At 33.5% G+C, this 57671-nt stretch carries 51 protein-coding genes and 1 rRNA gene (1 of these 52 running past the window's edge); 37 read left to right on the top strand and 15 right to left on the bottom strand.

Annotated features, from left to right (window positions below; translation table 11 throughout):
• A protein-coding gene (locus EG814_RS00260) for a GNAT family N-acetyltransferase (RefSeq protein ID WP_125717756.1) crosses the window boundary here: on the bottom strand, nucleotides 1-353 show its 5' portion. Its footprint begins 136 nt before the window's first position; 353 of the gene's 489 nt are visible here — the first part of the coding sequence; its start codon is at nucleotides 351-353; its stop codon lies beyond the left edge, outside the window.
• Between the two features lie 171 nt (nucleotides 354-524).
• On the opposite strand from EG814_RS00260, the gene fbp reads away from it, so the two are divergent.
• Nucleotides 525-1529, top strand: coding sequence for a class 1 fructose-bisphosphatase (gene fbp, locus EG814_RS00255; protein WP_125717754.1), 1005 nt, complete (start codon nucleotides 525-527; stop codon nucleotides 1527-1529).
• A 288-nt stretch (nucleotides 1530-1817) separates the two neighbouring features.
• On the opposite strand, the gene EG814_RS00250 is transcribed toward fbp, so the two are convergent.
• Nucleotides 1818-2249, bottom strand: coding sequence for a TerB family tellurite resistance protein (locus EG814_RS00250; protein ID WP_125717753.1), 432 nt, complete (start codon nucleotides 2247-2249; stop codon nucleotides 1818-1820).
• 168 nt (nucleotides 2250-2417) lie between these two features.
• Here EG814_RS00250 and EG814_RS00245 point away from each other — a divergent pair, with 168 nt between their 5' ends.
• From EG814_RS00245 to EG814_RS00225, 5 genes are all read left to right on the top strand, one after another.
• On the top strand, nucleotides 2418-3011 hold the full coding sequence (locus EG814_RS00245) for a HupE/UreJ family protein (RefSeq protein ID WP_125717751.1): 594 nt from the start codon (nucleotides 2418-2420) through the stop codon (nucleotides 3009-3011).
• 5 nt (nucleotides 3012-3016) lie between these two features.
• Nucleotides 3017-3448 (top strand): deoxycytidylate deaminase, encoded by a 432-nt coding sequence (locus EG814_RS00240; RefSeq protein WP_125717748.1) that lies wholly within the window; start codon nucleotides 3017-3019, stop codon nucleotides 3446-3448.
• Nucleotides 3448-5025, top strand: a complete 1578-nt coding sequence (locus EG814_RS00235) for a S41 family peptidase (protein WP_125717746.1) — start codon at nucleotides 3448-3450, stop codon at nucleotides 5023-5025. Before EG814_RS00240 ends, EG814_RS00235 begins: the two co-directional genes overlap by 1 nt.
• A 147-nt stretch (nucleotides 5026-5172) precedes the next feature.
• Nucleotides 5173-5538, top strand: a complete 366-nt coding sequence (locus EG814_RS00230; protein WP_125717745.1) for a nuclear transport factor 2 family protein — start codon at nucleotides 5173-5175, stop codon at nucleotides 5536-5538.
• A gap of 92 nt (nucleotides 5539-5630) precedes the next feature.
• Entirely contained in the window at nucleotides 5631-5948 is a 318-nt protein-coding gene (locus EG814_RS00225) for a hypothetical protein (RefSeq protein ID WP_125717743.1), read from the top strand.
• A 99-nt stretch (nucleotides 5949-6047) separates the two neighbouring features.
• Here the strand turns inward: EG814_RS00225 and EG814_RS00220 are convergent, their stop codons facing one another.
• The 3 genes from EG814_RS00220 to EG814_RS00210 form a co-directional block, all read right to left on the bottom strand.
• Entirely contained in the window at nucleotides 6048-6653 is a 606-nt protein-coding gene (locus EG814_RS00220) for an FAD-dependent oxidoreductase (protein ID WP_125717741.1), read from the bottom strand.
• A gap of 1 nt (nucleotide 6654) precedes the next feature.
• On the bottom strand, nucleotides 6655-6858 hold the full coding sequence (locus tag EG814_RS00215; protein WP_125717739.1) for a hypothetical protein: 204 nt from the start codon (nucleotides 6856-6858) through the stop codon (nucleotides 6655-6657).
• A 105-nt stretch (nucleotides 6859-6963) separates the two neighbouring features.
• Nucleotides 6964-7542 carry a MarC family protein gene (locus EG814_RS00210; protein ID WP_008465051.1) on the bottom strand — a complete coding sequence of 193 codons (579 nt, stop codon included), beginning with the start codon at nucleotides 7540-7542 and terminating at the stop codon, nucleotides 6964-6966.
• 386 nt (nucleotides 7543-7928) lie between these two features.
• Here EG814_RS00210 and EG814_RS00205 point away from each other — a divergent pair, with 386 nt between their 5' ends.
• The 18 genes from EG814_RS00205 (at nucleotide 7929) to EG814_RS00120 (ending at nucleotide 31434) form a co-directional block, all read left to right on the top strand.
• The gene (locus EG814_RS00205; RefSeq protein WP_125717737.1) at nucleotides 7929-8498 is read left to right on the top strand and encodes a DUF3109 family protein; all 570 of its coding nucleotides are present in this window, start codon (nucleotides 7929-7931) and stop codon (nucleotides 8496-8498) included.
• A 337-nt stretch (nucleotides 8499-8835) separates the two neighbouring features.
• Entirely contained in the window at nucleotides 8836-9813 is a 978-nt protein-coding gene (locus tag EG814_RS00200; protein WP_125717735.1) for a ribonucleotide-diphosphate reductase subunit beta, read from the top strand.
• Nucleotides 9814-10080: 267 nt separating this feature from the next.
• Entirely contained in the window at nucleotides 10081-12474 is a 2394-nt protein-coding gene (locus EG814_RS00195) for a ribonucleoside-diphosphate reductase subunit alpha (protein ID WP_125717733.1), read from the top strand.
• Nucleotides 12475-12822: 348 nt separating this feature from the next.
• On the top strand, nucleotides 12823-13092 hold the full coding sequence (locus EG814_RS00190; RefSeq protein WP_125717731.1) for a hypothetical protein: 270 nt from the start codon (nucleotides 12823-12825) through the stop codon (nucleotides 13090-13092).
• 480 nt (nucleotides 13093-13572) lie between these two features.
• Nucleotides 13573-14403 carry a prephenate dehydratase gene (locus EG814_RS00185; protein ID WP_125717729.1) on the top strand — a complete coding sequence of 277 codons (831 nt, stop codon included), beginning with the start codon at nucleotides 13573-13575 and terminating at the stop codon, nucleotides 14401-14403.
• A 60-nt stretch (nucleotides 14404-14463) separates the two neighbouring features.
• Complete coding sequence (locus EG814_RS00180) at nucleotides 14464-15609, top strand: pyridoxal phosphate-dependent aminotransferase (RefSeq protein ID WP_125717727.1); 1146 nt, start codon at nucleotides 14464-14466, stop codon at nucleotides 15607-15609.
• A 130-nt stretch (nucleotides 15610-15739) separates the two neighbouring features.
• Nucleotides 15740-16600, top strand: coding sequence for a prephenate dehydrogenase (locus tag EG814_RS00175; RefSeq protein ID WP_125717725.1), 861 nt, complete (start codon nucleotides 15740-15742; stop codon nucleotides 16598-16600).
• Nucleotides 16601-16612: 12 nt separating this feature from the next.
• Nucleotides 16613-17695, top strand: coding sequence for a bifunctional 3-deoxy-7-phosphoheptulonate synthase/chorismate mutase type II (locus EG814_RS00170; RefSeq protein WP_125717723.1), 1083 nt, complete (start codon nucleotides 16613-16615; stop codon nucleotides 17693-17695).
• Between the two features lie 472 nt (nucleotides 17696-18167).
• Nucleotides 18168-19145 carry a ribosome small subunit-dependent GTPase A gene (gene rsgA / locus EG814_RS00165; RefSeq protein WP_125717721.1) on the top strand — a complete coding sequence of 326 codons (978 nt, stop codon included), beginning with the start codon at nucleotides 18168-18170 and terminating at the stop codon, nucleotides 19143-19145.
• Between the two features lie 93 nt (nucleotides 19146-19238).
• A complete protein-coding gene (gene dtd / locus EG814_RS00160) occupies nucleotides 19239-19691 on the top strand; it encodes a D-aminoacyl-tRNA deacylase (RefSeq protein ID WP_125717719.1) in 453 nt (150 codons plus the stop codon).
• A 64-nt stretch (nucleotides 19692-19755) separates the two neighbouring features.
• Entirely contained in the window at nucleotides 19756-21663 is a 1908-nt protein-coding gene (locus tag EG814_RS00155) for a DUF3857 domain-containing protein (protein ID WP_125717717.1), read from the top strand.
• 33 nt (nucleotides 21664-21696) lie between these two features.
• A complete protein-coding gene (locus EG814_RS00150) occupies nucleotides 21697-23706 on the top strand; it encodes a DUF3857 domain-containing protein (protein ID WP_125717715.1) in 2010 nt (669 codons plus the stop codon).
• A 1-nt stretch (nucleotide 23707) separates the two neighbouring features.
• Entirely contained in the window at nucleotides 23708-25699 is a 1992-nt protein-coding gene (locus tag EG814_RS00145) for a DUF3857 domain-containing protein (RefSeq protein ID WP_125717713.1), read from the top strand.
• A 4-nt stretch (nucleotides 25700-25703) separates the two neighbouring features.
• Nucleotides 25704-26030: a nucleotide pyrophosphohydrolase gene (locus tag EG814_RS00140; RefSeq protein WP_007811153.1), complete on the top strand. Its 327-nt coding sequence runs from the start codon at nucleotides 25704-25706 to the stop codon at nucleotides 26028-26030.
• A 134-nt stretch (nucleotides 26031-26164) separates the two neighbouring features.
• Nucleotides 26165-27394 (top strand): 3-phosphoshikimate 1-carboxyvinyltransferase, encoded by a 1230-nt coding sequence (gene aroA, locus EG814_RS00135; RefSeq protein WP_125717712.1) that lies wholly within the window; start codon nucleotides 26165-26167, stop codon nucleotides 27392-27394.
• 341 nt (nucleotides 27395-27735) lie between these two features.
• Nucleotides 27736-28785, top strand: a complete 1050-nt coding sequence (gene queA / locus EG814_RS00130) for a tRNA preQ1(34) S-adenosylmethionine ribosyltransferase-isomerase QueA (RefSeq protein ID WP_125717710.1) — start codon at nucleotides 27736-27738, stop codon at nucleotides 28783-28785.
• A gap of 471 nt (nucleotides 28786-29256) precedes the next feature.
• Nucleotides 29257-30531, top strand: a complete 1275-nt coding sequence (gene kynU / locus EG814_RS00125) for a kynureninase (RefSeq protein ID WP_125717708.1) — start codon at nucleotides 29257-29259, stop codon at nucleotides 30529-30531.
• Between the two features lie 465 nt (nucleotides 30532-30996).
• Nucleotides 30997-31434: a YMGG-like glycine zipper-containing protein gene (locus EG814_RS00120; RefSeq protein WP_125717706.1), complete on the top strand. Its 438-nt coding sequence runs from the start codon at nucleotides 30997-30999 to the stop codon at nucleotides 31432-31434.
• Nucleotides 31435-31492: 58 nt separating this feature from the next.
• Here the strand turns inward: EG814_RS00120 and EG814_RS00115 are convergent, their stop codons facing one another.
• Nucleotides 31493-33289 carry a hypothetical protein gene (locus EG814_RS00115; protein ID WP_125717704.1) on the bottom strand — a complete coding sequence of 599 codons (1797 nt, stop codon included), beginning with the start codon at nucleotides 33287-33289 and terminating at the stop codon, nucleotides 31493-31495.
• A gap of 190 nt (nucleotides 33290-33479) precedes the next feature.
• Nucleotides 33480-35036, bottom strand: a complete 1557-nt coding sequence (locus EG814_RS00110; protein WP_125717703.1) for a hypothetical protein — start codon at nucleotides 35034-35036, stop codon at nucleotides 33480-33482.
• 114 nt (nucleotides 35037-35150) lie between these two features.
• Between EG814_RS00110 and EG814_RS00105 the strand changes: the two genes are divergently transcribed.
• Nucleotides 35151-37541 carry a penicillin acylase family protein gene (locus tag EG814_RS00105; RefSeq protein ID WP_125717701.1) on the top strand — a complete coding sequence of 797 codons (2391 nt, stop codon included), beginning with the start codon at nucleotides 35151-35153 and terminating at the stop codon, nucleotides 37539-37541.
• Nucleotides 37542-37665: 124 nt separating this feature from the next.
• Here EG814_RS00105 and EG814_RS00100 read toward each other — a convergent pair whose 3' ends face one another.
• From EG814_RS00100 to EG814_RS00080, 5 genes are all read right to left on the bottom strand, one after another.
• Nucleotides 37666-38106: a hypothetical protein gene (locus EG814_RS00100; RefSeq protein WP_125717698.1), complete on the bottom strand. Its 441-nt coding sequence runs from the start codon at nucleotides 38104-38106 to the stop codon at nucleotides 37666-37668.
• Between the two features lie 148 nt (nucleotides 38107-38254).
• Nucleotides 38255-39691: a serine hydrolase domain-containing protein gene (locus tag EG814_RS00095; protein WP_125717696.1), complete on the bottom strand. Its 1437-nt coding sequence runs from the start codon at nucleotides 39689-39691 to the stop codon at nucleotides 38255-38257.
• 361 nt (nucleotides 39692-40052) lie between these two features.
• The gene (locus EG814_RS00090; RefSeq protein ID WP_125717695.1) at nucleotides 40053-41564 is read right to left on the bottom strand and encodes a serine hydrolase; all 1512 of its coding nucleotides are present in this window, start codon (nucleotides 41562-41564) and stop codon (nucleotides 40053-40055) included.
• A 78-nt stretch (nucleotides 41565-41642) separates the two neighbouring features.
• Nucleotides 41643-42389, bottom strand: coding sequence for a helix-turn-helix domain-containing protein (locus EG814_RS00085; protein WP_235830877.1), 747 nt, complete (start codon nucleotides 42387-42389; stop codon nucleotides 41643-41645).
• Between the two features lie 167 nt (nucleotides 42390-42556).
• The gene (locus EG814_RS00080; protein WP_125717691.1) at nucleotides 42557-43150 is read right to left on the bottom strand and encodes a GNAT family N-acetyltransferase; all 594 of its coding nucleotides are present in this window, start codon (nucleotides 43148-43150) and stop codon (nucleotides 42557-42559) included.
• 208 nt (nucleotides 43151-43358) lie between these two features.
• Between EG814_RS00080 and EG814_RS00075 the strand changes: the two genes are divergently transcribed.
• Complete coding sequence (locus EG814_RS00075) at nucleotides 43359-44702, top strand: FAD-dependent oxidoreductase (RefSeq protein ID WP_125717689.1); 1344 nt, start codon at nucleotides 43359-43361, stop codon at nucleotides 44700-44702.
• A gap of 86 nt (nucleotides 44703-44788) precedes the next feature.
• Here the strand turns inward: EG814_RS00075 and EG814_RS00070 are convergent, their stop codons facing one another.
• Nucleotides 44789-46306 (bottom strand): helicase HerA-like domain-containing protein, encoded by a 1518-nt coding sequence (locus tag EG814_RS00070; RefSeq protein ID WP_125717687.1) that lies wholly within the window; start codon nucleotides 46304-46306, stop codon nucleotides 44789-44791.
• 381 nt (nucleotides 46307-46687) lie between these two features.
• Here EG814_RS00070 and EG814_RS00065 point away from each other — a divergent pair, with 381 nt between their 5' ends.
• From EG814_RS00065 to EG814_RS00030, 8 genes are all read left to right on the top strand, one after another.
• Nucleotides 46688-47512: a MotA/TolQ/ExbB proton channel family protein gene (locus EG814_RS00065; RefSeq protein WP_125717685.1), complete on the top strand. Its 825-nt coding sequence runs from the start codon at nucleotides 46688-46690 to the stop codon at nucleotides 47510-47512.
• Between the two features lie 49 nt (nucleotides 47513-47561).
• Nucleotides 47562-48173, top strand: a complete 612-nt coding sequence (locus EG814_RS00060) for an ExbD/TolR family protein (RefSeq protein ID WP_125717683.1) — start codon at nucleotides 47562-47564, stop codon at nucleotides 48171-48173.
• Nucleotides 48174-48192: 19 nt separating this feature from the next.
• Nucleotides 48193-48750, top strand: coding sequence for an ExbD/TolR family protein (locus tag EG814_RS00055; RefSeq protein WP_125717681.1), 558 nt, complete (start codon nucleotides 48193-48195; stop codon nucleotides 48748-48750).
• Nucleotides 48751-48789: 39 nt separating this feature from the next.
• Nucleotides 48790-49590 (top strand): energy transducer TonB, encoded by an 801-nt coding sequence (locus tag EG814_RS00050; RefSeq protein ID WP_125717679.1) that lies wholly within the window; start codon nucleotides 48790-48792, stop codon nucleotides 49588-49590.
• Nucleotides 49590-49820: a hypothetical protein gene (locus tag EG814_RS21115; protein WP_125717677.1), complete on the top strand. Its 231-nt coding sequence runs from the start codon at nucleotides 49590-49592 to the stop codon at nucleotides 49818-49820. The genes EG814_RS00050 and EG814_RS21115 overlap by 1 nt, the downstream gene beginning before the upstream one ends.
• Nucleotides 49821-49822: 2 nt before the next feature.
• Nucleotides 49823-50746, top strand: coding sequence for a PstS family phosphate ABC transporter substrate-binding protein (locus tag EG814_RS00040; RefSeq protein WP_125717675.1), 924 nt, complete (start codon nucleotides 49823-49825; stop codon nucleotides 50744-50746).
• Between the two features lie 16 nt (nucleotides 50747-50762).
• A complete protein-coding gene (locus tag EG814_RS00035; RefSeq protein ID WP_125717673.1) occupies nucleotides 50763-52430 on the top strand; it encodes a tetratricopeptide repeat protein in 1668 nt (555 codons plus the stop codon).
• 101 nt (nucleotides 52431-52531) lie between these two features.
• A complete protein-coding gene (locus EG814_RS00030) occupies nucleotides 52532-53164 on the top strand; it encodes a 7-carboxy-7-deazaguanine synthase QueE (RefSeq protein ID WP_125717671.1) in 633 nt (210 codons plus the stop codon).
• Nucleotides 53165-53243: 79 nt separating this feature from the next.
• Here the strand turns inward: EG814_RS00030 and EG814_RS00025 are convergent, their stop codons facing one another.
• Together EG814_RS00025 and EG814_RS00020 are read right to left on the bottom strand one after the other, a co-directional pair.
• Nucleotides 53244-53789 carry a YfiT family bacillithiol transferase gene (locus EG814_RS00025; RefSeq protein ID WP_125717669.1) on the bottom strand — a complete coding sequence of 182 codons (546 nt, stop codon included), beginning with the start codon at nucleotides 53787-53789 and terminating at the stop codon, nucleotides 53244-53246.
• A gap of 18 nt (nucleotides 53790-53807) precedes the next feature.
• Nucleotides 53808-54515: a class I SAM-dependent methyltransferase gene (locus tag EG814_RS00020; protein WP_125717668.1), complete on the bottom strand. Its 708-nt coding sequence runs from the start codon at nucleotides 54513-54515 to the stop codon at nucleotides 53808-53810.
• A 72-nt stretch (nucleotides 54516-54587) separates the two neighbouring features.
• Between EG814_RS00020 and EG814_RS00015 the strand changes: the two genes are divergently transcribed.
• From EG814_RS00015 to EG814_RS00005, 3 genes are all read left to right on the top strand, one after another.
• The gene (locus EG814_RS00015) at nucleotides 54588-55082 is read left to right on the top strand and encodes a YkgJ family cysteine cluster protein (protein ID WP_125717666.1); all 495 of its coding nucleotides are present in this window, start codon (nucleotides 54588-54590) and stop codon (nucleotides 55080-55082) included.
• A 99-nt stretch (nucleotides 55083-55181) separates the two neighbouring features.
• The gene (locus EG814_RS00010; protein ID WP_125717664.1) at nucleotides 55182-56417 is read left to right on the top strand and encodes an ABC transporter permease; all 1236 of its coding nucleotides are present in this window, start codon (nucleotides 55182-55184) and stop codon (nucleotides 56415-56417) included.
• Between the two features lie 949 nt (nucleotides 56418-57366).
• A 16S ribosomal RNA gene (locus tag EG814_RS00005) occupies nucleotides 57367-57671 on the top strand; the annotation flags it as partial.

Genomic DNA, 57671 nt, shown 5'->3' with positions numbered 1-57671 from the left:
CTTCGTACGTTATCTCTTTTTCCTTGTTTCATGATTTCAGCATAAAGGGCAGAACCCAAACCAGTGCCGCGCATTTTTTCTTTTACAATCAAATCTTCAAGATGAATGGTCTTTCCTTTCCAAGTAGAATAGCGATAATAGTACAAGGCTATTCCAACAATTTCCTTCTGTTTTTCTTCGTTTTCAATCTCTGCGACAAAAACCTGGAATAATGGTTTTTCTCCAAAACCGTCGCGTACTAAATCTTCCTCTGTAATAACGACAGCTTCAGGTTCTTTTTCGAATATTGCCAGCTCCTGAATAAGCTCCAACACCGATTTCATGTCTTCAGGATTTCCTTTTCTAATATTCATGTATTCGTATTTTTAATTATTTATTATCTAAAAAAGCATCGAATTATCTGTTGCTTTTTGCAGATAATTAGCAAATATACAATAGTAGCAAACTAACAAAATAATTTTTAAATCATTCTCACAAAATAGACGATATTTGTGACTTAAAAATAAAACTATAACGATTTAGAAATGGAAGAACGCAATAAAACACTGGGAGAGTTTATTATTGAGAACCAAAAAGCATTTCAGTATTCGTCGGGAGAACTCTCGCGAATTATTAACTCTATTCGATTGGCCGCTAAGGTTGTCAATCATAAAGTTAATCAAGCAGGTTTAGTAGATATTATTGGCGCCGCTGGTGAGCAGAATATCCAAGGAGAAGACCAGCAAAAATTAGATGTCTATGCAAACGAAGTATTTATCCAGACGTTAATAAACCGTGAGATTGTCTGTGGTATTGCTTCAGAAGAAAACGACGATTTTATAACAGTTCAGGGGAGCGACAACTGTCATAATAATAAGTACGTTATCTTAATGGATCCGCTAGACGGATCTTCAAACATTGATGTAAATGTTTCTGTAGGAACTATCTTTTCTGTTTTCAGAAGAGTGACTCCAATAGGAACCCCGGTAACTAGCGAGGATTTTTTACAACCGGGAATCAATCAAGTTGCAGCAGGCTACGTAATTTATGGAACTTCGACTATGCTTGTGTATACTACTGGACATGGGGTGAATGGTTTTACACTAAATCCGGCGATAGGTACATTTTATCTTTCGCATCCGAACATGAAATTTCCAGAAAATGGAAATATTTACTCGGTAAACGAAGGGAATTATGTTCATTTTCCGCAAGGGGTAAAAAATTACATTAAATACTGCCAGCGTGAAGAAGGAGACAGACCGTATACTTCGAGATATATTGGGAGCCTGGTAGCTGATTTTCATCGAAATATGATTAAAGGCGGTGTCTATATTTATCCGACAAGTTCTAAAGCGCCAAAAGGAAAGTTACGTTTGCTTTACGAATGTAATCCGATGGCATTTCTAGCAGAACAGGCAGGAGGAAAAGCAACAGACGGTTTTGGAAGAATTATGGAAATTCAACCAACAGAACTGCATCAAAGAGTACCTTTTTTCTGTGGAAGCTATAATATGGTAGAAAAAGCAGAGGAGTTTATGGCGGCTGAATAAAAGTGTTCAGTATTCAGGTTTTTAGTGTTCAGTAACAGTTTATAGTTTACAGTCACAATAAAACCCGACAGGTTTTAAAACCTGTCGGGTTTAAAATGGTTAAAAAACAATTCACTATATCACAGCAACTTGTTCCGCGTGGTACAATTGGTTGGTAGCATTTCAGTAAAAAAACATAAACCCGATAGATTTTCGAATCTATCGGGTTTATAATTTAATTTTTTAGATTTCAATTCAGGAATCAGTATATAACTGAACACTAAAAAACTGAACACTGAATACTAAAAATTATTTATTCATATTCTCCATTTCGAAAAGGAAAGTATCCAAATCTACTTTTCTGTCTACAAGAGAAAGCGCTTTAGAGACAATATAATTTACGTTTCCTGGCGTAAAACCTAATGCAAGTCCCATACGTGTTAACATTATTTCCTGCAAATCTCCCAAATGATGGTCAACGTGAACCATTCTTGCTAAATCATACAAACGTTCTAAACGTTGCGTATATAAATAAGGAGGATTTATTGGATGTTTCCAAGGATCTGCAAGGATTTCTTTGTATTCTTCTTCAGAGATTTGTAAAGTCGAAGCAATTTTGTCCAAAAACTCTTGTTCTTCTTTACTTATTTTTCCGTCAGCAAAGGCAACGCGCACAATTGCAGAGAAATGACCTCTGTTTCTTTGTTTGAATTCGTTATCAAATAATTCTGAAAATGGCATAGTTAAATAGTTTTTATCAAACAAATATAGCCCAATTTTTAAATTATTGAATTTAAAATTCTCATAAAATTTAACTTATTTTTATTGAAGGATTTGATGGTCTAAATCTTTAATTTTGAAAATTAATCGTAAGTTTACAACCCCTAATTATTTAATTACAATATACCTATGTCACAATTTTGGATTTATTTTCAAATAGGATTAAAACACGTTTTAGATATCAACGCTTACGATCACGTTCTTTTTTTAATCGCCTTAACGGTTCCGTATTTATTTAAAGACTGGAAAAGAATATTCTTATTAGTTTCTCTTTTTACAATTGGACATACTTTGGCATTAATTCTTTCAGTTTACGGAATTGTTACAATAAAAGTAAATTTGGTCGAGTTCCTGATTCCGATAACAATTTTGGTAACAGCTCTGTATCATTTGTTTACGGCAGGAAAGACCTCGAAAAATGATGGCGTAAATCTAGTATTTTTCATAACTTTATTCTTTGGAATTATTCATGGACTAGGTTTTTCAAATTATTTCAAAACAATTTTAGGCGGTTCAGCAACCTCAAAATTGTTACCTTTGGGAGAGTTTGCCTTAGGAATCGAAGCTGCGCAATTAGTAGTAGTTTTTGTGGTTCTGGTAATTTCATATATAGTGCAGACCGTTTTTCGTTTTTCAAAACGTGACTGGGCACTTGTAATGTCAGCTTTTATTATTGGAGTTGTTATTCCAATGATTATTGAAAGCCCAATTTGGAACAGATAAATTAAATGGAAGTAAAAAAACGGAATAAATACGATAAAGCCTATTTACGAATTGCAAGAGAGTGGAGTTTGCTTTCTTATTGTAAACGTAAACAAGTTGGCGCAATTATCGTAAAAGACAGAATGATCATTTCTGATGGTTACAACGGAACACCGTCTGGATTTGATAACTGTTGCGAAGACGAAGAAGGATTAACACGCTGGGATGTTTTGCATGCCGAAGCCAATGCAATCCTAAAAGTAGCAAGATCGACACAGTCGTGTGAAGGAGCAACGTTGTATATCACGCTTTCGCCTTGTAAAGAATGCAGTAAATTAATTCACCAATCGGGAATAAAAAGAGTGGTGTATAAAGACGGATATCGAGACGATTCTGGAATTCAATTTTTAATAAAAGCAGGTGTAGAAGTAGAACATATTCCTGTTTTAGAAGAATAATGAAATTTAATTCGAAATATTTGCCAATAGTCATCGGAGCAACTTTTGCTCTTGGAATAATAGCGGGAAGCGTAATGAATGCTCCAGCTAGCGACCAGCTTTTGGCTAAAAATTACTCGAAAACGAAGCTAAATAAACTCATTGATTTTATCAATACAGAATATGTAGATAGTGTCAATACCGATTCGATCGTAAACTTAACGGTCGATAATATACTTTCAAAACTAGATCCGCATTCTGTTTATATTCCGCCAAGCGAACAGGCAGAAGTTGCTGAAAGTATGAAAGGTGATTTCGTCGGAATCGGAATCAATTTCTACATGTATAAAGATTCTGTAGCGATTATAAAACCGATAGAAAACGGCCCTTCGGCAAAAGCAGGATTAAAATCTGGCGACCGCATTTTATTTGCTGGAAAAAGCAAATTATACGGACGAAAATTACCTTCTGATAGTTTATTCTCAAAATTAAAAGGACTTCAAGGTTCTGAAATTGAATTGACTGTTTTTAGAAAATCAGAACAAAAAAAACTTAAGTTTAAAGTAAAAAGAGATATTATTCCGATCAAAAGTGTCGATGCGTCGATTATGATTGGAAATAAAACGGGTTATATCAAAATTAACCGTTTTGCTGAAACTACTTTTAACGAATTCAAAACCGGTTTAGCGCGATTAAAACAAAAAGGAATTGAGTCGCTTGTGATTGACCTTCGCGATAATGGCGGCGGTTATATGGAAGAAGCGATTGCCATTGCAGACGAATTTTTAAAAGACAAACAATTAATCGTTTTCACGAAAAGCAAAAATGGTTCTACTGAAAAAACATACGCCACTAAAGCGGGTAGTTTTGAAGGCGGAAAAATATATGTTTTGATTAATGAAAACAGTGCTTCTGCCAGCGAAATTTTAGCGGGAGCAATTCAAGATAATGATCGAGGAACTATTGTAGGAAGACGTTCCTTCGGAAAAGGTTTGGTGCAGAGAGAAATGGATTTTAATGACGGCTCGGCTGTAAGATTGACCGTGGCACGTTATTATACTCCGACGGGAAGATCGATCCAAAAGCCATATAAAAAAGGAAACGAAGCCTATTTTAAAGAATCAGAAGCTAGAATTGCGACGGGTGAATTGTATGCAAGAGACAGTATAAAAGTAGCAGATTCTTTAAAATTCAAAACGCCGAAAGGAAAAATTGTCTATGGCGGCGGCGGAATTGTTCCTGATGTTTTTGTGCCAATGGAAGCAGAACACGGAAATGAAAATGTGGCTTACTTACTGCAAACTGGAATTGTAGGTCATTTTGTTTTTGAAGAATTAGATAAAAATAGAAATGCTTTTGCAGGAGATAGTTTTGCTGAATTTTTAGCTAAAATGAAAAACTCAGATGCCTATTTCAAAAAGTTTAAAAATTATATCCTGATGACGGGGCTGGATTTGAAATTGGATAAAACTAAAGGACTTGTAAATCGTTATATCACGGCCGAATTTGCACGCCAGCTGTATGGAGAATTGTATTATTATGATGTTATTCTAAAAGATGATGCCATGATTAAAACAATCACAAATCCGAAGAAATAAAAAAGATTTTAAAATCAAGGGATTAAATTTGTCTAATCTGCTAAATCTGCGGGCGTAAAAATGTTTCCCACAGATTTAGCAGATTTTAAATGATTTTAGTAAAACCTTTCAGATCTTGATCTATTCAATAACTTCAATCTTTATATCATGAAAATAGAAACCGTTGTTAATGCAGAAATCGAACTTCTAACTGCAATTAAAAAATCGGATGTTTTGGCTTTGGATACCATTCTTCATGACGATTTATTGTTCAACATGCCCGACGGACAAACGATAACCAAAGAATTTGATTTGCAAGCGTACCGTTCTGGAAAAATGAAAATAGATTCGCTGGAGGCTTCAGACCAAATTGTGAATATAATTGAGAATACGGCTGTAGTTGCTGTTACCGTTTCATTAAAAGGAACTTATGATGCAACGGCAATTAATGGCGTTTTCAAATATATAAGAGTTTGGAAAAAATCGGGTAAAAATTTAAAAGTTATTGCCGGAAGCTGCGTTCAGCTGGCATAAAGTTTGAAGCTGGAAAAATAATATTAACTTAAAATATGATTCAGCAATCTAAACATAAATGGGTGTTTAATTTGCGGTTTAAACGAAATGATATGAAAAATTTAAAAAGAATAAGTTTATTGGCAATTCTAATGGCCTTTGTAATCTCTTGTACGTCTATGAAAAATGATGCAAATAATCCAGTTACAGGAAGAGTAGAATCAATTGAAGGAGGAAAAGACGGTTACACGGCAAAAATTACAACAGAAAATAAAGAAGTTTATTTTGCAACCATCAGTATTGTAAACGTTGGCGGACCTCAAAACTACAAACAAGTAAAAATTGGAGATGTAGTGTCTGTAAAAGGAGAAAAGTGGAAATCTGAAGATGAAAACCACATCAAAGTAACCCAAATTGTTTCGGTTAAATAAAAAAGATAAACCATATAAGTCATATAAGTTCATATTATACTTTGCGTATAAATTAAATGAACTTATATGACTTATATGGTTTAATAATTTTATGAGATTTTATCGAATGCTATCGTGAGCGTGAGTTTGCGTGCCGTTATTCCATAATGTAAGAATATCCGTTGCAACAGCAGCGCCACTTCCGGCAGCAATTGCCAATTGGCTTCTCCATCCTGCCAAAGTTCCAATTACATAAATGCCGTCAGCAACTTTATGATCTTCGTTTTTAAGCTGAATGCGCTGTTTTTCTGGAAGCGCTTTTTTATGCGGTTCAACAAATTGCATCAAACCTTGAATATCGAAAGTATTGGCAGAACCAATTCCGACTACGATATTTTTTGTTATGTATGAATTTTTATTAGTTACCACAGTAAATTCAGGATAACTGCCCTCAATTTTCATTACTTTTTCATTGGGAATCTGTGTAATGTGCGGATAAGTTGCTGCTAGATTTTCTGTGCTTTCACTTAAAAGTTCAGAGCCCAGTTTTCCTGGAGTAATTCCGTAAGCGTTATAAAATATTGCCTCCTGTAAAGAAGAATTTTTCTGATGTGTAAAAATTCCGATTTTTTTGTCAGTAACAAAAGTTTTGTTTTTTGCGGATCCTAAGACTAGAGCACAAGACATTCCTGAAACTCCTCCGCCAATAATTAAAACATCAAACATATTATCTGTTGTCGTTCATTTTTTCTTCAATTCTTTTTGAAATTCTAAAAATCAAAAGAATTAAAACAGCGCAAAATGAAGCTGCGATTCCAATAAAAGCTACAGCACTATCTCCCTGAAAAGGATTTTTAAAGTCTAATAGCGTAATATTAAAAACAATTAAAGCTAATGCTAAAAGCACTAAGATTGAAGTGAAAATTTTCATAAGATTGGTTTGTTTGTCTAAAATAATAAAGTAAAACTAAAGGTTAAAAAATGCCTTATAGTTGTATTTTAGAAATTTTATGGGGTAAAAGTATAAAAATAAATTTTACACAAACAAACCTTTAACATTAGCAGCGAATAATTTAACAGCAATTGCTAAAAGTATCACTCCAAATGTCTTGCGAACCACTCCAAGTCCGTTTTCTCCTAACAAATTTTCGATTTTTTTCGAAGACTTTAAAACAATATAAACCAATATAATATTAAGGACTATGGCAATTATAATATTAATGGTATGAAATTGAGATCGAAGCGATAATAAAGTTGTCATTGTTCCTGCCCCCGCAATCAGAGGAAAGGCCAATGGTACAATAGAGGCAGATCCTGGCTCTTCGTCACGGTAAATTCTTATTCCTAAAATCATTTCTAAAGCTAAAAAGAAAAGGACGAAAGATCCTGCCACAGCAAACGAATGTACATCGATACCAATTAAGTTTAGCAATCCTTCTCCAACAAAAAGGAAAACGATCATAATAGCTCCAGCAACAATAGAGGCTTTCTCAGATTCTATGTGGCCGACTTTTGCTCTTAAATTTACAATAATCGGAATTGAACCAACTATATCAATCACGGCAAAAAGTACCATACTAACAGTAATGATTTCTTTAAAATCGATTTCTAACATATCGCTTTGATTTTAGGTTTTAAAAAACTGCTGCAAAAGTAGTTAATAAAGTTAGGTGTTTTTTCGACAGCTTGTATTTTTGTTATAAAAACATGTTTTATTGGTTAAAAAAGTGATATTTGTAACAATTATGTTTTTTACCGCAAAGTTTCGCAAAGATTTTTAGCAAAGCCTATGAGTTTTACCGCAGAGCCCCGCAAAGTTTTTAATTTTTTAAAGTTAGCAAAGATTTGAAATTTGAATTTCCGCAAAACATAATAAATTTAGTGTAGCTCTGTGAAAACTTAGTGCAACTCTGTGGTAGAATTTATGCGATAAATTTAATCTCATTTCATCTGCTTTCTTTGACTATCTTTGCACTTTATTAAACAACAGTATTTAAGATCATGTTTCAGTTAGGAAAAACGATTATTTCAGAAGACATTCTGGAAAAAGAATTTGTGTGTAACTTGTCTGCTTGTAAAGGAGCTTGTTGCGTGGATGGAGATGCGGGCGCGCCTTTGAATGAGGCTGAAACGAAAATCTTAGAAGAAATTTATCCTAAAGTAAAGCCTTTTTTAAGAAAGGAAGGAATTGAGGCAATAGAAGCCCAGGGTACATGGATAACAGGAACCGATGGTGATTTAGAAACACCACTTATTGACAACAAAGATTGCGCTTACGTAATTTTTGATGGTAAAACGGCGCTTTGCGGAATAGAGCAAGCTTACAACCAAGGAATTGTTGATTGGAAAAAGCCTGTTTCTTGTCATTTGTATCCAATTCGCGTAAAAGATTTTACAGAATTTGCTGCGGTCAATTATGATAAATGGGATATTTGCGATGATGCCTGTTCTTTGGGTAAAGAATTGGAGGTGCCGGTTTATAAATTTGTCAAAGAAGCATTAATAAGACGCTTTGGCGAAGATTGGTATATGGAACTCGAAAAAGTTGCAGAAGAGCTTAAAAACTCATAAAAAACAACTATCCGTTATATAGTCTTTTTGACTACATATTTTGACTCAAAAAAATTAAATTTTGACTCTAAAAAACTTTTTTAAAAACTATTTAAAATTACTTGCATTTTATATTTAAAAGGCTATATTTTACGGCTCTTTCCGAAGATTTATAGGTTTTAAATGTCTCATTTACAAATAATTAATTATTGTCTGAAAAATATCGCAATTTTTAGTCGTTGTTAAAAACTACGCTCAATTGTGAATAAGTTTGCCTTTCATTTTTGGCGTTAATTAACAATCTTTGTACTGCTTGTTTGAGAGCAAAAATTCAATACAAAAATTAACAGAATCTGTCATGTCACAAATCGAACCAATATTACAAGAAAATAAAAATCGCTTCGTTATTTTTCCGATTAAACATCATGATATTTGGGAGTGGTATAAAAAGATGGAAGCAAGTTTTTGGACTGCCGAAGAAATCGACTTACACCAAGATTTGACAGACTGGAATAATAAGTTGAATGACGACGAAAGATATTTCATTAAACATATTTTAGCATTCTTTGCGGCTTCTGATGGAATCGTAAACGAAAACCTTGCTGAGAACTTTGTAAACGAAGTTCAATATGCTGAAGCTAAATTTTTCTATGGTTTCCAAATTATGATGGAAAACATTCATAGTGAAACCTATTCTTTATTAATTGATACGTACGTTAAAGACGAAGCAGAAAAAACAGAATTGTTTAATGCTTTAGAAGTTTTCCCTGCAATTGCTAAAAAAGGAGAGTGGGCTTTAAAATGGATTGAGTCTGATTCATTTGCAGAAAGACTTATCGCATTTGCTGCTGTTGAAGGAATTTTCTTTTCTGGTGCTTTCTGTTCAATTTATTGGTTGAAAAAACGTGGTTTAATGCCAGGTTTAACTTTTTCTAATGAGCTAATTTCTCGTGACGAAGGCGTACATTGTGATTTTGCGGTTCACCTGCATAATCACCATTTAGTAAACAAAGTGCCAAAAGATAGAATTAGAGAAATCATTGTTGATGCTTTAGATATCGAAAGACAGTTTGTTACAGAATCACTTCCGGTAAGTTTGATTGGTATGAACGCGACTTTAATGACGCAATATTTAGAGTTTGTTGCCGATAGATTATTGGTAGAATTAGGTTGTGAACGTGTGTATGGATCAGCGAATCCGTTTGACTTCATGGACATGATTTCTCTTCAAGGAAAAACTAATTTCTTTGAAAAACGTGTTGCAGAGTATCAAAAATCTGGTGTGATGAATACCGATAGCGATGCTCAAAAAATTTCATTCGATGCAGATTTTTAGGTAACAAAATACTTTTAGCGCCTGCTCTTCCAGTGGCGCTAGAAAAAGATTAACAGAATATTTTTTTTTAAGGTTGAATCTCGTTCCCCAAATCGCAGGTTCAATAGCAATTTTAGGCGCATTTAAATTCGATTTTCGAATTTGAAATGAGTAACTATTGAGAATTTGGTAATTCTCTAAAAATAATTTTAAAACACGCAATGTTTAAGTGCTGGAGTTCGTTCTCTAGATACTTTCATTTTTTCAATAACTATAAAAGGTAAGCTTATGTATGTAGTAAAAAGAGATGGCCACAGAGAGCCCGTAATGTTTGATAAGATTACAGAAAGAATCAAAAAATTGTGTTACGGGTTAAATGAGCTCGTAGATCCGGTTAAGGTAGCCATGAGAGTTATCGAAGGATTGTATGATGGAGTTTCGACTTCTGAATTGGATAATCTTGCAGCAGAAACGGCAGCTTCTATGACTATTGCGCATCCTGATTATGCACAATTGGCAGCACGTGTGGCAATTTCGAATTTACATTCAAATACTAAAAAATCTTTCTCAGAAACGATGAAAGATATGTACAATTACGTAAATCCAAGAAACGGGCAAGATGCACCTTTAATTGCTGATGACGTATTTAAGGTAATTCAAGAAAATGCAGAATTTTTAGATTCTCATATTATTTATACTAGAGATTTTAATTACGATTACTTTGGCTTTAAAACTTTAGAGCGTTCTTATCTTCTTAAAATAAATGGAAAAATCGTAGAGCGTCCGCAGCATATGTTGATGCGTGTTTCGGTTGGTATTCACTTAGATGATTTAAAATCGGTTATTGAAACTTATGATTTAATGTCTAAAAAGTTCTTTACGCATGCAACGCCAACGTTGTTCAATGCAGGAACTCCAAAACCACAAATGTCTTCTTGTTTCCTTTTGGCAATGCAGGACGATAGTATTGATGGTATTTACGATACGTTAAAACAAACAGCAAAAATCTCGCAATCTGCGGGAGGAATTGGTCTTTCTATTCATAACGTTCGTGCGACTGGTTCTTACATTCGCGGTACAAACGGAACTTCAAACGGAATTGTTCCGATGTTGAGAGTTTTTAACGACACAGCTCGTTATGTAGATCAAGGTGGTGGAAAACGTAAAGGAAGTTTTGCGATTTATATTGAAACTTGGCATGCGGATATCTTTGATTTCTTGGATTTAAAGAAAAATACCGGAAAAGAAGAAATGCGTGCAAGAGATTTATTCTTCGCAATGTGGACTTCAGACTTGTTCATGAAACGTGTTCAGGAAGATTCAACGTGGACTTTAATGTGTCCTAACGAATGTCCTGGTCTTTATGATGTTTACGGAGATGAATTCGAAAAATTATATACTGATTACGAATTTCAAAATAAAGGAAGAAAAACAATCCGCGCTCGTGAATTATGGGAGAAAATCCTGGAATCACAAATCGAGACTGGAACACCATATATGTTGTACAAAGATGCAGCAAACCGTAAATCGAATCACAAGAATTTAGGAACTATTCGTTCTTCTAACTTGTGTACTGAGATTATGGAGTTTACGTCTAAAGATGAAATTGCTGTTTGTAACTTAGCTTCGATCTCATTGCCAATGTTTATTGACAACGGAAAATTTGATCACGATGCACTTTACAATGTTACAAAACGTGTAACTCGCAACTTGAATAAAGTAATCGACAGAAACTACTATCCAGTAAAAGAGGCTGAAAACTCTAACTTACGTCACCGTCCGGTTGGATTGGGAGTGCAAGGTTTGGCAGATGCTTTCATTATGTTGCGTATGCCGTTTACAAGTGATGAGGCTAAAAAACTGAATCAGGAAATTTTCGAAACGCTATACTTTGCGGCTGTAACGGCTTCTATGGAAATGGCAAAAGAAGAAGGGCCATATTCAACTTTCAAAGGTTCTCCAATGTCACAAGGAGAATTCCAACACAATATGTGGGGAATGAAAGATGAAGAATTATCTGGACGTTGGGACTGGGCTTCATTAAGAAAAGAAGTAGTAGAACACGGAGTTCGTAACTCATTGTTAGTTGCACCAATGCCAACTGCTTCTACTTCTCAGATTTTAGGAAACAACGAAGCTTTTGAGCCATATACTTCAAACATCTATACACGTCGTGTATTGTCTGGAGAATTTATCGTAGTAAACAAACATTTACTTCACGATTTAGTAGAAAGAGGTTTATGGAACGAGTCATTGAAACAAGAAATCATGCGTCATAACGGATCTGTTCAGAATATTGATATTATTCCGCAAGACTTAAAAGAGCTTTACAAAACAGTTTGGGAAATGTCAATGAAAGATATTATCGATATGTCTCGCCAAAGAGGTTATTTTATTGATCAGTCTCAATCGCTAAACTTGTTCATGCAAGATGCTAACTATTCTAAACTTACGTCAATGCACTTCTACGCTTGGCAGTCTGGTTTAAAAACAGGAATGTATTACTTAAGAACAAAAGCGGCTGTAGATGCGATTAAATTCACATTAAACAACGACAAAAAAGAAGAAACAGCACCATCTTTAGTTGCTGAAACAGAAGAAATCTCTGTTGAGGACTATAAAGCGATGTTGCTAAAAGCACAAGCAGCAGGTCCTGAGGATTGCGAAATGTGTGGATCTTAATTATTTTAGAGTTTAGAATGTAGATTTTTATAATCTGTGATTTAATATATTTAAAGCAGTTATCATTTTTTGGTAGCTGCTTTTTTTGTGGTCTAATTTTTTTATTTTTAAAGAAAATAATAATGAAGAATAAGAAAGTTTTACTAATTACAATTTTGATTATTATAATTTTGTTTATCTGCTTTTTAATATTAGATACCGCAGTAGAACTTATGCTTGATTTGCATCCTGCTTGAAAATTATTTGAAAAACTTAATATTAACGAACGGTTTTATTTTTTAGAGAAAAAAAAGAATTTCCACTTCAATCAGGGCTGGAATTCCGTTTTCATTATATTAAATTAGGAAGATGAATTTATTAGAAAATACAATTAGAGAAAAAGAAGAGCTTTATAAACTTGCTGTAAAATATTTTCAAAATATAAATTCGGAAGAATATGAAAATATTATGTTTGATAAGATAGTTCCAAAATCTATTGCGATTTTAATTGATCATGATTTTATTCCAACTCCGTGTATTGAAATCAAATTAGAACTTCAAAATAATCAAATTAAAGTTGGGGATTATTTACTGTATATTGATGAAAAGAAGGAGTTTTTAGATGAATTTTTGTTTTGAGAAAGATAAATTCGTGTTCAATCTTTGTTGAGATTCCAGCTTCATCAGAATGATAACTGTTTATTGTTATTTGTGTAATTTGAATTAAATAACCGCGACGATTTGAGTTAAATTCGTGAATTCGTGGCAAAAAAACTCAACACTTTGGCTACTCAGCACCTTAAAATCTCGATTTTAAATTCTCAATTTAAGCCGATTTTTTTACATTATCATACAAAACCTCCTAAATTTGTTAAGAAATCCTTTTTTGTTTCATAAAATGCAATCTTTTTTTTGGTGCACTAAAAATAATTTATACATTCGCAGAGAATTTAAACAATAAGACAAACAAAATGGCAAGTAACCGTTTTTATTTTAGCAACAATTTTTATTTCTTCTTTAGTAGAAGTCAGGATTGTGCTATGGTTATTTGAGATAAATTTTAAGACAAATAAAACTAATATACAATCCTGATGCAAATCAGGATTTTTTTTTGACTATATGACAACGAAAATTGCAATACAAGGTATAAAAGGTTCATTTCATCATCAGGTTGTGAAAGAGTATTTCTCTGAAAATGTGGATATTGATGAGTGTTTGTCTTTTGAAGAATTGATCGACAGCCTTATTGCCGGAAAATCTGATCAGGCTGTAATGGCGATAGAAAATTCGATTGCAGGTCCGATTATTCCAAATTATGCCTTGATTGACAAGAACAATTTACACATAATTGGAGAGCATTATTTAAATATTCAGCAAAATTTAATGGCTTTAAAAGGTCAGAAAATTGAAGACATAAAAGAAGTTCATTCGCATCCAATGGCACTTTTACAGTGTATGGATTTTTTGAAACAATATCCAAATATCAAATTGGTTGAGGATAAAGATACAGCAGAAACGGCGAGAAGAATTCAGGAAAAACAGTTAACCGGAATTGCAGCAATTGCAAGCCAGACCGCTGCTGAAATGTACGATCTTGATATTATTGCACCAGCGATTCAAACGATTAAAAACAATATGACTCGTTTCGTAATTATCAAAAAACAAAATTCATTTTTGCCAGAAAGCCAAATCAACAGAGCTTCTGTAAAATTTGAATTGGATCATAAAAGAGGAAGTTTAGCGGCAGTTTTAAATGTAATGAGTGACTGCAAACTGAATTTGACAAAAATTCAGTCGCTTCCAAAAATAGAAACGCCTTGGAAATATTCGTTTTTCGTAGACGTAACATTCGAGAAATACGAAGATTACGCAAAAGCAAAAGCGCTATTATCGATAATGGCAGAGTATTTTAAAGTGTTGGGAGAATATAGAAACACGAGGCCTTTGTAAGTTAGAGGTTAAGTGTTAGAAGTAAAAAGTTGAAACTCTAAAAGAGAATAAATAAGAATCATGATAACAACAGCAAAACGATTAGACACAGTTGAAGAATACTACTTCTCATCAAAATTAAGAGAAGTGAGACAGCTGATGTCTGAAGGAAAACCGATCATCAATATGGGAATTGGAAGCCCTGATTTGAGTCCGTCGAGCGCCGTAATTGAAGCAGTAGCTTCGGCAATTCAGGACGAGAATGGGCATGGTTATCAAAGCTATCAGGGATTACCAGAAATGAGACAGGCGATGGCGGATTTCTATAAAGATCAGTTTGGTGTTGCAGTGAATCCGAATAATGAGATTTTACCATTAATGGGCTCAAAAGAAGGAATTATGCATATTTCGCTGGCATTTTTAAACGAAGGCGATCACGTTTTAATTCCGAATCCAGGTTATCCGACTTATACTTCGGTAACCAATTTGGTAGGAGCAGTTCCGGTTTATTATGATTTAAAGGAAGAAAATCAGTGGGAACCAGATTTTGAAGCTTTAGAAAAATTAGACCTTTCGAAAGTAAAATTAATGTGGCTGGGTTATCCACATATGCCGACGGGAGCGAGAGGAAGTTTAGCGTTATTTGAAAAATTGGTTGCTTTTGCTAAAAAACACAACATATTATTGATTAACGACAATCCGTATAGTTTTGTTTTGAATGATAATCCGATGAGTTTATTGCAGGTTGAAGGTGCGAAAGATGTGGCTTTAGAATTGAATTCATTAAGTAAAACATTCAACATGGCCGGCTGGAGAGTCGGAATGGTTTTAGGAAATCCTGAAATTATCGATGCAGTTCTGAAAGTTAAAAGCAACATGGACAGCGGAATGTATTACGGAATTCAGAAAGGTGCCATCGCGGCATTGAAATGTGATAAATCCTGGTTTGAAGATAACAACAAAATTTACAGACGCCGAAGAGAATTAACTGAAAAACTAGCTGAAAAATTAGGCTGTAAAGTATATAAAGAAGGAGTTGGATTGTTCGTTTGGGCAAAACTCCCAGAAGGAATCGAATCATCAGAGAAGTTCATTGACGAAATATTATATGAGAAACATATTTTCATCACGCCGGGAACGATTTTCGGCAGCAATGGTGAAGGTTATATTAGATTCTCATTGTGTGTGAAAGAGGAGAAGGTTCAGGAAGCGATAGACAGATTTTAGTATTAAGATTTAAGAATCAAGAACCAAGATTTTTATCCAGATTGTCAGGCTGAGCGAAGTCGAAGCCTTTTTTTAAGTTGGAATTTGGAATTTAAAATTTGGAATTTAAAATTTGGAATTTTTTAAAATTATGAAAGTATACGTAATAGGAATAGGGTTAATAGGCGGTTCAATGGTGTTAGACATCAAAGGGCGTTATCCTGAAGCGACTGTTCTGGGGATCGATAATAACGAAAAACATTTGCAGCAAGCAATCGAATTAGGTGTTATCGACGAAGCAGGAAAAATGGAAGATCTGGATGAAGCCGATTTTGTAATTGTTTCGGTTCCGGTAGATGTGGCGCTGACGGTTTTACCTAAAGTTTTGGATTTAGTTGGCGATAAAACAATTGTTTTTGAAGTTGGATCAACTAAAAAACCAATTTGTGAAGCAGTTGCCAATCATCCGAAAAGAAGAAATTTTATTGCTACACATCCGATTGCGGGAACGGAATTTTCCGGACCATCGGCAGCAATAAGAGGGCTTTTTCAAGGGAAAACAAATATTATTTGCGAAGTGGAAAAAACCACTTTTAAACTGCAGGAAAAAGCGTTGAATCTTTTTACTGCAATTGGAATGAGAATTCGATATATGGATCCCACTTCGCACGACAAACACATCGCTTACGTTTCGCATTTGTCGCACATAAGTTCGTTTATGCTAGGAAAAACGGTGATGAACAAAGAAAAAGACGAACAGGATATTTTTGACATGGCGGGCAGTGGATTTGAAAGTACGGTTCGTCTCGCAAAAAGTTCGCCTGCGATGTGGACGCCGATTTTTAAACAAAATAAAGAACACGTTCTGGAAACATTAGAAGAATATATATCAAATCTCAGTCGGTTTAGAGATTTGCTGAAAGACGAAAATTACAATGCCATTTTTGAAGAAATGGAAAGCACAAATAAAATAAAAGAAATACTAAACGGATTAACAACAACTAAAAAGTAAATTAGAATTAAGATGGAAAATAAGAAAGAAATGAGAAAGTGGTTAGAAGATTTCAATTTAAATCACCCACTTGTGATAGCTGGACCTTGTAGTGCAGAAACTGAAGATCAGGTTTTGAAAATCGCTCACGAATTGAAAGATTCAAAAGTAAGCGTATTCAGAGCTGGAATCTGGAAACCAAGAACTCGTCCGGGAGGATTTGAAGGTGTTGGTGAAATCGGATTAAAATGGTTACAAAAAGCAAAAGCTGAAACTGGTTTATTAATGGGAACTGAAGTTGCGACTGCAGCGCATTGTAAACTGGCTTTAGAACATGATATCGACGTTTTATGGGTTGGTGCCCGTACAACTGCAAACCCTTTCGCGGTTCAGGAAATTGCTGATACTTTGAAAGGAACTGATAAAATCGTTTTGGTTAAAAACCCAGTAAACCCAGATTTAGCTTTATGGCTTGGTGGTGTTGAGCGTTTGCACATGGCTGGAATCGAGAAATTAGGCGTTATTCACAGAGGTTTCTCTACTTACGAAAAAACGAAATACAGAAACATTCCAGAATGGCAAATTGCTATCGAATTGCAAAATAAATTCCCTGATTTACCTTTAATCATCGACCCATCTCACATTACTGGAGATCGTAAAATGATTTTCGAAGTGACTCAAGAGGCTTTAGATTTGAATTACGATGGTATGATTATCGAAACGCACTTCGATCCAGACAATGCTTGGTCTGATGCTGCTCAGCAAGTTACTCCAGATTCTTTGAAACAAATTATTAAAGATTTGACAATCAGAAAAACGGATGATACTACAGATGAGTACAGCCAGAAAATGACAAAACTAAGAGCTAACATTGATGTTCTAGATGCTAATTTATTAGAGCTTTTAGGAAAACGTATGAAAGTGGCTGACGAAATTGGTCAGGTGAAAAAAGATGCTAACGTTGCGATTCTTCAAAACAACCGTTGGAACGAAATCTTAGGAAAAATGATTTTAGAAGGTGAGAAAAAAGGCCTTACTGAAGAATTCGTTTTAAGAATGTTCAAAGCGATCCACCAGGAAAGTATTGGTCACCAAGAGAAAATTTTCAACGCATAATTTTCGTTAAACCATATAAGTGATATAAGTTTATTTAAGTTTTGAAAACAGAACTGCTAAATTTTCTTATAACATTAATTGAAAATAGATTGTTTTTAAGAATCTCCATCGCTTTGTAAAAGAAGTGGTGGAGATTTTTTGTTTTAAATCATATAAGTCATGTAAGTTTTAAAAGTTTTTTCTCTTTGCTATATTAGAACATAGCCCACGGTTTCAACCGTGGGGGGCAAAGATTGGAATTCTGTATTTTTTTTAAGTCGTGAACATTGATTGCGTACCCAAGGTTAAAACCGTGGGCAATGTTTTAAAATTGGATCGATGAGGATATTTAAACGTGTTCGGTTTATATTTTTTCAATGTCTTATATGGTTCAAAATATTCATTTATCTTTGCGAAATATTAAAGTTTGAATCTATCCCGTCCCGAAGTTTCGGGATCGGGACTAAAATCAGAAATCTACAATTTGAATTGAATGACAGGAACCGTTTATAAATCTACAGGAAGCTGGTATACCGTAAAATCTGAAAATGGAGATTTTGTGGAATGCCGTATGAAAGGGAAATTTAGGATTAAAGGAATCAAGAGTACCAATCCTATTGCGGTGGGAGATATTGTAGATTATGAACTCGAAGAAACATCAGACGCTGTAACGGGAATGATTTATAATATTCACGAAAGAAAAAATTACATCGTTCGTAAATCGGTTAATCTTTCTAAGCAGATACATATTATTGCTTCAAATATCGATCAGGTTTTTTTACTGGTTACAATTGATAATCCGCCAACAACGACTAGTTTTATCGATCGTTTTTTGGTTACTGCCGAAGCATACGGAATTGAAGCTATTCTAATCTTCAATAAAATCGATACTTTAAACGATCAGACTTTAGACGATCAGCTTTATCTACAGCATATTTATTCTGAAATTGGATATAAATGTCTTAGAATTTCCTCAACAGAAAATAAAGGTGTTGACAAACTGAAAGAAATGATGATTGGCAAAGTAAGTATGTTTTCTGGACATTCTGGAGTTGGAAAATCGACTTTAGTAAACGCAATGGAACCAAGTCTTCACTTAAAAACTTCGGTAATTTCAGAACAAAGCAAACAAGGACAGCATACGACCACTTTTGCAGAAATGTACGATTTGTCTTTTGATGCCAGAATCATAGACACGCCTGGAATTAAAGGTTTCGGAATTGTTGACATGGAGCCTTCGGAAATCAGCGGTTATTTTCCGGAATTTTTCAAATTAAAAGATCAATGCAAATTCAACAATTGTCTGCATAAAGAAGAACCGCATTGCGCCATAAAAGCAGCTTTAGAAAAAGACGAAATTGCCTGGTCGCGTTACAATAGTTATCTCAAAATCCTTGAAGGCGATGAAGAGCATTATCGTACAGATACTTATGGAGAAGATCGTGCGGCGAGTGATGAAACGAGAAAATAAATTTTAAAATTCCAATTTCAATCATTGTCTCTAAAAATTCCAAATTCCAATTTGCAAGTAATTTATAATTCATAATTTACAATTTATAATTTCATGAAAGTCGTAATCCAAAGAGTTTCTCAAGCTTCAGTAACTGTAGATCAAAAAATCATTGCCGAAATTCAAAAGGGTTTATTAGTTTTGGTAGGAATTGAAGATGCCGATACTCAGGAAGACATCGATTGGCTGGCTGGGAAAATAATCAAAATGAGAATCTTTGGAGATGAAAATGATGTCATGAACTGTTCGGTTCAAGATATTGACGGCGATATAATTGTCGTTTCTCAGTTTACGCTTCATGCTTCTACTAAAAAAGGAAACCGTCCTTCTTACATCAAAGCTTCAAAACCAGAATTTGCAATTCCGACATACGAGAACTTTGTTCAAGCCGTAGAAAAAGAGTTTGGAAAGAAAGTTCAAACCGGAATTTTTGGCGCCGACATGAAAGTTAGTCTTCTAAATGACGGGCCAGTTACCATTATGATAGATAGCAAAAATAGAGAGTAAAATATTATTAAACATTTGTTAAGGATTTCTGAAAATAATATATATTTGACGAAAATCCCTAGTAATGAAAAAAACTTTTTTTGCTTTATTTTTACTCTTAATAAATCTTAATTTATTCGCCCAAAAGAGCACTTATCCAGTATTTTCTATTCCCGATAGTTTAACACAGAATGCTAATGCTGTTCTTCGTTTAGACCAGATGGATATTGTCATTGCTTCGCAAAGAAGTATGAATATAAAAACGCAAAGAATTGTTTCTGTTTTAAATGAAAAAGGGTTAAGAGATATCGGTGCTTATAGCCATTATGACAAAACAACGTCAGTCAAAAACATTGAAGCTATAGTTTATGATGCATTAGGGAATGAGATCAAAAAAATTAGAAGAAAGGACTTTAAAGATCAGAGTGCGGTAAGTGGGAGTACTCTTTTCTCAGATAACCGAATACTCTATTTAGATTATACGCCAATTTTGTATCCTTTTACAATTGCTTTTAGTTCTGAAGTCGAAACTTCTAATACCGCATTTATACCAAAATGGTATTTTATTGGTGGCTATAATTTAAGTGTAGAAAAATGCATTCTGAATGTTACTTTTCCAAAAGGATTAGGTTTTAAAAAGAAAGAATTCAAATTTGATCTTTTTGATATAAAAAAAACAGCTGATACGGATACCAATTTAAGTTATACAGCAACAAATATTCCTGCTCAAAAACAAGAAGATCTTAGTCCTTCTCCGTCAGATCTTTTTCCTAAAGTGATGATGGGTCTAGAAAACTTCCACTTAGAAGGAGTCGATGGAAATGCTACTACGTGGGAAGCATTTGGAAAATGGTATAGTGATAAAATCTTAACCGGTACTACGGTTTTACCAGAAGAAACAAAAGTAAAAATTAAGGCTTTGGTAGGAGATGAACAAGATCCGATTAAGAAGGCGAAAATCATTTACGATTATGTACAGAAAAGATCTCGATATGTCAATATTGCCGTTGGAATTGGTGGCTGGAAACCTATGCAGGCCAATGATGTTGATCGATTAGGATACGGTGATTGTAAGGCATTATCCAATTATACAAAAGCACTTTTGCAAGCGGTAGATGTTCCTTCCTACAATACAATTTTGTATGGCGATCGTTATAAAGAAAACATTCAATCTGATTTTGTTTCAATGCAAGGAAATCATATGATTCTTGCCATTCCCAATAAAGATAATTATGTGTGGCTAGAATGTACAAGTCAGGATGATCCGTTTGGCTATCAAGGTACTTTTACCGATGATCGTGATGTTTTGGTAGTGAAACCAGAAGGGGGAGAAATTGTACGAACTAAAATCTATGATGATAAAGGAAATACGCAGGAAGGTAAAGGAGTGTATACAATCGATCAAGCTGGAAATTTTTCAGGTATTTTAAAAATAGCCTCTCAAGGAAGTGTTTATGCGTCTAAATCTCAAGTAGAAACGATGCAGCCAAATGAGAAAGAGGAACATTATAAAGATTATTGGGACAATATTAACAACCTGAAACTGGGTAAAATTACTTTTACCAATGATAAAGAAAACATTCGTTTTATCGAAGATGTCCAATTAAGCGCTGTAAATTATGGAACACTTACGGGCAACAAAATGATTTTTGTAGTTGATGCTTTTAATCAATATACAGGAAATGTAAAACGAATTAGAAATCGTAAAAATCCATTTCAAATTCAGCGTGGCTATTTAGATACGGATGAAATTGAGATTAATCTTCCAGAAGGTTTCAGCATCGAATTCCTGCCTTCAAATTATGAATTGAAAGGGAAGTTTGGAGAATACAAAACCGAAATCATCAAAAAAGACAATAATAAACTAACCTATAAGAGATCTATGTTCTTAAATAAAGGGAAATATTCGAATAAAGAGTATGATGAGTACCGTTTGTTTATGGAGCAAGTTTCTAGAAACGATAACGCTAAAATTATATTGACCAAGAACTAACCATTATAAACTAACCAAAACCAAAAATTACCAATGAAATTTATTAAACTCTTTACACTGTTTGTGATTCTATTATTTTCTTCGGAAATAATTTCGCAGGAATTTAAACTAGGGAAAGTTTCTGTTGCAGAATTGGAGCAGAAAATACATCCGAGAGATTCAGCTGCGGCCGCCGCTATTTTATATAAAAAAGGAACAGCAAGAATTGAATACGATGTTAATGATGGTTTTGTTACAGTAACCGATGTAGAAACCAGAATTAAAATTTACAAAAAAGAAGGCTTTGATTGGGCAAATCATGATGTTTGGTACTATAATTATTCTGATCTAAGAGAGAAAGTGTCTTTTTCAGATGCTGTAACTTACAATCTAGTTGATGGTAAAATTGAAAAAACGAAGCTTAAAAGCGATGGCGTTTTTGATGAAGTATTAAATAAATATAGAAGCTTAAAGAAAATAGCAATGCCTAATGTGAAAGAAGGCTCCGTTATTGAATTTAAGTATAGCATTAAATGCCCACAAGCAACAATTAGAGATTGGGATTTTCAAACAAGTATTCCAGTGAATTATTCTGAGTTTTCAACATTTATTCCAGAATATTACACTTTCAGTCCAAGACAAAAAGGTTATTTTTTTCCAAAGGCAACAACAGCGAGAGTTACCAAAAGCATCACTTTTAATAGTAAGGAAAGATCGGGCGGACGTGTGACATCAACTAATTTTTCTACTGATTATCTAAGTTATATCGAAAATCAAGTTACATACAAAGCTGTAGATTTTCCAGCAATGAAAGATGAGGCGTATGTTAACAATATTGACAATTACACATCATCTGTTGCTCACGAATTATCAGTAACTAAATTTCCTAATCAAGCTCTTAAAGAATATTCTGCAGATTGGGCTTCGGTTGTAAGAACTATTTATGATTATGATGATTTTGGTCCTGAGCTAAATAAAACAGGTTATTTTGAAGATGATTTGAAAAAAATACTTGCAGGAGTTAATGCACCTGAGGAAAAAATATTGATTATTTTAAATTACGTAAAATCAAATATTAAATGGAATAATTATTACGGTTATGGCTGTGATAATGGAGTTAAAAAAGCTTACAAAGAAAAAACAGGAAATATTGCCGATATAAATTTAATGTTGACAGCAATGTTGCGATATGCAGGATTAACAGCAAATCCAGTTTTAGTAAGCACGCGCTCAAATGGAATTGCTTTGTTTCCGAACAGAACGGCATTTAATTATGTAATTGCCGCTGTAGAATCTCCAAACGGACATATTTTATTAGATGCATCCGAAAAATTTTCAATTCCAAATGTTCTGCCACTTAGAGTGTTAAACTGGTCAGGAAGATTAATTCGTAAAGACGGAACATCTGAAGAAATTGATTTAATGCCTAAAAAAGCATCTAGTGACAGTGTTTTTATGACTTACAGCATTGAGCCTGATGGAAAGGTTACGGGAAAAACAAGAAGACAGTGTGTAGATTACAATGCCATGATAACAAGAGGCAATATAAGTAGTCTTAAAGAAGAAGAATATTTAGAAAAGCTTGAAAATAAGCAAAATAAAATAGAAATAAGCGAATATTCTAAAACCAACGAAAAGGATATATTGTTGCCAATAATTGAAACCTATTCTTTTACAGGAAATAATTTATGCGAATTGATTGGAGAGAAAATTTATTTAAACCCAATGTTGTTTTTTACTAATGATAAAAATCCGTTTAAACAGGAAGTGCGAGAATATCCAGTAGATTTTAGTTATCCATTTTCCGATAAATATAATATCACAATTAAAATTCCTGATGGTTTCGCAGTAGAAACGCTACCGGCTCCTGCGGCTGTAATAATGGAAGATAATCTAGGAACATTTAAATTTAATATTGCGGTAAGTGAAAATACATTGCAGCTGGCTATTCTACATCAGATTAATGAAGCTATTATATCTGCTGAAAAGTATGATATGCTGAAAGAGTATTACAAAACGATGATTGCAAAAGAAACCGAAAAAATAGTTTTAAAACGTATTTAATATGAATCTTAGATTTTTTCTTATTTTCTGTATCCTGTTTTTTAGCAATAAAAATTTACGTGCTCAGAATTATGAACTTGGAAAAGTAACCGTTGCAGAACTGCAGGAAAAAATACATCCTGTAGATTCTTCTGCGCCCGCAGCTGTTATTTTCAAAAAAGGAAAAACCACTTTTTCTTACAATGAAAAAACGGGTTTTTCTACTTTGCATACTTATGAATTTAAAATTAAGATTTATAAAAAAGAAGGTTTAAAATGGGCCGATCAAAAAGTGCATTATTATGTGGGATATCAAAATCTGAATGAAGACTTATTAGCATTTTCGAATGTTGCAACTTACAATTTAGAAAATGGTAAAGTTGAAAAAACCAAGTTAGAAAGTCAAGGTACGTTCAAGAAAAAAATTAATGAGAATTGGAACGAGAAAACCATAACATTTCCTAATGTTAAAGTGGGTTCTGTAATAGAATACAAATACGTTCTAAAATCAGAATATATTGGGCAATTTCCTGATTTTGATTTTCAATACGAGATTCCGGTGAATTATTTCGAATATAAAACAGAATTTCCAGAGTTTTATATCTATAAAACCCTTTTGGTTGGAACAAATCAAATAGAATCAAATTCTAAAATGGCAAACGGAAGCGTAAATTTTAGCAACGAATACGGACAAAGTCGTGTCATGTCTTACAGACAAATCGATGCATTTTATTCGGGCAAAAATATTCCTTCTCTAAAAGAAGAACCTTTTGTAAATAATATTGAAAATTACAGAGGAAGTATCAAACACGAATTGGAAAGAATTCGTATGCCCGAGCAGCCGGTAAAAGATTTTGCTCTTACATGGGAAGGAGTTGCATCTAGTATTTTTAAACAGGACCATTTTGGAAAAGAGCTTAAGAAGAAAGAATTCTTTTTAGAAGATGTGAGAAAGACTTTGGCAGGCATTGAATCTCCTACCGATAGGATGAATACTCTTTTTAAATTCGTTCAGAACAAAATGAACTGGAACGAAAAAAACAGATATTACACAGAAAAAAGCGTTGAAAAAGCATATACAGATCAAACAGGAAATGTAGCCGAAATAAATTTTATTTTGTTGAACATGTTAAAAATGGCAGGAATTGAAGCAAATCCTGTTTTGGTAAGTACTATTGAAAATGGAGTTCCAGTTTATCCGACACAAACGGGATTTAATTATGTAATTGCAGCGGCCGAAATAGATGGGAAACAAATTTTATTAGATGCTTCACGAAAATTTACTTCGCCTGGAATTTTGCCTTTAAATGTTTTAAACTGGAAAGGTAGAATGATTAAAAGTGACGGAACTTCGAAAGAGATCGATCTGATGCCGGCAAAATCCTCAAGAGAAAATTCAAGTATCACGGCAGTTATAGATGGAAATGGAAAAATTGATGGAAAAGTAAGAATTCAAAGAACAGATTATGAGGCTTATAAATTCAGAGTCCAAAACGGAAACAGAAATCAGGAAAATTATATCGAAAATTTAGAACAGCAACTTGGCGATCTGAAAATTTCGGATTACATGATTACGAATAAAATCTCAAATGTAGAAGATCCAATTGTCGAGACTTTTAGTTTTGAAACCAATAATTTTGTCGAAAGTATTGCAGGAAAATTTTATCTAAGTCCGATGCTGTTTTATACAGAATCTAAAAATCCTTTCGTGCAGGAAAACAGACAGATGGGCATTTATTTTGGATATCCGAGGCAGGAAAAATTTCTAGTGAATTTAGAAATTCCTGAAGGTTATGCTGTAGAAGCGCTTCCGAAACCAGCTAGATTCTCTCTCGAAGATAATTCGATAACCGTAATTTTAAATGTTGTAAACGAAGGCAATAAAATTCAGTTTAGTTTTTCAAAAGACATTAACAATACTATTTTTGCAGCAGATTATTATGATTCTCTGAAAACTATTTTTCAGAAAATGATTGCAAGCCAAAATGAAAAAATTGTTCTAAAAAAAATATAAAAAGATGAACTTGAAAAATGCACAACTTGACGTTGATACTTGGATAAAAGAACATGGCGTTCGTTATTTTAACGAATTGACCAATATGGCGCAACTAACAGAAGAAGTTGGAGAAGTAGCTCGGATTATTGCACGCCGTTACGGAGAACAATCTGAAAAGGAAAGCGATAAAAACAAAGATTTAGGAGAAGAATTGGCAGATGTTGTTTTTGTGGTTTTATGTTTGGCGAATCAGACAGGAATAGATTTGCAAGCTGCTTTTGACAAAAAAATGGATCTAAAATCGGTTAGAGACAAAGATCGTCACAAAAACAATGATAAATTGAAATAATTGTGAAATATCACTCATAAGTTTTGAATTATGAGTTTTGAATTTTGAATTATGAATGGGGAGTGGTAAATTGCGGGGCTGAATTATGTTTCTAATCATTCATAATTCATAATTCACAACTTACAATTAAAAAAATGAATTTAAAATTAAGCACGAATTCACCATTCACCATTGATGATTCGCAACTAAATATTACTGGTTCTAAAAGTGAAACGAACCGTTTGCTATTATTAAAAGCATTATTCCCAAATATTACTTTAGCCAATACATCAAACTCAGATGACAGCGAAGTAATGCAGAAAGCTTTGGCTGGAAATGACGAAATTGTAGACATTCACCACGCAGGAACAGCAATGCGTTTCCTTACGGCTTATTTTTCGGTTAACGAAGGAAGAGAAGTTGTTCTGACTGGTTCGAGCAGAATGCAGGAACGCCCGATTAAAATTTTGGTCGAAGCTTTGGCGCAATTGGGTGTTGAGATTTCATACGAGAAAAATGAAGGATATCCGCCAATTAGAATTAAAGGGAAAAAAGTTACCGCTTCAAAAGTAACTTTGGCGGCAAATGTAAGCAGCCAGTATATTTCGGCACTTTTATTAGTTGCTTCAAAATTAGACAATGGTTTAGAACTGACTTTAGAAGGCGAAATTACTTCCATTCCATATATCAAAATGACTTTAGCTTTGCTTAATGATTTAGATATTCAAACTAGTTTTGAGGGAAATGTAATTAAAGTATATCCAAAAGCTTCTGTAGAATCAAAAGAAATGGTAGTTGAATCAGATTGGAGTTCGGCTTCTTATTTCTTCAGCCTTGTAGCTTTATCAGATGCTGCAAAAATTACTTTGAGCAGTTATAAAGAAAACAGTCTTCAAGGAGATTCTGAATTGGTTTCGCTTTACAAAAAAATGGGCGTAAAAACGACTTTCCAAAACAATCAAATGACTTTAGAAAAAGTATCTGGATTCAATTACCAAGATGTAAATTTTGAATTGAACAATACGCCAGATATTGCACAAACGATTGTAGTGACGTGTTTAGGTTTAGGAATAGGATGCCATTTAACGGGTCTTCACACTTTAAAAATTAAAGAAACAGATCGTTTGGAAGCATTGAAAACAGAGTTGACAAAATTAGGAGCCAATATTTCTGTAACAAATGATAGCTTAACTTTAATAAAATCTGACAACATAAAACAAGACATTCATATTGCAACTTACAACGATCATCGTATGGCAATGGCATTTGCACCGCTTGCGATTAAAGTGCCAATTATAATTGACGATGCAGAAGTTGTTTCAAAATCATACCCAGATTTCTGGAATGACTTAAAAGCATTAAATTTTAAAATTGAAGAAATCTAGTTTTAAACCATATAAGTGATATAAGTTCATTTTAGTTTTAGAGGGTGAACTAGCTTAAATATTAATTGCCTCCAGTTTTAACTGGAGGTTTTTTTATGATTGGTTTTTTCGGCCTCAGCCAAAATAACGATTCCAATTAATATGAACTTATATAACTTATATAGTTTAAAATTTTAGCAATTGATGTTTTTACCTGTCAATAACCTCACAAAATCAAGGACTTTTGAAAATAAAAGCCAAAACACTTGACAACGCCTATCTCACAATCGTATATTTGCAACCGATTTAAAATTTTAGATAAAAAAATCTAAAAGCTACACTCTAAAATCAATCATTCATATATGAAATTATCACACTTCAATTTCAATTTACCGAAAGAACTTTTGGCTGAATTCCCGGCAGAAAATAGAGACGAATCTCGTTTAATGGTAATTGACCGTAAAAAAAACACTATCGAACATAAAATGTTTAAAGACGTTATCAACTATTTTGATGACGGAGACGTTTTAATTCTTAATAATACAAAAGTTTTCCCTGCACGTTTGTACGGAAACAAAGAAAAAACAGGAGCTAGAATTGAGGTTTTCTTATTAAGAGAATTAAATTCTGAGCAAAGACTTTGGGACGTTTTAGTGGATCCAGCTAGAAAAATCCGTATTGGTAACAAACTTTATTTTGGCGATGACGATTCATTAGTTGCTGAGGTAATCGACAATACAACTTCTCGTGGTAGAACTTTACGTTTCTTGTACGACGGATCTTACGAAGAATTCAGAAATAAATTGACAGAACTTGGAGAAACTCCAATTCCTAAATACATCAACAGAGAAGTTACGGCTGAAGATGCTGAAAGATACCAGACAATCTACGCTAAAGAAGAAGGAGCGGTAGCAGCGCCAACAGCTGGTTTACACTTCTCTAAACACCTTTTGAAAAAATTAGAAATAAAAGGAGTGAACTTTGCTGAGGTAACTCTGCACGTTGGTTTAGGAACTTTTAATCCAGTTGAGGTAGAAGATTTATCAAAACACAAAATGGATTCTGAGGAATTAATCATTACTCAAAAAGCTTGTGATATCGTAAACGAAGGAAAAGCAAATAAAAAACGCATTTGTGCTGTAGGAACAACTTCTATGCGTGCAATTGAAAGTTCAGTTTCTTCTGCAAACACTTTAAATCCATACGAAGGATGGACAAATAAATTTATTTTTCCTCCTCACGATTTTAGTATTGCAAACTGTATGATTACAAATTTCCACACACCAAAATCAACATTATTAATGATGATTTCTGCTTTCTGTGGACACGATTTAATGAAAAAAGCTTACGAAGAAGCGATCAAAGAAGGATACAAATTCTATTCTTACGGAGATGCGATGTTAATTCTATAATTAGCATTTATTATATAAAAAAAGACCCGACAAGTTTTCAGGACCTGTCGGGTTTTCTGTTTTTTAATGGTTTCAGGTTTCAGGTTTCAAGTTTTACTCTCGTTGCGAAATTCACTGCAAAGTTCGCAAAGATTTCTTTTAGCGAAATTATACAGATTAATATAGATTTAAAAAATCCCTTTAATCTATGACTAACTTTTTATATAGGATTTCGCAATTTATTCAGAACATAGCCCAAGGTTTCAACCTTGGGTACGTATCGTATTCCGATCTAAGGTTGAACCTTGGGCTATGTTTTATATAGAGCTCGCAAAAATGTTTTAAGACATAGCTTTGCGAACTTTTTAATATCAAAACAGAAAAAAAACCTTAGCGGCCTTAGCGGTTAAATCACACAGATAATCAACATGAAACTTTAAACATGAAACAAAACAAACAAAATTTGTTATTTTAGCAAACAAAACAAAAACAATGACTTTTCAAAATACACGCGAATTTGCACGAGAGCTTGATTCGCAAGACGCATTAAATCATTATCAAAACGAATTTATTTTTCCTAAAGTAAACGATAAAAGAGTAATATATTTTACAGGAAATTCTCTAGGGCTACAGCCAAAACGTACCAAAGCTTATATTGACGAAGTAATGAATGACTGGGCAGAATTGGCAGTTGAAGGTCATTTTTATGCTGAAAAACCTTGGTGGGATTACCAAGAAAGATTTGCAGAACCGTTGAGTAAAATTGTTGGTGCGCTTCCGTCAGAAGTTACTGTAATGAATACTTTGACGGTAAATCTTCACTTATTGATGGTTTCTTTTTATCAGCCAACCAAAACACGTTATAAAATTATCTGTGAAGAAAAAGCCTTTCCGTCAGATCAATATATGTTTCAGAGTCAGGTAAATTTTCACGGATACAAAGCTGAAGATGCTATTGTAGAAATTAAACGCAGAGAAGGAGAACACAATATTCATCTAGAAGATGTTTTAGCAAAAATTGAAGAAGTTGGAGATGAATTGGCTTTAGTTTTAATTGGTGGAGTAAATTATTATACAGGACAAGTTTTTGATATCAAAACGATAACAGCCACCGGACAAAAAGCAGGAGCAATAGTAGGTTGGGATTTAGCGCACGCTGCGGGAAATATCAAATTGGAACTGCACGATTGGAACGTAGATTTTGCCGCTTGGTGCAGTTATAAATATATGAACTCGGGACCAGGAAATGCGTCTGGCTGTTTTGTTCATGAAAAACATCATAATTCAGATCTTCCAAGATTTGCTGGATGGTGGGGACATAATAAAGAACGCCGTTTTAAAATGGAACCTACTTTTGATCCCGTTCATGGAGCAGACGGATGGCAGATTAGTAATCTTCCAGTTCTCTCTCTTGCGCCATATTTAGCTTCTGTAGAAATGTTTGCAGAGGTCGGAATGGATGCTTTAATTAAAAAACGTGATCATATCACTTCTTATCTGGAATTTATTCTGCATGAAATTGATAAAGAAGTAGATAGTACTTTCGAAATTATCACACCTACAAATCCAGAAGAAAGAGCTTCTCAGCTATCGGTATTTTTACACGGAGAAGGAAGGGCATTATTTGATTATTTAATGAAAAACGGAGTAATCACAGACTGGCGAGAACCAAACGTAATTCGTCTAGCACCAGTTCCGTTGTATTGCTCTTATGAAGATATGTACGATTTCGGACAAATTCTGAAAAAAGGAATTTTAGGAAAGTAAGTTTTTTAAGCTTCAAAGGAACAGAGTTGCAAAGGGACAAAGTTTTTTGCCACTCCCGATAGCTATCGGGATAAAAGGATTACAAAGATTCTATTTGAGCTGTGTAAATTTTTTAAATCTGCAGGAAACAATTTTTTTAATTATAACATCAATTGCCTCCAGCTTTAGCTGGAGGTTTTTTATGTCACAAATCAGGCTTTAGCCAAACAGCAAAGTTTGGCTAAAGCCTTTTCTTATTTCTTAATTTTACCCTCCAGCTAAAAGCAGGAGGCAATTCAAATTAAAACTTTGCGTCTCTGCGCCTTTGCGAGGTTTTAAAAAAAAATATAACGACAAAAACCTTTGTCACTCTGTCACTTTGCACCTTTGCCCCTAAAATTTTATAATTTTAAATAAAAATTCTGTAACAACCAATATAACAGATATTCCTTATTTTGTAGGGTATAATTTTTAAAAACTACAATCATGAAAGGCTTATATATATTATTGACCGTTATATTTTTAACTTCTTGCCAGCAACAAAGCAAAGAAGATATAAATAAAGCCAAACAAGCCAGTATTGATTCAATGAAAGTTGAAATTAACAAACAGCGTATTATCGATTCAATGAAGACTGAAATGGCGAAGATTAAAGAGGAGCAAAAAGTTGAATCTCAAAATGAAAAAGTTGTTGTAGTGCATCAGCAAGCCGCAAACGGGAATACAACGACGACTACTACAAAAAAGAAAGGTTGGAGTGCAACTGCTAAAGGTGCCGTAATTGGTGCTGGCGTTGGTGCCGCAACTGGAGCGATTGTCAGTAAGAAAAAAGGCGAAGGCGCTATTATTGGCGGACTGGCCGGTGCTGCTGTGGGAACAGGAACAGGAGCTGTTATTGACAGTAAAAATAAAAAGAAAGAATAGTATATCTATAAATAAAAAAACAAACCCCAAATTATATCATAATTTGGGGTTTTCAATTTTAAACCAACTCTGTAACTGGAATTTTAATATCAACTAATTCTGATTTACAAGAATCGAGTTGATTTAAGTCACCTTTAAACGGTATCGTCGATTCAAATAAATTTTTATAATACTCAATTCCATCCAACAGATTAGATTTAAAAGTATTCCATTTTTTTAGCTGAGCTGCTGTAAGTTCTCCTGAAATAGATTGAATTTCATTTCTAAAATATTCCACATACATTTTGAGCTCTTTTATAAATAAGTTTGGACGTTCAGTTCTAATAACGGATCTGTTTTGATAAATGTGCTGGATCATATCTTTTAAAGAAACTTCCTGATCAAAATAAGCTAAATTTGGTCCAGGACAAATTACCACACCTTGTGCCTGACCTTTTATTTTAATATCATTTTCGAGATAAGAAGCATTAGCCAAACCAACACACAAACATGATTTTTCGGTAATTTTGATTTTGCTTTTTTCAAATTCATCAACAGACAAAGAATCTTTTTTTGCTTCTAATTCTTCCAGTTTTATATCCTGATATTTTTTTGAAGCCGTACAAATTCCATGCGGATCATATTCTTTGCTTAGTGCTAAAAATTTCTTTGGGCAAGAACTTCCTGCTTTGTTTTCATGAATTCGTTTTTGCTTTAAAAATTCATTTGTTGTGCCACGCAAAGTATTAAATGGAACTCCCAAAGGCGAAATATTACTTAAGTAAAAATCATCTTCTTTGGCATTCATCAATAAATTACGGGTTTCTTGGTCTACAGAAGTAGCTTCGGGAACCAATAAAAAAGGAGAGCCCCACCCAACAGAATCTACATTGTATTTGTCTAGTAAAAATTCATGTTCTGCCGCTGTTCCAACTCCGCCTTGAACGGTAATTTTCAATTCTAAAGGTTTTTCAGGGCAAGGCTGGTTTTTTGCCTGTAAAGCCTTAATCATTAATTCATGGGCAGATTGTATCAATTGGTCTTTTTTCTCCTTGAATTCTTCTAAAATAGTGCCTAATAAAAGTCCGTCGGTAGCAAACGCGTGCCCGCCGCAGTTCAATCCAGATTCAATTCGGTATTCGGAAACCCAAAGTCCTTTTTTTGCTAAAAAATTTCCTTGAATCATTGCCGATCTAAAATCACTTACTTTCAGGATAATTTTTTTTCTTAGAAAATTATTTTCATCTGGAAAAAAATCTTTAAAGTTTTCAAAATAACCAAACAATCTCGGATTCATACCTGCAGATAGTACAACTGAAGATTCAAGATTACTATTGGCAAAACCTCTTAAAGCGGCATGAGCATCATTAAATTCGGTTGGAAGCTGTTCGTTTTTGATAAAATTATCTTTATCTAATTTCGTCATGATATTCACGTCAATTTCTCCAGGAAAAAGATGCGATTCAATATAATTCTGAATATTTTCTTTAAAAGTAATTCCGTCATCCAGTAAGTTCTGAAATCCTTTTTTAATATCAGAAGTGTTGGGTAGCATTGACATGAAATTTTCTAATGCAGTTTTGCTTTCTGCCAATTCTGTTTTGAAATTTTCGAATTTATCTTTTACAATTTTATCAACTAAATTTAAATAAGAGGTAATTCTCTCGGCACGGTAATCATGAAATTTTTGAGTAATTTCTTCGTAAGGAATGTTGAATTTAGTGCTGTAAAAATTACGCATCTTTTCAATCAAATCATCATCGGCCAAAGCAACAACTGATGAAATTCCGTACTGCGCGACTCTTATTGGGCTGTCTATCGTATAGGCCAACCCCATGACCGGAATATGAAAAGTATGCAGATTTTTTTTTGTCATTTGTATTCGGATTTATAAGAAACAAATGAAAAAAAATAATTCCTTCTAAAACCTGATAAATGTCAGGTTTGCGGGTTGGTAAAGTTTTTTCCGCCACGAATTCACGAATTTTTATCCTTTTAATTTGTGTAATTTGAAGTAAAGAACCACAAAGATTTGATCTAATTTGTGAATTCGTGGCGGAAAAAAACTAAATCAAAATCTTCTTCAAAGACTCCGCGATGCTTCTCCATAAAAGATTATAGAAAGATCTGTCCTGAAGTCGTTCAACTTCAACTTCTGCGCTTTTGGCTCCGTTTTTTGAATCGTTTTTGACTAATAAATTGGCAACAGCCGATTTGAGTTTGGCTTCTTTTTCTGGATTTTTCTTTTTGTATAATTTCACTTTAAGATCGTCATAATCTAAAGAAGCATTTCCTTTTGAGCCGTTGTCATTTCCGTAAAAATTAAAACGGTATTTGTTGAAAGTTCCTGTAAAAGTAGAGTTGATATAAGGTTTGGTAAATCTTGTCATCGCCGTGACATCAAAATTTGAAATGATGCCTTGAATATGAAATGCGTCGCTTTTGTCCAAAACATTAAAACTCCAATCGACATCAAGAGGAGAGTTTTTCATAAAAATACATTTGACTTTTATTTTGACATCGGCTGTTTTTTTTAATCCAAAACCGCTTCGCAAATTAGTCGCTTGCAGATTGAATTTGTCGAAGGTTAAAACTCCAGGCCCTTTAGAAAAATCAAGTTCTTCTTCATAAACCAGTTTCGATTTTAAAACTTGCAGTGTGTCAATTTGAAGCGGGAATTTTAGATTTCGCAGTAAATGATTGTAAAGATATTTTTTGCTTGGATCGTCTTTTACCATTTTTCCACGATAAATATTGGCATCAAAATGATTGATCACTAGCGAATTTGCTTTAAAATAAAATTGTTCATTTTTAAACCCCCAATCCATTTTTTCAACCTGCGCCGAGTCAAATTTTAAACTATAGATATCTTTTTCTTTTTCAAGACGTTTGGTAAATTCTCTTCGGTCAAATTGAGGAAGATTAGAAAAATTATTAATTTTTAAAAAATTCTTTTCGGTGCTTATTTTTCCAATATTGATGTGGTAAAAAACATTTGGCCTGTAAAACAAACTGTCGCAAACCAAAGCATATTTTTTATACTGAAGTGGAATTTTTTCCTTTAAAGTAGCATCGGTAATTAAAATTCCTTCCAATTTTAAAAGGATTTTTTTAATACTGAAAATTGGTTTTTGGCTATCCAAAGAGACCACATCAACCGTTCCTTCGTTGAGGTAAATATTAGAAACAGCGATAATTTTTCGAAACGGATCAACAATTTCTTTCTGAATGCTTTTGCTGTTATTAATTAATTTTTCTCCTTTTTTGTATAAAATGATTCGCGGTTTATTGATAATAATACTTTCCGCCTGAATGATATCGCGAAAAGCTAAATCCCAAATATTGAAATGTTTTATAGTGATGGATTCTATTTTCGAAAAAAGTCCGTTTTTGCTGTCTTTTGGTTGTTTTTTCGGACTCACCAATAAAGTCTGCGCATTAATATTTCTGGAAAAAAGAGAGACTTCAATTTTTTCGTAATTAATATTATATGCTGTTTTGTTTTTTTCGTGAATAATGATCGGCAGCTGTTTTTTGATCCAGTAATTCAGACCAATATTGGCAAGAATTACAATTGCAAGCAGAGAAATTACGACAATAGCTATTTTTTTATAGATTGACATTTATAGTATTATTTTAAATACATAAATTTAGGCTTTTAATGAGTGCGGCTCCTTATAAAATTTTATATAAAAGTTATATTATTACGAATTTCATCTTTTACGCTTTTTTCTGATATGAGAATAATTAAAAAAATCCTGTTGACAGTAGTGGTCCTTATTGTAATTCTTGCGATTGGCTTATGTGCCTACATTTTTCATTTAAAACCAAAATATGAAGGTTCATTAGAATTGAAAAATCTCGATGCAGCAACTACGGTTTATTTTGATGATTTTGGAGTGCCGCACATTTACGCAAATTCTGAAAAAGATGCTATGACAGCGCTTGGTTATGTACACGCGCAGGAAAGATTATGGCAGATGGAATTGTTACGTCGAATTGCTCCAGGTCGTCTGTCTGAAATTTTTGGTGGTGTTGCACTCAAAAATGATATGTTTTTTGCTGGAATAGGAATTGAAGAAGCTTCTGCGAAAGCGATTGCTAAATTGGACAAAAACAGCGAAAGCTATAAACTGACTCAGGCTTATCTGGACGGAATTAATCAGTACTTGGATGAAGGAGTTACGCCAATAGAATTTACTTTGGTTGGTGTCAAAAAACAAAAGTTTACGATAAAAGATGTCTATAATATTTTCGGATACATGTCTTTCAGTTTTGCAATGGCGCAGAAAACGGATCCTTTATTAACAGAGATTAAAAATAAATATGGTGCTGAATATTTGAAAGATTTAGGAATTGAAGGCGAATTTAATAACACCAGAATTAAAATTTCTAAAGAAAAGACAGAAGAATATACCGAGATTTCTAAATCGATAACGGCAATGCTGGATCAATCTCCAATTCCGCCTTTTGTTGGAAGTAACAGTTGGGTTGTTGGCCCGCATAAATCAAAAACAGGAAAAGTAATCTTTGCCAATGATCCGCATATCGGATTTTCACAGCCTGCAACTTGGTACGAAGCACATTTGGTTACGCCAAAACAGGAATTATACGGTTGTTATCTTGCCGGAACTCCGTTTCCGCTTTTGGCACATAACAGGGATTATGCGTATGGTTTGACGATGTTTGAAAATGATGATATCGACTTTTTTCAAGAAAAAAATAAAGCAGATGATGCTTCTCAATATCAAACTCCAACGGGATTTAGCAAATACGAAATAAGAAAGAAAACAATAAAAGTAAAAGATTCTTCAGATGTGGTCTTGACGGTTAAAATTACGCGACACGGCCCAATTATGAACGATTTTATGGAGCGTTTAGAAAAGAAAAATCCGATTGCCATGTCGTGGACGTATACCAGAGAACCAATCCTGATTTTAGACGCAGCTTATGGACTTTCGCATGCTAAAAATATTGCCGATTTTAAAAAATCGGTTAGCTTAATTGCAGCACCGGGATTAAATGTAATGTATGGAGATGCTAAAGGAAATGTCGGTTGGTGGGCTAGTGGGAAATTGTATCGATATAATGAAGGTGTAAATACGCATTTAATTTTAGATGGTTCAAGCGGCAAAGATGATATCGCTAAATTTTTAGATTTTGAAGAAAATCCATCTTCTGAAAATCCAAAATGGGGATATGTTTATTCTGCCAATAATCAGCCAGAAGCTATAGATAATGGTTATTTGTATCCAGGATATTATTTGCCAGAAGATCGTGCGAAAAGAATTTCGGGAATTTTGGATGCAAAATCTGATTGGGATAAAAAAGCCGTTAGCAAAATGATTTTTGATAATACTTCGGACGTTGCTGTTGAGGTGACGAAAAACTTAATGGCAAGTTTAGATAACAAACAACTTTCTAAAGCTGAAGAAGAAGTGATAAAGGTTTTAAAATCTTGGAAAGGAACAACCAATTTAGAAGATGTTGCGCCAACCATCTATAACAAATGGATTTATCTGTATCTAAAAAATACGTTTGAGGATGAAATGGGCAAAGATAATTTTAATTTGTTTTTAGGAATTTCTATTGGAAAACAAGTTATTGCAAATCAAATAAAAAATGAAAATTCGGTTTGGTGGGATAATATCAAAACAAAAAATGTAAAAGAAACGAGAACAGCTGTTGTTTCAAAATCATTTCATGATGCTGTTGTGGCTTTACAAAATCAATTAGGAGAAAATGTTTCTGACTGGAATTGGGGAAAAGTGCATACCGTAGAACACGAACATCCGCTCGGAAAAGTAAAAGCACTTCGCGGATTGTTTAATGTCGGTCCCTTCAATTCTCCAGGCTCAAATGAAGTAATCAATAATTTATTTTTCGGTTATAATGATGAAGGAAAATATTACACCAAAGGCGGACCTTCGACTAGAAGAATTGTCGATTTTGCTGATGTAGAAAATAGCTGGAGTATTCTGCCAACGGGACAATCAGGTAATCCATTCAGCAAACATTATGATGATCAAGCCGAAATGTACAACGCAGGAAAGTTTAGAAAAATGAAATTGAACAAAGACGAAATCGTAAAAACATCTACAAAACTGGTTTTCAAACCTAGGGATTGAGTTTTTTTGTTTTAAGTTTCAAGTTTCAGGTTTCAAGTTGTAATCTTTGTCAAAGTTTCAGACTTTGACAAAGATCTATACAAAGAAAAAACTTTGAAGCTTTGTTACTTTGTCCCTTTGAACCTTATTTCAAAAGATATTTCCCTTTCACAATATCATCAGCAAAAATATTCAGATTATTAATAAGCACTTTATTATTGGTCATTATATTTTTAGATTGATAGGCGGTGTCTTTTTCGTAAGCTTTTAATAAAGTTTCCAGTTCCACTTCGTCAAAAACGACAAAACTATTGTAAATCGCATCTCTAAAATTTTTATAATTAATGCTTTGGGTAATTTCCATCGCTTTTTGTTGGTTCCAGCCTTCTTTTGCCGAAGTTTCATTTATTTTAGATAAACAAAAATCAATCACATAGTTTTTGTATTGCGTAGCTTCAACAATTTTGTCGATTATAATTTTGTTTTGCTGTGTTGGCATCAGCGGAAAATTGTTTTGCGATAAAGCTTTAGAAGAAATAAAAAGGCATAAAATAGCCAATAAACTGTAGTTTTTTAGATTTTTCATAGGTTATTCAGTTGTTTTGGGCGAGGCTAAAATAATATTTTAAAAAGGAAATCATCAAAATTGAATGTTATAAGTTGTAACAAAAAAACTCCGATAAAATAAACTTTGCGTCTATTTTATCGGAGCCAATATTTTTTAAAATCTAGTTTTATTTCTTCAATAGCTCGTCTAGAACTTTTTTACCATTTTCGTTTGTCGGATCCAACTCAACAGATTTCTTATAGTTAGCAATTGCCAATTTTTTGTCTCCATCTGCCAAATAAGCTTCGCCCAAACTATCATAAACATTTCCAGATTTAGGGAAAGTTTCTACATTGATTTTAAAAATTTCAATAGCCTCTTTCTTTTTTCCATCTTGCAATAATTGATAGCCAACACGATTCATATCGTTTTCTTTAATGTTGTAAGTTGGATCACTTTTTAATTTGCCGTAAGATTCTAGTCCAGCTTTAGTTCCTTTGGTAGAAAATGTTTCGAATAATTCGAAAGCAAGAGATCTTTTTGGCTGTTCAAAAGGTTTGTTGAAAAGTATATTATTAATAGCATCGGTCATTTCTCCCAAAACAGTTCCTCCAGTATTATTTAATAAAACAACTAGATTTTTATTTTTAAAGTTTCGCGAAATTATAGTGTTAAAACCATTAATTCCGCCACCGTGCCCAACAGTTTTTCCATTTTCATCATCTTCTATAAACCAACCGTAACCATAAGATCCATCCCCAGCTTTGATGTAAGGTTTAAATAATGATTCTATACTTTTCTCAGAAAGCAATTTATTGGTATAAAGTGCCTGATCCCACAAATACAAATCTTCTACGGTAGAGTACAAAGATCCCGCTGCATACGGAATACTCATGTCAAGATAAGCGGCATTGACAATCTTTTTTCCCTGTTTTTCGTAACCAGCAGCTCTGTTTTTTATAATTAAGTCGCTGTGATCGTAACCAGAATTTGCCATTTTTAAAGGCGTAAAAATGGTTTCCTGCAAATTCTGCTCGTACGTTTTACCTGTAATTTTTTCGATAATATATCCTAATAAGAAATAGCCCGAATTGCTGTAATTGAATTTTTCACCAGGAGTAAACTCAAGCGGAAGATTAGAAAACGTCTTTACAAAATCTTCTGGAGTATAAGGATTTTTTGCTTTTTCTTTTAAGAAATTGGGCGCGCTGGTATAATTTGGAATTCCAGAAGAATGAGTTAATAATTGGTGAATTGTAATTTTAGAGCCATTTTCTTTTGGATAATCTGAAAGATAAGTTGTAATAGGAACGTCCAGTTTTATTTTTCCTTCTTCTGCCAATTTTACAATTAAAAGTGCCGTGAATTGTTTGCTGATAGAACCCAATCTGAATTTAGTATCTGGCTGGTTTGGAATATCCCATTCCATGTTGGCAGAACCAAACCCTTTTTTGAAAATTATTTTTCCGTTTTCGGCTACCAAAGCAGAACCGTTAAATTGTCCGTATTCGCTGTATTTGTTTAAAAGCTGTTCAATTTGCTGTGCTTTATCTTGGGCAAAAACGCTGAATGCCGAGAGCTGGAAAGCGACAAAAAGCGCAATAAGTTGGATTGATTTTTTCATAATGGATTGGTCATGGTTTAAGATTAATGAAATGATTCGTTTTTGATTGATGATTGAAACTTCGTAAACAAAAGATATTCCGTTTTTTAAATCGAAATTGCGATTTTTTTAATGAAATAAATTTAGGTCATACAAATCTTAGACGATAGATTCTCGATTTAGTTTCATTTTTTTTGATTTTTTTTAAAATAAAAAAAGTAGAGCACAGGCCATCATACTTTGAAAATAGACCTATGCTCATAACTAACAAATATTATTAAATAATGTTAAGCAGTTAAAACTTTACAGAGATATAGGAATAAAAGGATAAATAATTTTAGCATGTTTTCAGATTAGAATTAATATCTGATTGAAGTTGAGATTATTTTGTTTCGATATCAACTATTTTTCTACCGTTTTCCCCAAGATAATGAACCACAATGGTTTCATAAATTTTATAGCCGTCATCTACATTTGTAAAAATGACTAAACCTTGTTTCGTCTTTGGTAATAAAATAAAAATAGTCTGAACACCTTGGTCTGCGCCACCGTGCGAAAGAGCATAGTTTTCATTTCCAAAATCATAGATTTCAAAACCAAGACCAAAATATTTGTTTTTCTTAGTCTCAACTTGATGTGAAATCATTTCATTAAAAACTTTGTCGCTTAAGTCTTCACTATCCATTACGCTACACAAAAAATTGCCATAATCTCCAATTGTTGTCAAAAGGTCATCTGCGGCATTTGCAGTTTTGTTTTTGGTTGGTTCATAAGCATTTCCAGCTTTATCATAATTAACAGCATATCTCGAAAGGTCAATTTTGTCATTCCAAACTAATTGCGAGTCGTTCATTTTTAGAGGATCAAAAATCAACTCAGATGCTAATTGATCTAAAGTTTTATTAAATTTTTTCTCCAAAGCTCTTCTAAGATATTCAAAACCTTCTCCAGAATATTGATATTGAGTTCCTGGCTTAAACTTAAAATCTAGTTTTTTAGATTCGTTAAAAGACCTCCAATTCGGAAAACCCGTTTGGTGACTCAAAATAATTCTAGTAGTCAATAATTTATGATCTGGGTTGTTTTTAATATCTGGATCGATCCAATACTTATCAAGTGGTTCGTCCAAATTCCATTTTCCTTGCGAAACCAATTTTAAAGCAATTATTGCCGTTATGGGTTTAGTCAAAGAAGCGACATTCCAAATAGTATTATAAGGAGCTGGAAAACCTCTTTTAAGATTGCCAAAAGTTTTGATCTGTTTCAGTTTTCCATCTGAAATAATCCCTATTCCCAAAGTAGGAATGTTATTCTCTTTGAGCCATTTTTCAGTTTCCTGATCATTGTCAAAAAGAGCAGAAATGCTTGCAGTCGAACTAGTCATTTCATGATTGTAACTTAGGGATCGTGCCAATTTCCAATCTTTATTTTTTAAGAGCCAAAGATGGGTGAATTTGGCAAAACTTCCTACTTGTTCTGTATTTCCTGGTGAACTTTCGTAAAAGCGATGCGTTCCCATTTGTATTGCACCGTATAAAATGCCATTTTTATACAAAGGGTAAATTTCAGTGCTCCCGTCAATTAATTCTCTACGATAATTATATCTTCTGGATGGAGAACAAATGCCACTTTTAAAAGTTTTTAGAAAACGAGCTTTATCAGAAATGCTGTCTTTGTCATGGTAGAACTCAAAATCTTCAGTGTATAAATTTTCGAATTGTTTAATGTCGCAGGTATTAAATCCAATATTGAAAAGAAGGCTGTCCTTAGACATAATTGTTTTGTACAATTCGGAGCTTTTTTCTTCTTGAGAAAAACCAGTTTGTATTTGAAAAAGTAGAAATCCAACTAAAATGATTTTTAATTGAAAAGGAATGTGATTGATAATTTGCATTTTGATGATTGATTGATGATTAATGATTTTGCAATAGTAGTTCAATCAAAAGTATCAAAATTGTACAAAAGCGAAATTTTATCTTTTTTGTGAAAGGAAATACGAATCAGGATTAAACATCTTTGGAGTTGTTTTGGTTACATCTTTAAATTTTCTGATAAAATGCGACTGATCAAAGTATTTGTTGTAAAGTGCAATTTCAGTTAGGCTCATTTTTTCTAAATCGGCATTTAACATTTGATCGACCGATTTTCTGAATTTTAAAATCTGAATGTATTTTTTTATCGTAAGCCCAGTCGTAGCTTTAAACTTTATCTGAAGCATTCGTAGCGAAGAACTCAATAGTTTTCCTATTTCAGAAACCGAAATTTCGTCTTCGCGAAGTCTTATAATTTCACAGATTTTTTCAATTGCATTTTGATTCTGATTCGAATCGGCTAATGCTTCAAAATAAGTATTAATAGTATTTAATAAAGTTTTAATTTCTGACTGAATTTCAATTTTAAAAGGCAATTCTGCAGTACTAATTTTGATAATTGAGTCGGTAAAATTGCTTAAATCGTATTGCGGAAAAAGAGAAAGCGTCCAAGCATGAAGCTGAATTATAGTCACTTTTGTTCTCGGCTGAATGTTTACCAAAACTTTATTCGTCATTTGAGAGCAAAAATAGATTCCGCTATTTATTTCATATTTACTTTTGCTTGTATGAACTTCAATAAAATTGCCGTCTATAATAGCAAGATTAAAACAGCCGTTTGGCAACACTAATTTATTTTCGATCAAGCTTTCGCCAATGCTATTATCCAGACGCCAGATTTTGCTCACAAACCGTTCTGATTTTTGGCTTACGTAATGTTCGGAGTATAATTGCATTTGTTTTTTTGATTGTGATCTGATTTTGTTTCAAATTTAAGTCAAAAAAACGGATGAGATTTTGTATTGGGATAATTAAAAAAATGGCCCAATTTAAAACTAGACCATTTTTTGATTCTTTAAATAAATTCCGAAAAATAATCTCGTTTCGTTTTCTCCCATTCCTCCAGAATTATACTGAAATAAACATCTGTTTTACTTTTGTCTTCAGAATCGACATAGTTATTTCTAAAAATTCCCTCTTTTACAGCCCCCAATTTTGCAATAGCTTTTTGCGATCTTATATTTTCTAGATCGGCACTAAATTGTATTCTTCTAAATTGAATCTGCTCAAAACCAAAATGCAGCAATTCAAATTTGCAAGCTTTGTTTAAACCCTTTCCCTGAAACGCTTTTCCGTACCAAGTCCAGCCAATTTCACATTTCTGACTTGCATGGTTTAGATAACCGTAACGGGTACTTCCAGCAACTTTGTCTGTTGCTTTATCAATTATTAAAAACGGATAACAAATTCCGTCTGCTTTTTGTTTTAAGGTACTTTTGATATAGTTTTCGAAGTCTTGATCGTTTCGAACATATATTCCCATATATTTCCAAATTTCGTCATCAAAAATAATTTCTTTGAGTTCTCTATTTCTTTCGCTTTCAAAAGGAATTAAAAGCACGCTCTCATTCTCTGAAATAATGTATGATTGTAAAATTTCGATATTCATAGATTTTTTATTTGACTAATGAATAGCGAAATTAATTGTTTGATTTCTTTTAATAAATTAATTAAAATAACAATTTGTTATATTCTTAAAAAATAAAGAACATTTAAATAATATTTATAATGTGTATTTGCAAATAATTTGTTCATTTATCTAAAGGCTTATCTATTTATTAGTTATTTTTACGATCCAATATATTAGATTTTCCTCGATGCAAACTTCATTAAAAATTGCTGTTGTTGGTTCTGGACTTGTAGGGTCGCTTTTGGCAATTTATCTTAAAAAAGCAGGTCATATAGTTCACGTATACGACCGCAGTCCCGATATTAGAAAAATAAATTTTTCTGGACGTTCTATTAATTTAGCGATGTCCAACCGTGGCTGGAAAGCTTTAGATGCAGTTGGTGTTGGCGATTCTGTTCGAGAAATCGCAATTCCGATGGACAAACGCGCCATTCATTTAGTAGATAAATTGAATTTTCAGAATTACGGACAGGAAGGTGAATCAATATATTCTATTTCTAGAGGAAAACTAAATAGAAGAATGATCGATCTTGCAGAAGAAGCAGGAGCCGAATTTCATTTTGAACAGAAAGTTTGGGACGTTACTTTGAGTGACGCAACGCTTCATATTGGAGAAAGTGAAAGAGGCGAGTGGGAGGAAAGAAAGTTTGATATGGTTTTTGGTGCCGACGGTGCTTTTTCTAGAATTCGCCACAGAATGCAGCGTCAGAGCATGTTTAATTATTCTCAGGAATTTTTAAATATGGGTTATAAAGAATTAAATATTCCTGCAAACGCTGATGGAACACACAAATTAGATAAAAACTCATTTCATATTTGGCCAAGAGGTGAATACATGTTAATTGCACTTCCTAATCTTGACGGAAGTTTTACTTGTACTTTATTTATGCCTTTTGAAGGCGAAAACTCCTTTGAATCCTTAACAGACCGCAAAATGGTCGAAGACTTTTTTGAGAAAAACTTCCCAGATTCTATTGAAGTAATTCCAGAATTGGCCAATGATTTCTTTAAAAATCCAACCAGTACTTTGGTAACCATGAAATGTTTTCCTTGGACTTACGAAAATAAAATTGCTTTGATTGGAGATGCTTGTCACGCCATAGTTCCGTTTTACGGACAAGGTATGAATGCGGGTTTTGAAGATATTACCGTTTTGAGCGAAATGATTGAAAAGTACCAAGACGATTGGAAAAAGATTTTTACAGAATATCAGATTTCCAGAAAACCAAATGCAGATGCAATTGCAGAGCTTTCTTATCGAAATTTTCTAGAAATGAGTACCAAAACAGCAGATGAAAAGTTCTTGCTGCAGAAAAAAATAGAAAAAGTCTTTTCAGACAAACATCCAGACAAATGGATTCCGCTTTACAGCCGAGTTACTTTTAGTGATCGCCCGTATGCAGAAGCTTTAGCAATCGGCGATTATCAAAACGGAATTATGGAAGAAATCCTTCGAATGGAAAATATAGAAAACATCTGGGACGGCCCAGAAGTCGAAAATAAAATTCTGACTTTGTTAGAACAGGCATAATTTCAATATCAATTACAATGTCAATATCAATTTGCAATTTTTAATATTGCAATTGATATTGATTTTTGACATTGTAATTGTATTTTTTACTTTTTAAAGAATTTATTCAGTACACCAAAAACACCTCTTATAAAGGTAGCGCTTGTTACTACTTTCAAGACAGATTTAGTAACAACTTCTGTAGTGCTTGGTTCTGATTTTGATGTTTTTGCAGGAGCTTGTTCTTCTTGTTTTGCGGCAGCTTCAGAAGCTTCTGCCAATTTTTTATTCAAAATTTCGAAAGCACTTTCTCGATCAATTTCTTCTGCGTATTTTTTGACTAGTTTCGATTTGCCGTTTATTTCGTCAATTTCGTCAGCAGACAAAACATCCATTCTGCTCATTGGCGCACGCATCATCGTAGCAACAAGAGGAGTAGGAATACCCTTTTCGTTAAGTGCGGTAACCAAAGCTTCGCCAATTCCTAGACCCGTTAATAATTCGTCAGTTTTATAATAAGGAGACGTAGGATAGTTATCCGCTGTTTTTTTAATAGCCTGACGATCATTTGCCGTAAATGCTCTTAGCGCATGCTGAATTTTTAATCCTAGTTGAGCCAAAACTCCGCTCGGCACATCCATTGGGTTTTGCGTAACAAAATAGATTCCGACACCTTTAGAACGAATTAATTTTACTATCGTTTCTATTTGTTCTAGAAGTGCTTTGCTGGCTTCATTAAAAATTAAATGTGCTTCGTCAATAAAAATTACCAATTCAGGCTGGCCCGCATCTCCCTTTTCTGGCATTTTTTGGTAAATCTCAGCCAAAAGGCTTAACATGAAAGTCGAGAACAATTTAGGTTTATCCTGTATATCTGTCAAGCGGATGATATTAACGTAGCCCTTTCCATTTTCATCAATTCGCATTAGATCATCCGTTTCAAAAGAAAGTTCGCCAAAAAACAAATCACCGCCTTGTTGTTCCAATTCTATAATTTTTCTAAGAATAGTTCCAGTTGTAGCAGTCGAAATTTTTCCATAGTTAGCAGCGATTTCGTCTTTACCTTCCTCAGTACTATAATTGATTACTTTTTTAATGTCTTTCAAATCCAATAAAGGCATTTGATTATCGTCGCAATATTTAAAGATAACCGCAACAACTCCGGCCTGAGTATCATTTAAATCTAGAATACGAGAAAACAAAACAGGCCCAAACTCAGAAACAGTAGCACGCAGACGAACTCCATTCTGTTTTGAAAGAGACATCAATTCAACAGGGAACGACGTTACATTATAAGGTATATTTATTTTAGTATGGCGTTCTGTAATAAATCCCTCTTCTTTACCTTCTTTAGCAATACCACTAAAATCACCTTTAATATCCATCATTAAAACAGGAATTCCAGCGTTAGAAAGCTGTTCCGAAAAAACCTGAATTGTTTTGGTTTTTCCTGTTCCAGTTGCACCAGCAATCAATCCGTGACGGTTTAAAGTTTTTAGAGGAATTTTGACATGAGCCTCTGCAACTGGTTCACCATCAAGCATTGCGCCTCCAAGTATAATGCTATCTCCCTTAGAAGAATACCCTGTATTTATGTCTGCAATAAAATTCTCTTTTTTATTCATGTTTTTATTTGTAATTTAGATTGTTATATGAGTATTGCTTTGTTTTTGGGTGCTTTTTATGTGGTTTTTTTTAGTAAGAAAAAGCCTTTTTTGATTGAAAATTTAATAAAAAAAAAATTCGCAGCTTTTTAAGAAGATATCAAAGGAATCTTTGAATATTTACTAAAACGTTGTAATTTTTCTAATTATTGACCTTTTTTTTGTTTTATCTAAAAAATGATGCCAGCAAATTAATGAGATATTTTTTAAATTGAAGTTAAATTTCGGTCAATTAAATTAAAAAAAGTTTTTTTATTTAAACTAAACATATAAATTTGCTCCTCTACAAGTTAAATATAACTAAAAAATAAAAATTATTTAAAACTATTAAAATTAAAAAAAATGGCAAACGTTAAAGTTAAAAAAGAGAGCACTTCAAATGGGGGAGGAATGGTTACTGGAATCATTATTGTTGCGTGTATCTTAGTTGGGTTTTTAATCTGGAAATTCGTGATGGGTTCTCCTGCTAACTTTGAAGGAGGAAATCCAGAAACAGGTCACCCAATCAATACTTTAGGAATGGTATATAAAGGAGGATTCATTGTACCAGCATTATTAGGTATGTTTTTAATGGTTGTTGTTTTTTCTATTGAAAGATTTATTGTTATCGGTAAAGCTGCTGGAAAAGCTAACTTAGATACATTTATGAAAAATGTACAAGGAAGTATTAAAGAAGGAAACATTGAGGCTGCTATCGCTGCATGTGACAAACAACAAGGTTCAGTTGCAAACGCAATTAAATCTGCTTTGATTAAATATCAAGATGTTAAAAAAGAAGGTTTCAACAGTGAAGAAGCTTCAGAAGTAATCCACAAAGAAATCGAAGAGGCAACTTCATTAGAAATGCCAATGTTAGAGAAAAACATGACCATCATCTCTACTTTAGTATCTTTAGGTACATTAGGAGGATTATTAGGAACTGTATCTGGTATGATTAAAGCGTTTGGTGCGTTAGCTTCTGCTGGTACTCCTGACCAAGCTGCTCTTGCAACAGGTATTTCTGAGGCACTTATCAACACTGCAACAGGTATCTCTACTTCTGTATTAGCGATTATTGCTTACAACTTCTTTACTGCTAAAATTGACGATTTAACTTACTCTATCGATGAGGCTGGTACTACAATCGTGAATACTTACAGAAAATTCAGAGGAAGTTTAAGACAATAATTAATTTTGATATTTAATTTTTATATCAAAAAAATAAAATAAAAAGATAATGGCTAAAATAAAAATGAAAAAAAAGTCGACATCGACAGATATGACTGCGATGTGTGATGTAGCGTTCCTTTTGCTAACGTTCTTTATTTTGACCGCTACTGCTAAAGTGCCTGAGGCATTGCCTGTAGATATGCCTGCTTCTGTTGCGATAAGTAAACTGCCAGATACTGATTTGGCTATTATTACAGTAGGAAAAGGGAAAGTATTTTTTGACATCAAAGGAAGAGAGATTCGTAAAAAAACTCTTGAAGGAATGGGTGCAAAATATGGTATTGAATTTTCAGAAGAAGATAAAACCAAATTTGCATTGATGGATGACTTTGGTGTGCCAATTACAGGTCTTAAGCAGATCATTGATATGAAAGCGGCTGACAGAACCAAAGCGAACCAACCTGGAATACCTTTGGATTCGTTAGATAATCAATTAAAAGATTGGCTTCTAGTTTCTAGAAGAGCGACAATTGACCTTGATGATAAAGAATTGCAGATTGCAATAAAAGGAGATGCTAAAGAGCAGTATACAAAAATCAAAAAGATTATGGATATCTTGCAGGATCAGAAAATCAATTCCTTTAACTTAGTTACAGGTACGAGAGGGAAAGACTTTTAATTAAAAAAAATACACTAAAATGGCTGAATTAAATACCGGCGACGGCGGTGGTGGTAAAGGTGGTAAAGTAAGAAGCAAAAAACAAAGCTCGAAAGTCGATTTAACGGCGATGGTAGATTTGGCATTCTTATTGATCACATTCTTTATGTTAACTACTTCGTTGTCAAAACCTCAATCGATGGATTTGTCATTGCCAGATAAAGATCCAAAAAATGAAGATGTAAAGGATACGAAAGTAGACGAGAATCGTACTATGACAGTAATGTTAGGTGAGAACAATAAAATGGTTTACTATATGGGTTTATTAGCTTCACCAAAAGTGGGGCCAAAAGATATAGCATATGGTAAAGATGGTATCCGTAGAGAATTGTTAAAACAAAAGAAAAATGTTTTAGCTTATTCTGCAGCTTTAGGAAAACCTAAAAACGGAATCATTGTGATCATTAAACCAACGAAAAAATCAAATTACCGTAATTTGGTTGACATCTTGGACGAAATGGCTATCACTGGAGTTGAAACGTATGCAATTGTTCCTGAGTTTACACCAGAAGAAACAAAAGTGATAGATAAAAAATAAGAGCAATCTTAAATTTTATCGACTTAAAAATCAAGAAGTATGAAATTAGATATTATAAAAAATCAGTGGCTTGATATCGTATTCGAAGGGCGTAATAAGATATATGGAGCATACGAGCTGAGAAAATCAAACGGAAAAACAACTGTGAAAGCACTTGTTATTGGTTCTCTTATCTTTAGTGCTGCAATAGCTGCTCCTCTTATTGCAAGTTTCTTGCCGGATTCTGTTGAAGAAGAAGAGGTTAAAGAGGTTAAGATGGCTACGGTAAAATTACCTCCGAAAAAAGAGGAAATTAAGCCTAACATGCCGCCACCGCCACCGCCACCACCAAAAGTGGATCAGGTTAAATTCGTTAAACCTGTGGTTGCAAAAGCGGAAGAAGTAACTGAGGATCCACCAAAAATTGTCGAATTAAAAGACAAAAAAGTTGGTTCTGAGACTATCAAAGGAGATCCAGATGCAGTTTTAACTGTAGATGAGCCAGTTGGTAAAGGACCAGTTCAAGAGGTTATTCAAGAAGATAACACTGTATATAACACAGCTGGTATCGAAGTAAAACCAGATTTCCCAGGAGGTATTGAGAAATTCTACAAATTCGTAGGAAACAACTACAAAACTCCAGAAGAAGAAGGTTTAAAAGGTAAAGTTTACGTTACGTTTGTAGTTGAAAAAGACGGGTCATTAACAGATATCAAAGTTTTAAGAGATATCGGTTATGGTACAGGAGCAGAAGCAATTCGTGTTCTTAAGAAATGTCCAAAATGGACTCCCGGCGAGCAAAATGGTAAAAAAGTTAGGGTATTATACTCTCTTCCTATTACTATTCAATCTGCAGAATAATGTTAAAAGATATGCTTAATAATATTCAGAAGAAATCGCTCAAAGAGCGATTTCTTCTTGTTTTAGGAATACTGTTTTTTTTAATATATCTTGTACTCGGTTTAATGATTATGTTTTGGGAAAAACTTCCGCTTAACATGGAACCAAAATACAGATATGCTTTTGGTGGATTACTGATTGTATACTCTGCGATAAGATTTTTAAGATTAATTAATGCAAAAGATCAATAATTATGTTGAAATATAGTAAGGCTTTAGGTTTGGTTGTTTTTGTCTTTTTGTTTGTGATGTGCAACCAAAAAAGCAAAAGTGAAACTGAAAAAGAAACCATTTTGAAAGGATCACTTGATGTTGCGGTTGATGAGACAGTAAAGCAAATTGTAGACGATCAGGTTGCTGTTTTTGAAGGCACTTACTATGATGCAAAAATTATAGTAAAACCAAAATCTGAAGCTGAAGTGATTAATGATCTACTAAATCAAAAAGCTAAAGTAGCAATTACAACTCGAGATTTGACTAAAGAAGAAAGATCTCGTTTTGATAAAAGTAAGATTAATCCAAGAGTTACACCTTTTGCGCATGATGCTATTGCTTTTATTTCAAATAAAAGCAATAATGACACATTAATTGCGTTGAAAAGTGTAATCAATTTTATGCAGGGTAAGCCAGATGCTAAAATTAAAGGGCTTGTTTTTGACAATCCTAATTCAAGTACTGTGCGTTACATGAAAGAATTAGCAAAGGTTAACGAAATTCCTAAAGTTGGCGTTTTTTCTTTTAAAACGAATAATGAAGTAATAAAATTTGTTTCTGAAAATGATGGAATGATTGGTATTATTGGTGTCAATTGGCTCTATCAGCCAACTCCTGAGATGACAGAAACTATCAAGAATATAAATGTTTTAAGTGTGCAGGGCTTAAACGGTGGTGGCTATTATAGTCCAACACAAAATGACCTCGGAGAAGGAAAATATCCTTTGGCACGCGATTTGTTTATTATTAATTGTCAGGGTTATTCTGGATTAGGAATGGGCTTTGCTTCATTCATAGCAGGCGATATTGGACAACGTATCGTTTTAAAATCTGGATTACTGCCATTCAAAACTCCAGGTCGTAAACTGAAAATTAGAAGTGAAATTTTAAAAGATAAAGAATAAATTAATTACAATAAAGATGAATAAATTTAAAATTTTTAGTCTTGCCTTAGTTGTCTCGGCTACCGCGGCAAAAGCGCAAGATATCAACCAAGCAAAAAAAGCAATTGATGCAGAGCAATTTGATAAAGCTAAAACATTGCTTAAATCAATTATAAAATCTAAACCATCTGACGGTGAAGCTAATTTTATTTTAGGTAATGTTTATCTAAATCAATCTGTTGTGGATTCTGCTAAAATCTATTATAATAATGGATTACAAGCTTCAGATAAGAAAAACTTAAACTATATTGGTTTAGGTCAGTTAGATTTGGATGCTAAAAATACCGCTGCGGCTCAGGCTAATTTTACATTAGCAACCAAAGATATGAAGCGTAAAGATGTAAATGAATTTATTTACATTGGTAGAGCTTATATGAATTCTGAAAATCCAGATTATAAAGTTGCAATCGCTTCATTGCAAAAAGCATTGGCTATTGAGCCACAAAATGCTCAGGCACTTTTGGCAATTGGTGATGCTTATTTTGGTGCAAGTAATCAGAATGAGGCTTATAAAGCTTACCGTGATGCTTTTACTGCTGACAATACTTTATTAAGAGCAAAAGTACAATCTGGAGTATTATTGAAAAATGCGAAATCTTATGATGAAGCAATTAAATCATTCAATGAAGTTATTGCTTTAGATGCAAACTACGGACCGGTTTACAGAGAGCTTGCTGAAACATATTATAAATGGGCAAGAAACAAACCTTCTACATCTAAAGTTAATTTGCAAAATGCAATTACAAACTATGAAAAGTATTTAAGTTTGACAGATTACTCTCTTGACTCTAAAATGCGTCATGCAGATTTCTTGATCTTAGTAAAAGATTACAAGCAATTAGAAACTGTTGCAAACAAAATGATTGCTGAGGATAAAGTAAATCCTAGAATTTACAGATACTTAGGATATGCTGCTTACGAAAACGGAAATGTTGATGTAGCAATTAAATCTATTGAAGATTATATTAAATCTCCTGGAAATAAAGTTATCGGTAGAGATTACTATTATTTAGGATTATCTAAAATTAAAAAAGGAACTGGAGCTGATGGTACAGTAGATCAAGCGGCTTTTGATGCAGGTTTGGCTGATATCAAAAAAGCAGTAGAATTAGAGCCTTTAGTAGTTGAAGAATTTGCAGACTTTGGAAAAGAGTTGTTTGGTAAAAAACAATATATCCAAGCGGCGTCTATCTTTGAACTTGGTGCAAGCAATAAAGAGTCTAAAAATTACTTAGATGATGCTGTTTATTATGGAATTTCTGTTTATTACGGTAATGCAGGTAAACCTATTGAAAACCGTGATAAAGCAGCTTTAGAAAATGCGATAGCTACTTTTGATAAAGTTTTAGAAGCTTCTCCATCTTACGATGAAGCTTACTTATATAAAGGAAGACTTAGTAGTGCATTGGATAAAGATGATATGATCATCAAAAACTATGAGGAGTATGTGGCTAAAACTACTGCAAAAGGTCCAGAAGAAGTAGCAAAACCAGCAACTGCAAAGAAAATTGTTGAAGCTTACAATGCAATTGGTGCAGCATATGCTAATACTGATAAAGTAAAAGCGGTTGAATATTTCAATAAAACCTTAGTTTTAGATCCAGCAAATTCATACGCTACACAATCTATTAAATCTTTAAAATAATTTAGATTTTTTAAAATAATTAAAAAACCGATAGTTCAAAAAACTATCGGTTTTTTTGTTCCGTATATTATTGACTATCTTTGCACTCTTAAAATATTAAAATGTTACCAAAAGAAATACAATTAGAAGTAAATAAAGGAGCTATGCTTCCTTTGATGGAAGAATTCTATACCATTCAAGGGGAAGGTTCGCATACAGGAAGAGCTGCTTATTTTATTAGAATTGGTGGGTGTGATGTAGGATGTCATTGGTGTGATGTGAAAGAAAGCTGGAATGCAGAACTTCATCCGCCGACAAGTGTGGATTTAATTGTTGAAAATGCCGCTAAATATGCTGATACAGTTGTTGTAACAGGTGGAGAACCTTTATCTTGGGATATGACACTTTTGACAAACCGATTAAAAGAAAAGAATTTAAAAGTTCATATCGAAACTTCTGGAGCTTTTCCATTATCAGGAACTTGGGACTGGATCTGCCTTTCGCCAAAAAAGAACAAACTACCAACACAAACCGTATATGATAATGCGCATGAATTAAAAGTGATTATTTATAATAAACACGATTTTATTTTTGCAGAAGAACAGGCGGAATTAGTAAACGATAATGCAATTTTATTTCTTCAGCCAGAATGGAGTAAAAAAGAAGAAATGACACCGCTTATTGTAGATTATGTTATGAATAATCCGAAATGGAGAGTATCATTACAGACGCATAAATATCTGAATATTCCATAAAACAAAAAAATCTCTTCATTTGAAGAGATTTTTTTTGTTTTACACGAGTATACAATTTGTATAAAAAGTAAACAATCAATTATTTCCAGTTTTTATATTTTTTCAAGTTGGTAATATGAGCCAAATGATGATTTCCGTGCCACGCATACATACCTATGATTTTTTTGAGTTTGTTTTCAGAATTATCTGAAGGATGTACAAAGGTCTTTTCCAAATCAGATTCAGATAAATTTCTCATAATATAGCCTAATCTAAAATGAAGTCCTTTCAGTAATTCAAGCGTTGGTTCAATTGGCATTGTTATATTATCGTTTAATTCAGACCAAAGAACTTCGTCATAAGCTTTAATAACAGGATTATTTTCTGTTAACGCCCATTTAATTCGCATGTAGCAATTCATATGACTTTCAGCACAATGATGAATAACTTGTCGTACAGTCCATCCATCAGGACGATACGGCGTGTCTAATTGTTCGTTAGTTAAATCAATTGTTTCTTTGGTTAATTTTTCTGGGAGCGTTTCAATTTCCTTAATTTTTTCAGAAAGATATTCCATTGAATAATGTTCAGGATCAATAAATTTTCCAATAGGATATTTTAATTTCTCTAAGTCTAGTTCTTTCATGGTTTTGGCAGTTTGTTTTTAAATAGAAAGTCTGGCTAAATAATCATAATGTTCACCTTCAAGAATAAGTTCACAATTTAAACCATTAGCAATTGCGGCATTTTGAAGCGTATTATAATCTAAATATAACCAATCAAAAGATTCTTCTTTTTCTCCTTTATAGCTAATATTGAAAACGAGCTCGCCATAATAATCATTCTCAGACGGAATCCATTTTCCTCCGTCTTCGTCTTCATCAAACATATAAATGATGTCAGAACTGTCAATTAAAATTTGTCCGCCTGGATTTAAAAGCGATTTTAATTTAGTTAAATAGGAATTGCAGTTTTGTAATTTTCCAAAAATGCCCGTTCCATTCATAAGAATTAAGATTGTGTCGAATTTTTCTCCTTCAAAATCCAAAATATTTTGAACTTTAGTGTTTTTAATTCCGCGAAGACGGCAAGTTTCAATTGCTTTTTCTGAAATGTCGATAGCAGTTACTTCTAAGTTACGCTCATTTTGCAGAGACAAAGCGTGACTTCCAGCTCCACAACCGACATCCAAAATCTTTCCTTTTGCCAATTGCAAAGCTTTTTGCTCAATTTTAGGCATTTCATTATAGGTGCGAAAAAGATATTCTACGCTCATTTCATCTTCTTCAGAAATAGAAGTTTCAGTAATAATATCTTCAGGCGAATTTTTGGTGTAAAAATCAAATATTGCTTTTCCAAAAAGATCTTTCATTGTTTTAGTTCAAAGTTTAAGGTTTCAAGTTTAAAGTTGCTTAATTTTGCAGATCAACTTTAAATTTTAAACTTGAAACAGATTTTAAATAACTTAAGTAAGTTAGCCAAAGATAAGCATAACGAAAATAAAAAGTATTTCGATAAGCTTAAAAAGAAACAGCCAAAGAATTTAGATTACATCATGCAGGATTTGCACGATGCCGAATTTAAAAGAACAGACTGTTTGAAATGCGCTAATTGCTGTAAAACAACAGGGCCACTGTTTACTTTGGCAGATATAGAACGAATTTCAAAACATTTTAGACAAAAGCCACAGCAATTCATTGATCAATATTTGCGAATTGACGAGGACAAAGATTATGTTTTGAAAAGTGTTCCCTGTACGTTTTTGGATAATGAAAATTACTGTATGATTTATGATGTTCGTCCAAAAGCCTGTCGTGAATTTCCACACACCGATCGAAATAAATTCTATCAGATTTCAAACTTAACGTTGAAAAACGTCGAAATTTGTCCCGCAGCGTTTAATATAGTAGAAGAAATGAAAAAGAAACTGCCATTATAAATGAAAACTGGTAATTGTTTCTAAGAATATCTTAATTTCCTTTTTTAAGATGTATTTTTGAGAAAGGAATAGTAAAACAACTCAAAGAAAATTGATAATTTGAATTTAGAATATTTCATAGCCAAAAGACTTATTACTGCAAAAGATTATAAAAGCAGTATTTCTGCACCTATCATAAAAATTGCCATTACCGCAATTGCAATCGGAATAATTATGATGATTGTTTCTGTGGCAACAGGCGTTGGCTTGCAGAAAAAAATTCGGGATAAAGTTTCAGCATTCAATGGACAGATAATAATTTCAAATTATGACAATAACAATTCAGAAGTTACTACAGTTCCAATTTCGAAGAAACAAGATTTCTATCCTAATTTTAAATCAGTTCCAGAAGTAAGCCATGTTCAAGCCGTAGCTAGTAAAGCGGGGATTATTAGAACCGAAAATGCGTTTGAAGGAATTATATTTAAGGGTGTAGGGGCTGATTATGACTGGAATAATATTAAAGAATATATTATACAAGGTAAACTGCCACATTTTACAAAAGCATTGAATGAAGATGTTATAATCTCAAAATTCCTTGCAGACCGCTTAAATTTGAAAGTTGGAGATCAATTCAATACTTTTTTTATAAAAGAAGAACAAGGAAAACTTCCAAATATTCGTCGATTTAAGATAGCAGCTATATTCAATTCAGGATTTCGAGATTTTGATGCTACATATATTATTGGTGATATTCGACACATCCAAAGAATTAATAAATGGAGAGAAGATCAAGTTGGAGCATTTGAGATTTTTGTAAAAGATTTTAGCACCATTAAACAAGTAGGAAATAAAGTTTACGAAAAAACATCCTCTAATTTAGACACAGAAACCATCGTAGAAAAATACAGTTATATTTTTGATTGGCTCCAGCTGTTCGATTTTAATATAGTAATCATTTTAGCAGTAATGATTCTAGTTGCCACAATTAATATGGTTGTAGCGCTCTTGGTTCTTATTTTAGAAAGAACACAAATGATTGGAATTTTAAAATCTATGGGAGCAAATAACTGGTCAGTTCGCAAAATATTTTTGTATAATGCCTTTTACTTAATTCTGCGCGGATTATTTTGGGGAAATTTGGTAGGAATTTCAATTTTACTAATTCAACAGCAATTTGGAGTCATACAACTCAATCCGGAAAACTATTATGTTAATCAAGCGCCTGTTTATCTTAATTGGATTTATATACTCTTATTAAATCTTCTTACGATTGGTGTTTGTTTTTTGGTTTTATTGATTCCCTCATATTTAATAACCAAAATATCTCCAGTAAAAGCAATTCGTTTCGATTAACTAAAAACAAATTCATATTCAAACCCGACAGGTTTCCAAGACCTGTCGGGTTTCTCTTTTATATTAGGTATAGCATTGTCCAGTCAATTTTCCGTAGAGGCGCACCGCAGTGCGTCTAACGCCACGGATAAAGGAACGGTCCTGCAAGCTGAGCGCTTTCAGGTTTGGAATTTGGAATTTAAAGATTTGATAATAATAAGGAGCTTAATCCCGCTATCCGCTTCAATCTTTTGTCTGGTTAAAGAAACCAGACAAAAGGATTTCTGCTACTATCGGGGCTAGGGCAGCTGTTTTCAGAAGAAGCAAATACTGCAAAAAGAACAAAAAGGCTTGAAAAAAGTCAAAGCCCAATAAAAACGACATGCCAAAAGAGCCGAAAATTATCAAAAAAGAAACAAAACGCAGAAAAACCCGACAGCTCAGCAGAAAAAGTTGAATTGTAAAGATGGGGTTACCAGTGGGTTAGGAAAAAGAAATAAAAAAGATGGAAAAAATGTAAAATAAAAGCTTGCAGATGTAAATAAAGGTGGTACTTTTGCACCCGCAACAGCGAAAAGCGCTCTTAGAAATGCCGGCAGGAATGGGAATCAGAGGAAGAGAGATTTTTCGGAAAAAAGATTCGAAAAGGCTTGCAGGATTCGGAAATGCTTTTTACATTTGCACCCCGCAAAACAGGGAAAGTCCTTTGAAAGATTGGTGATTGGGAAGTTAGAATTGAAACGAAAAATTTTAAAAAAAACTTCGAAAAACATTTGCCAGTTAGAAATAAGTTTTCTAGTTTTGCACCCGCTTTGAGATACAGGCGAAACAAAAGAAAGACACGTTCGTAGACATATTGAATTGACAGCCGTTCTGAAAGAGATTTCAGAACAAAAGAAATAAGAGCAGTAGAGTCGGAAGATTCGAAACGGCCAAAAGAGAAGGCATCGAATATATAATATTACAATATACGATGAAGAGTTTGATCCTGGCTCAGGATGAACGCTAGCGGCAGGCTTAACACATGCAAGTCGAGGGGTAGAGGCTTTCGGGCCTTGAGACCGGCGCACGGGTGCGTAACGCGTATGCAATCTGCCTTTCACAGAGGGATAGCCCAGAGAAATTTGGATTAATACCTCATAGCATTATAGAGTGGCATCACTATATAATTAAAGTCACAACGGTGAAAGATGAGCATGCGTCCCATTAGCTAGTTGGCAGGGTAACGGCCTACCAAGGCTACGATGGGTAGGGGTCCTGAGAGGGAGATCCCCC

Source organism: Flavobacterium ustbae (genome assembly GCF_003946915.1).
Classification (GTDB): Bacteria; Bacteroidota; Bacteroidia; order Flavobacteriales; family Flavobacteriaceae; genus Flavobacterium; species Flavobacterium ustbae.
Note: the sequence above shows the minus strand (reverse complement) of the source record. Positions and strands in the feature narration are given on the sequence as shown.

Coding starts and splice junctions, on each gene's coding strand:
- EG814_RS00190 (WP_125717731.1), top strand. CDS start 12,823: ATGAATTTATTAGAAAATACAATTAGAGAAAAAGAAGAGCTTTATAAA.
- EG814_RS00040 (WP_125717675.1), top strand. CDS start 49,823: ATGTTGAAATATAGTAAGGCTTTAGGTTTGGTTGTTTTTGTCTTTTTG.
- EG814_RS00250 (WP_125717753.1), bottom strand. CDS start 2,249: ATGCCATTTTCAGAATTATTTGATAACGAATTCAAACAAAGAAACAGA.
- fbp (WP_125717754.1), top strand. CDS start 525: ATGGAAGAACGCAATAAAACACTGGGAGAGTTTATTATTGAGAACCAA.
- EG814_RS00175 (WP_125717725.1), top strand. CDS start 15,740: ATGAAAGTATACGTAATAGGAATAGGGTTAATAGGCGGTTCAATGGTG.
- dtd (WP_125717719.1), top strand. CDS start 19,239: ATGAAAGTCGTAATCCAAAGAGTTTCTCAAGCTTCAGTAACTGTAGAT.
- EG814_RS00055 (WP_125717681.1), top strand. CDS start 48,193: ATGGCTGAATTAAATACCGGCGACGGCGGTGGTGGTAAAGGTGGTAAA.
- EG814_RS00185 (WP_125717729.1), top strand. CDS start 13,573: ATGACAACGAAAATTGCAATACAAGGTATAAAAGGTTCATTTCATCAT.
- EG814_RS00240 (WP_125717748.1), top strand. CDS start 3,017: ATGGAAGTAAAAAAACGGAATAAATACGATAAAGCCTATTTACGAATT.
- EG814_RS00075 (WP_125717689.1), top strand. CDS start 43,359: ATGCAAACTTCATTAAAAATTGCTGTTGTTGGTTCTGGACTTGTAGGG.
- EG814_RS00065 (WP_125717685.1), top strand. CDS start 46,688: ATGGCAAACGTTAAAGTTAAAAAAGAGAGCACTTCAAATGGGGGAGGA.
- EG814_RS00140 (WP_007811153.1), top strand. CDS start 25,704: ATGAACTTGAAAAATGCACAACTTGACGTTGATACTTGGATAAAAGAA.
- EG814_RS00070 (WP_125717687.1), bottom strand. CDS start 46,306: ATGAATAAAAAAGAGAATTTTATTGCAGACATAAATACAGGGTATTCT.
- EG814_RS00180 (WP_125717727.1), top strand. CDS start 14,464: ATGATAACAACAGCAAAACGATTAGACACAGTTGAAGAATACTACTTC.
- EG814_RS00105 (WP_125717701.1), top strand. CDS start 35,151: ATGAGAATAATTAAAAAAATCCTGTTGACAGTAGTGGTCCTTATTGTA.
- EG814_RS00035 (WP_125717673.1), top strand. CDS start 50,763: ATGAATAAATTTAAAATTTTTAGTCTTGCCTTAGTTGTCTCGGCTACC.
- aroA (WP_125717712.1), top strand. CDS start 26,165: ATGAATTTAAAATTAAGCACGAATTCACCATTCACCATTGATGATTCG.
- EG814_RS00145 (WP_125717713.1), top strand. CDS start 23,708: ATGAATCTTAGATTTTTTCTTATTTTCTGTATCCTGTTTTTTAGCAAT.
- EG814_RS00090 (WP_125717695.1), bottom strand. CDS start 41,564: ATGCAAATTATCAATCACATTCCTTTTCAATTAAAAATCATTTTAGTT.
- EG814_RS00210 (WP_008465051.1), bottom strand. CDS start 7,542: ATGTTAGAAATCGATTTTAAAGAAATCATTACTGTTAGTATGGTACTT.
- EG814_RS00200 (WP_125717735.1), top strand. CDS start 8,836: ATGTCACAAATCGAACCAATATTACAAGAAAATAAAAATCGCTTCGTT.
- EG814_RS00155 (WP_125717717.1), top strand. CDS start 19,756: ATGAAAAAAACTTTTTTTGCTTTATTTTTACTCTTAATAAATCTTAAT.
- EG814_RS00030 (WP_125717671.1), top strand. CDS start 52,532: ATGTTACCAAAAGAAATACAATTAGAAGTAAATAAAGGAGCTATGCTT.
- EG814_RS00110 (WP_125717703.1), bottom strand. CDS start 35,036: ATGTCAATCTATAAAAAAATAGCTATTGTCGTAATTTCTCTGCTTGCA.
- EG814_RS00120 (WP_125717706.1), top strand. CDS start 30,997: ATGAAAGGCTTATATATATTATTGACCGTTATATTTTTAACTTCTTGC.
- EG814_RS00100 (WP_125717698.1), bottom strand. CDS start 38,106: ATGAAAAATCTAAAAAACTACAGTTTATTGGCTATTTTATGCCTTTTT.
- kynU (WP_125717708.1), top strand. CDS start 29,257: ATGACTTTTCAAAATACACGCGAATTTGCACGAGAGCTTGATTCGCAA.
- EG814_RS00205 (WP_125717737.1), top strand. CDS start 7,929: ATGTTTCAGTTAGGAAAAACGATTATTTCAGAAGACATTCTGGAAAAA.
- rsgA (WP_125717721.1), top strand. CDS start 18,168: ATGACAGGAACCGTTTATAAATCTACAGGAAGCTGGTATACCGTAAAA.
- EG814_RS00060 (WP_125717683.1), top strand. CDS start 47,562: ATGGCTAAAATAAAAATGAAAAAAAAGTCGACATCGACAGATATGACT.
- EG814_RS00215 (WP_125717739.1), bottom strand. CDS start 6,858: ATGAAAATTTTCACTTCAATCTTAGTGCTTTTAGCATTAGCTTTAATT.
- EG814_RS00025 (WP_125717669.1), bottom strand. CDS start 53,789: ATGAAAGAACTAGACTTAGAGAAATTAAAATATCCTATTGGAAAATTT.
- EG814_RS00195 (WP_125717733.1), top strand. CDS start 10,081: ATGTATGTAGTAAAAAGAGATGGCCACAGAGAGCCCGTAATGTTTGAT.
- EG814_RS00220 (WP_125717741.1), bottom strand. CDS start 6,653: ATGTTTGATGTTTTAATTATTGGCGGAGGAGTTTCAGGAATGTCTTGT.
- EG814_RS00235 (WP_125717746.1), top strand. CDS start 3,448: ATGAAATTTAATTCGAAATATTTGCCAATAGTCATCGGAGCAACTTTT.
- EG814_RS00225 (WP_125717743.1), top strand. CDS start 5,631: ATGAAAAATTTAAAAAGAATAAGTTTATTGGCAATTCTAATGGCCTTT.
- EG814_RS21115 (WP_125717677.1), top strand. CDS start 49,590: ATGTTAAAAGATATGCTTAATAATATTCAGAAGAAATCGCTCAAAGAG.
- EG814_RS00020 (WP_125717668.1), bottom strand. CDS start 54,515: ATGAAAGATCTTTTTGGAAAAGCAATATTTGATTTTTACACCAAAAAT.
- queA (WP_125717710.1), top strand. CDS start 27,736: ATGAAATTATCACACTTCAATTTCAATTTACCGAAAGAACTTTTGGCT.
- EG814_RS00245 (WP_125717751.1), top strand. CDS start 2,418: ATGTCACAATTTTGGATTTATTTTCAAATAGGATTAAAACACGTTTTA.
- EG814_RS00050 (WP_125717679.1), top strand. CDS start 48,790: ATGAAATTAGATATTATAAAAAATCAGTGGCTTGATATCGTATTCGAA.
- EG814_RS00115 (WP_125717704.1), bottom strand. CDS start 33,289: ATGACAAAAAAAAATCTGCATACTTTTCATATTCCGGTCATGGGGTTG.
- EG814_RS00080 (WP_125717691.1), bottom strand. CDS start 43,150: ATGAATATCGAAATTTTACAATCATACATTATTTCAGAGAATGAGAGC.
- EG814_RS00230 (WP_125717745.1), top strand. CDS start 5,173: ATGAAAATAGAAACCGTTGTTAATGCAGAAATCGAACTTCTAACTGCA.
- EG814_RS00095 (WP_125717696.1), bottom strand. CDS start 39,691: ATGAAAAAATCAATCCAACTTATTGCGCTTTTTGTCGCTTTCCAGCTC.
- EG814_RS00170 (WP_125717723.1), top strand. CDS start 16,613: ATGGAAAATAAGAAAGAAATGAGAAAGTGGTTAGAAGATTTCAATTTA.
- EG814_RS00150 (WP_125717715.1), top strand. CDS start 21,697: ATGAAATTTATTAAACTCTTTACACTGTTTGTGATTCTATTATTTTCT.